Annotated in this window: 50 protein-coding genes (1 of these 50 running past the window's edge); 33 read left to right on the top strand and 17 right to left on the bottom strand. The window is 66.9% G+C overall.

The genetic code is table 11. From position 1 onward, the window contains the following. Window positions 1-521: the 3' portion of a DMT family transporter gene (locus AC07NC_RS14735; RefSeq protein WP_154725773.1), read on the top strand. The gene continues 439 nt to the left of window position 1, outside the view; only the last 521 of its 960 coding nucleotides appear in the window; its start codon lies off the left edge, out of view; it ends in the stop codon at window positions 519-521. 19 nt (window positions 522-540) lie between these two features. On the opposite strand, the gene AC07NC_RS14730 is transcribed toward AC07NC_RS14735, so the two are convergent. Together AC07NC_RS14730 and AC07NC_RS14725 are read right to left on the bottom strand one after the other, a co-directional pair. Next, window positions 541-1,827, bottom strand: a complete 1,287-nt coding sequence (locus tag AC07NC_RS14730) for an NAD(P)/FAD-dependent oxidoreductase (RefSeq protein WP_154725774.1) — start codon at window positions 1,825-1,827, stop codon at window positions 541-543. A gap of 32 nt (window positions 1,828-1,859) precedes the next feature. After that, window positions 1,860-2,510, bottom strand: coding sequence for an alpha/beta hydrolase (locus AC07NC_RS14725; protein ID WP_008262115.1), 651 nt, complete (start codon window positions 2,508-2,510; stop codon window positions 1,860-1,862). A 158-nt stretch (window positions 2,511-2,668) separates the two neighbouring features. Here AC07NC_RS14725 and AC07NC_RS14720 point away from each other — a divergent pair, with 158 nt between their 5' ends. The 12 genes from AC07NC_RS14720 (at window position 2,669) to AC07NC_RS14665 (ending at window position 10,675) form a co-directional block, all read left to right on the top strand. Continuing rightward, the gene (locus tag AC07NC_RS14720; RefSeq protein WP_008264270.1) at window positions 2,669-3,151 is read left to right on the top strand and encodes an Rrf2 family transcriptional regulator; all 483 of its coding nucleotides are present in this window, start codon (window positions 2,669-2,671) and stop codon (window positions 3,149-3,151) included. After that, window positions 3,148-4,287: a cysteine desulfurase family protein gene (locus AC07NC_RS14715; protein WP_154725775.1), complete on the top strand. Its 1,140-nt coding sequence runs from the start codon at window positions 3,148-3,150 to the stop codon at window positions 4,285-4,287. Before AC07NC_RS14720 ends, AC07NC_RS14715 begins: the two co-directional genes overlap by 4 nt. Further along, window positions 4,287-5,753 (top strand): Fe-S cluster assembly protein SufB, encoded by a 1,467-nt coding sequence (gene sufB / locus AC07NC_RS14710; RefSeq protein ID WP_008263662.1) that lies wholly within the window; start codon window positions 4,287-4,289, stop codon window positions 5,751-5,753. Before AC07NC_RS14715 ends, sufB begins: the two co-directional genes overlap by 1 nt. Next, entirely contained in the window at window positions 5,750-5,911 is a 162-nt protein-coding gene (locus AC07NC_RS14705; RefSeq protein WP_292148256.1) for a hypothetical protein, read from the top strand. Before sufB ends, AC07NC_RS14705 begins: the two co-directional genes overlap by 4 nt. Then, the gene (locus AC07NC_RS14700) at window positions 5,911-6,171 is read left to right on the top strand and encodes a hypothetical protein (protein ID WP_292148257.1); all 261 of its coding nucleotides are present in this window, start codon (window positions 5,911-5,913) and stop codon (window positions 6,169-6,171) included. The genes AC07NC_RS14705 and AC07NC_RS14700 overlap by 1 nt, the downstream gene beginning before the upstream one ends. Then, window positions 6,168-6,470 (top strand): type II toxin-antitoxin system RelE/ParE family toxin, encoded by a 303-nt coding sequence (locus tag AC07NC_RS14695; RefSeq protein WP_008260743.1) that lies wholly within the window; start codon window positions 6,168-6,170, stop codon window positions 6,468-6,470. Before AC07NC_RS14700 ends, AC07NC_RS14695 begins: the two co-directional genes overlap by 4 nt. A 6-nt stretch (window positions 6,471-6,476) precedes the next feature. Beyond that, a complete protein-coding gene (sufC, locus tag AC07NC_RS14690) occupies window positions 6,477-7,226 on the top strand; it encodes a Fe-S cluster assembly ATPase SufC (RefSeq protein ID WP_494569987.1) in 750 nt (249 codons plus the stop codon). After that, window positions 7,223-8,245 carry a Fe-S cluster assembly protein SufD gene (gene sufD, locus AC07NC_RS14685; RefSeq protein WP_447941464.1) on the top strand — a complete coding sequence of 341 codons (1,023 nt, stop codon included), beginning with the start codon at window positions 7,223-7,225 and terminating at the stop codon, window positions 8,243-8,245. Before sufC ends, sufD begins: the two co-directional genes overlap by 4 nt. A gap of 77 nt (window positions 8,246-8,322) precedes the next feature. Next, window positions 8,323-9,534, top strand: a complete 1,212-nt coding sequence (locus tag AC07NC_RS14680) for an aminotransferase class V-fold PLP-dependent enzyme (protein ID WP_494569986.1) — start codon at window positions 8,323-8,325, stop codon at window positions 9,532-9,534. A 4-nt stretch (window positions 9,535-9,538) separates the two neighbouring features. Then, complete coding sequence (locus AC07NC_RS14675; RefSeq protein WP_154725782.1) at window positions 9,539-9,928, top strand: SUF system Fe-S cluster assembly protein; 390 nt, start codon at window positions 9,539-9,541, stop codon at window positions 9,926-9,928. Continuing rightward, complete coding sequence (locus AC07NC_RS14670; protein ID WP_494569967.1) at window positions 9,928-10,317, top strand: HesB/IscA family protein; 390 nt, start codon at window positions 9,928-9,930, stop codon at window positions 10,315-10,317. The genes AC07NC_RS14675 and AC07NC_RS14670 overlap by 1 nt, the downstream gene beginning before the upstream one ends. Before the next feature lies 1 nt (window position 10,318). After that, window positions 10,319-10,675, top strand: a complete 357-nt coding sequence (locus AC07NC_RS14665; RefSeq protein ID WP_494569966.1) for a TfoX/Sxy family protein — start codon at window positions 10,319-10,321, stop codon at window positions 10,673-10,675. On the opposite strand, the gene AC07NC_RS14660 is transcribed toward AC07NC_RS14665, so the two are convergent. From AC07NC_RS14660 to AC07NC_RS14640, 5 genes are all read right to left on the bottom strand, one after another. Further along, window positions 10,668-11,417, bottom strand: a complete 750-nt coding sequence (locus tag AC07NC_RS14660; RefSeq protein WP_154725785.1) for a lysophospholipid acyltransferase family protein — start codon at window positions 11,415-11,417, stop codon at window positions 10,668-10,670. The two genes, AC07NC_RS14665 and AC07NC_RS14660, sit on opposite strands and share 8 nt — an antisense overlap. Before the next feature lie 38 nt (window positions 11,418-11,455). Continuing rightward, entirely contained in the window at window positions 11,456-12,505 is a 1,050-nt protein-coding gene (locus AC07NC_RS14655) for a GGDEF domain-containing protein (RefSeq protein WP_154725786.1), read from the bottom strand. A gap of 81 nt (window positions 12,506-12,586) precedes the next feature. Then, entirely contained in the window at window positions 12,587-14,248 is a 1,662-nt protein-coding gene (locus AC07NC_RS14650; RefSeq protein ID WP_494569965.1) for a DEAD/DEAH box helicase, read from the bottom strand. A gap of 219 nt (window positions 14,249-14,467) precedes the next feature. Next, window positions 14,468-15,637, bottom strand: coding sequence for an MFS transporter (locus AC07NC_RS14645; protein WP_292148263.1), 1,170 nt, complete (start codon window positions 15,635-15,637; stop codon window positions 14,468-14,470). Window positions 15,638-15,660: 23 nt separating this feature from the next. Next, the gene (locus AC07NC_RS14640) at window positions 15,661-15,828 is read right to left on the bottom strand and encodes a hypothetical protein (RefSeq protein ID WP_154725789.1); all 168 of its coding nucleotides are present in this window, start codon (window positions 15,826-15,828) and stop codon (window positions 15,661-15,663) included. Window positions 15,829-15,925: 97 nt separating this feature from the next. On the opposite strand from AC07NC_RS14640, the gene AC07NC_RS14635 reads away from it, so the two are divergent. Then, window positions 15,926-16,822: a LysR family transcriptional regulator gene (locus AC07NC_RS14635; RefSeq protein WP_494569964.1), complete on the top strand. Its 897-nt coding sequence runs from the start codon at window positions 15,926-15,928 to the stop codon at window positions 16,820-16,822. A gap of 61 nt (window positions 16,823-16,883) precedes the next feature. On the opposite strand, the gene AC07NC_RS14630 is transcribed toward AC07NC_RS14635, so the two are convergent. Next, window positions 16,884-17,504, bottom strand: a complete 621-nt coding sequence (locus AC07NC_RS14630; protein ID WP_494569963.1) for a hypothetical protein — start codon at window positions 17,502-17,504, stop codon at window positions 16,884-16,886. A gap of 97 nt (window positions 17,505-17,601) precedes the next feature. On the opposite strand from AC07NC_RS14630, the gene AC07NC_RS14625 reads away from it, so the two are divergent. From AC07NC_RS14625 to AC07NC_RS14610, 4 genes are read left to right on the top strand one after another with little or no spacing between them, the layout of a single operon-like run. Then, window positions 17,602-18,468, top strand: a complete 867-nt coding sequence (locus AC07NC_RS14625; RefSeq protein ID WP_494569962.1) for a 50S ribosomal protein L11 methyltransferase — start codon at window positions 17,602-17,604, stop codon at window positions 18,466-18,468. A gap of 18 nt (window positions 18,469-18,486) precedes the next feature. Further along, a complete protein-coding gene (locus tag AC07NC_RS14620) occupies window positions 18,487-20,292 on the top strand; it encodes an aminopeptidase P family protein (RefSeq protein WP_494569961.1) in 1,806 nt (601 codons plus the stop codon). Window positions 20,293-20,294: 2 nt separating this feature from the next. Continuing rightward, the gene (locus AC07NC_RS14615; protein WP_035310803.1) at window positions 20,295-20,678 is read left to right on the top strand and encodes a CidA/LrgA family protein; all 384 of its coding nucleotides are present in this window, start codon (window positions 20,295-20,297) and stop codon (window positions 20,676-20,678) included. Continuing rightward, a complete protein-coding gene (locus tag AC07NC_RS14610; protein WP_008258778.1) occupies window positions 20,675-21,367 on the top strand; it encodes an LrgB family protein in 693 nt (230 codons plus the stop codon). The genes AC07NC_RS14615 and AC07NC_RS14610 overlap by 4 nt, the downstream gene beginning before the upstream one ends. Here the strand turns inward: AC07NC_RS14610 and AC07NC_RS14605 are convergent. The 3 genes from AC07NC_RS14605 to AC07NC_RS14595 all read right to left on the bottom strand — a co-directional run bounded on the left by AC07NC_RS14605 (window position 21,333) and on the right by AC07NC_RS14595 (window position 24,697). Continuing rightward, complete coding sequence (locus tag AC07NC_RS14605) at window positions 21,333-23,096, bottom strand: patatin-like phospholipase family protein (protein ID WP_154725792.1); 1,764 nt, start codon at window positions 23,094-23,096, stop codon at window positions 21,333-21,335. The genes AC07NC_RS14610 and AC07NC_RS14605 overlap by 35 nt on opposite strands. A gap of 15 nt (window positions 23,097-23,111) precedes the next feature. Then, window positions 23,112-23,666: an FKBP-type peptidyl-prolyl cis-trans isomerase gene (locus AC07NC_RS14600; protein WP_008259539.1), complete on the bottom strand. Its 555-nt coding sequence runs from the start codon at window positions 23,664-23,666 to the stop codon at window positions 23,112-23,114. A 194-nt stretch (window positions 23,667-23,860) separates the two neighbouring features. After that, window positions 23,861-24,697: an alpha/beta hydrolase gene (locus tag AC07NC_RS14595; protein WP_008261104.1), complete on the bottom strand. Its 837-nt coding sequence runs from the start codon at window positions 24,695-24,697 to the stop codon at window positions 23,861-23,863. A 383-nt stretch (window positions 24,698-25,080) separates the two neighbouring features. Between AC07NC_RS14595 and rpoB the strand changes: the two genes are divergently transcribed. Together rpoB and rpoC are read left to right on the top strand one after the other, a co-directional pair. Further along, window positions 25,081-29,196 carry a DNA-directed RNA polymerase subunit beta gene (rpoB, locus tag AC07NC_RS14590; protein WP_008260904.1) on the top strand — a complete coding sequence of 1,372 codons (4,116 nt, stop codon included), beginning with the start codon at window positions 25,081-25,083 and terminating at the stop codon, window positions 29,194-29,196. 117 nt (window positions 29,197-29,313) lie between these two features. Continuing rightward, on the top strand, window positions 29,314-33,510 hold the full coding sequence (rpoC, locus tag AC07NC_RS14585; protein WP_008263311.1) for a DNA-directed RNA polymerase subunit beta': 4,197 nt from the start codon (window positions 29,314-29,316) through the stop codon (window positions 33,508-33,510). A gap of 62 nt (window positions 33,511-33,572) precedes the next feature. Here rpoC and AC07NC_RS14580 read toward each other — a convergent pair whose 3' ends face one another. Then, window positions 33,573-34,400: a hypothetical protein gene (locus AC07NC_RS14580; protein WP_008263034.1), complete on the bottom strand. Its 828-nt coding sequence runs from the start codon at window positions 34,398-34,400 to the stop codon at window positions 33,573-33,575. After that, complete coding sequence (locus tag AC07NC_RS14575; RefSeq protein ID WP_008263485.1) at window positions 34,397-35,017, bottom strand: hypothetical protein; 621 nt, start codon at window positions 35,015-35,017, stop codon at window positions 34,397-34,399. The genes AC07NC_RS14580 and AC07NC_RS14575 overlap by 4 nt, the downstream gene beginning before the upstream one ends. Window positions 35,018-35,488: 471 nt before the next feature. On the opposite strand from AC07NC_RS14575, the gene rpsL reads away from it, so the two are divergent. The 4 genes from rpsL to tuf all read left to right on the top strand — a co-directional run bounded on the left by rpsL (window position 35,489) and on the right by tuf (window position 39,960). Continuing rightward, window positions 35,489-35,863: a 30S ribosomal protein S12 gene (gene rpsL, locus AC07NC_RS14570; protein WP_008260482.1), complete on the top strand. Its 375-nt coding sequence runs from the start codon at window positions 35,489-35,491 to the stop codon at window positions 35,861-35,863. Window positions 35,864-35,944: 81 nt separating this feature from the next. Then, window positions 35,945-36,418, top strand: a complete 474-nt coding sequence (rpsG, locus tag AC07NC_RS14565) for a 30S ribosomal protein S7 (protein ID WP_008260172.1) — start codon at window positions 35,945-35,947, stop codon at window positions 36,416-36,418. A 166-nt stretch (window positions 36,419-36,584) separates the two neighbouring features. Then, complete coding sequence (fusA, locus tag AC07NC_RS14560; RefSeq protein WP_008258868.1) at window positions 36,585-38,663, top strand: elongation factor G; 2,079 nt, start codon at window positions 36,585-36,587, stop codon at window positions 38,661-38,663. Window positions 38,664-38,769: 106 nt separating this feature from the next. Further along, window positions 38,770-39,960 (top strand): elongation factor Tu, encoded by a 1,191-nt coding sequence (gene tuf / locus AC07NC_RS14555; RefSeq protein ID WP_040349698.1) that lies wholly within the window; start codon window positions 38,770-38,772, stop codon window positions 39,958-39,960. 136 nt (window positions 39,961-40,096) lie between these two features. Here the strand turns inward: tuf and AC07NC_RS14550 are convergent, their stop codons facing one another. The 3 genes from AC07NC_RS14550 to AC07NC_RS14540 are packed head-to-tail and all read right to left on the bottom strand — an operon-like array spanning window position 40,097 to window position 45,170. After that, complete coding sequence (locus tag AC07NC_RS14550) at window positions 40,097-40,885, bottom strand: DsbA family protein (RefSeq protein ID WP_447941465.1); 789 nt, start codon at window positions 40,883-40,885, stop codon at window positions 40,097-40,099. Between the two features lie 33 nt (window positions 40,886-40,918). After that, on the bottom strand, window positions 40,919-42,319 hold the full coding sequence (locus AC07NC_RS14545) for a M48 family metalloprotease (protein WP_035311293.1): 1,401 nt from the start codon (window positions 42,317-42,319) through the stop codon (window positions 40,919-40,921). A 58-nt stretch (window positions 42,320-42,377) separates the two neighbouring features. Next, complete coding sequence (locus AC07NC_RS14540) at window positions 42,378-45,170, bottom strand: Rne/Rng family ribonuclease (RefSeq protein WP_196066378.1); 2,793 nt, start codon at window positions 45,168-45,170, stop codon at window positions 42,378-42,380. A 517-nt stretch (window positions 45,171-45,687) separates the two neighbouring features. Between AC07NC_RS14540 and AC07NC_RS14535 the strand changes: the two genes are divergently transcribed. Together AC07NC_RS14535 and AC07NC_RS14530 are read left to right on the top strand one after the other, a co-directional pair. After that, on the top strand, window positions 45,688-46,857 hold the full coding sequence (locus tag AC07NC_RS14535; protein WP_008258855.1) for an N-acetylmuramoyl-L-alanine amidase family protein: 1,170 nt from the start codon (window positions 45,688-45,690) through the stop codon (window positions 46,855-46,857). 42 nt (window positions 46,858-46,899) lie between these two features. Continuing rightward, complete coding sequence (locus AC07NC_RS14530) at window positions 46,900-47,580, top strand: SDR family oxidoreductase (protein ID WP_035306188.1); 681 nt, start codon at window positions 46,900-46,902, stop codon at window positions 47,578-47,580. A 23-nt stretch (window positions 47,581-47,603) separates the two neighbouring features. On the opposite strand, the gene AC07NC_RS14525 is transcribed toward AC07NC_RS14530, so the two are convergent. Continuing rightward, window positions 47,604-48,272 (bottom strand): J domain-containing protein, encoded by a 669-nt coding sequence (locus AC07NC_RS14525; RefSeq protein ID WP_008261316.1) that lies wholly within the window; start codon window positions 48,270-48,272, stop codon window positions 47,604-47,606. 45 nt (window positions 48,273-48,317) lie between these two features. Here AC07NC_RS14525 and AC07NC_RS14520 point away from each other — a divergent pair, with 45 nt between their 5' ends. The 7 genes from AC07NC_RS14520 (at window position 48,318) to AC07NC_RS14490 (ending at window position 56,255) form a co-directional block, all read left to right on the top strand. Continuing rightward, on the top strand, window positions 48,318-48,623 hold the full coding sequence (locus tag AC07NC_RS14520; protein ID WP_035306246.1) for a BolA family protein: 306 nt from the start codon (window positions 48,318-48,320) through the stop codon (window positions 48,621-48,623). A gap of 85 nt (window positions 48,624-48,708) precedes the next feature. Further along, window positions 48,709-50,526 carry a response regulator gene (locus AC07NC_RS14515; protein ID WP_008263581.1) on the top strand — a complete coding sequence of 606 codons (1,818 nt, stop codon included), beginning with the start codon at window positions 48,709-48,711 and terminating at the stop codon, window positions 50,524-50,526. Window positions 50,527-50,647: 121 nt separating this feature from the next. Then, window positions 50,648-51,160 (top strand): RcnB family protein, encoded by a 513-nt coding sequence (locus AC07NC_RS14510; protein ID WP_008262246.1) that lies wholly within the window; start codon window positions 50,648-50,650, stop codon window positions 51,158-51,160. A 97-nt stretch (window positions 51,161-51,257) separates the two neighbouring features. Beyond that, complete coding sequence (locus tag AC07NC_RS14505; RefSeq protein ID WP_447941466.1) at window positions 51,258-52,946, top strand: cisplatin damage response ATP-dependent DNA ligase; 1,689 nt, start codon at window positions 51,258-51,260, stop codon at window positions 52,944-52,946. Window positions 52,947-53,268: 322 nt separating this feature from the next. Next, the gene (locus tag AC07NC_RS14500) at window positions 53,269-53,613 is read left to right on the top strand and encodes a hypothetical protein (protein ID WP_230307641.1); all 345 of its coding nucleotides are present in this window, start codon (window positions 53,269-53,271) and stop codon (window positions 53,611-53,613) included. A 49-nt stretch (window positions 53,614-53,662) separates the two neighbouring features. Continuing rightward, the gene (locus AC07NC_RS14495) at window positions 53,663-54,310 is read left to right on the top strand and encodes a hypothetical protein (protein ID WP_035306196.1); all 648 of its coding nucleotides are present in this window, start codon (window positions 53,663-53,665) and stop codon (window positions 54,308-54,310) included. A 433-nt stretch (window positions 54,311-54,743) separates the two neighbouring features. Then, window positions 54,744-56,255, top strand: coding sequence for an integrase arm-type DNA-binding domain-containing protein (locus AC07NC_RS14490; RefSeq protein ID WP_196066377.1), 1,512 nt, complete (start codon window positions 54,744-54,746; stop codon window positions 56,253-56,255). The last annotated feature ends 630 nt before the right edge of the window (window positions 56,256-56,885 follow it).

Raw genomic sequence — 56,885 nt, 5'->3', positions numbered from 1 at the left:
TGTCGCACGGCCATGGCGTTTCCGGCGGACCAACCGGGATTCAGACTTTGATCGGTCTGGGCTGCGCCCTGGGCGCCCTGATCTCCTGGACGGTCTATGCGGTGGGCAACAGCCGCTGGATGGCGCGGCTGACACAGGTGTCGCCCCACGACTGGTCCCTGCTGACCGGGGTGGTCACGGGCGGTCTGGCGCTGCTCCTGGCGGTTCCCGCGGCGCTGACGACCCAGGGCTGGACCGGCGGTGCGTGGCTGAAGCTCGCCGGCGTCTGCCTGGGCGTGGCCCTGTTCGCCTCGATCATCGGCAACGCCCTGTGGAACCAGGCCAGCCGCCGTCTGCCGCTGACCATGCTGGGGCAGATGATCGTGTTCGAGACCGTGTTCGCCTTCGTCTACGGCTACATCTGGGAGGGACGGGGACCGGCTGTGATCGAGATCCTGGCCATACTGATGATGATCGTCAGCGTGGTCTGGTGCGTGCGCGCCCACGGTCCGGCCCCAATCGCCGAGGAACCGCTGCACTGAGCCACGGGCCGCGCGCGCCTCAGTGCAGCTTCAGCCGTCCGGAGACACGGCGGTGCAGCAGGCGCGACAGGGCCAGGATGGCGGTGCGGCGGACGCCCAGGATGGCGCGGTGATGGTCCAGGTGCAGGGCCATATAGGCCCATTTGGCGATCAGGCCCTCGATCAGGAAGTTCGGGCCGCCCAGATTGCCCATCAGGGAGCCGACGCCCCGGTCGCCGCCCAGGGACACCAGCGAACCCTTGTCATGATAGACGTAGGGGCCGGGTTCGCGCGACGGGTCGGATCGAGCCATGGCCAGGGCCTTGGCCAGATAGGCGGCCTGCTGGGCCGCCGCCTGGGCGCGGGCGGGGACCGGACGCCCCTCGGGCCCCGGCGCCTCGGCGCAGTCCCCCATGGCGTAGATGTCAGGGGCCGAGGTGCGCAGGTGGTCGTCCACCACGAACTGATTGAGGCGGCCGGTGGTCAGGCCCAGGTCGCGGTTGGTCTCGGCCGCCTTCACCCCGGCCGCCCAGACGATCAGGTCGGCGGGCACCTCGCCCCTGGAGGTGTCCAGCCGGCCGGCGTGGACGGCCTTGACCTTGGCGTCGGTCAGCAGGCGCACGCCCTTTTCTTCCAGGGCATGGGCGGCCTTGGCCGAGACCCGTTCGGGCAGGCCGCCCAGGATGCGGGGCGCGGCCTCGACGAGGGTGACCGCGAGGTCGAACTTCTGACCCTCGGTCAGGCCGGCCGACAGTTCGTCATGCCCCTCGATCAGTTCGGTGGACAGTTCGACCCCGGTGGCGCCGGCCCCGACGATGGCGATGTTCATCGTCTGCCCGTCGGAATAGGCGGTCGCCAGGAAGGCGGCGGTCAGCCGTTTGTTGAACGCCTCGGCGTCCGCCACGTCTTCCAGCAGATGGGCGTGTTCGGCGGCGCCGGGCGTGCCGAACAGGTTCGAGCCGCTGCCGATGGCCAGGACGAGGGTGCGGAACTTCACCGTGCGGGGGCGAACCAGGACGGCGTCGTCCTGATCCCGGATTTCGCCCAGGGTCAGGGTCTTGTTCGTCGGATCGAGGCCGGTCAGATCGCCGAAGGCGAAGCTGAAATGATTGCGCCGCGCCAGCACCGGGTAGGACAGACCCTCCTGGTGGCTGTCCAGAGACCCCGCAGCGACCTCGTGCAGGCTGGGCTTCCACAGGTGGAAGATGGAGTGATCGATCAGCAGGACGCGACGGCGGCCCTCGCGCGGGCCGAACCGACGGCCCAGGCGGGCGGCGAGCTCAAGCCCGCCCGCGCCGCCGCCGATAATGACGATGTCATGTTCCATTCGGGTCTCCAACGCGCGACCCGAGGATCGGATCAGGCCGGCTTTTCTTCCAGTCGCTTGTCCAGATAGGCGCCGACACGGCGTTCGACGGCGCTGATGTGGTCCTGCCAGAAGTGGCTGGCGCCCTCTTCCAGCTCATAGTCGATGATGATGCCCTTCTGGGTGCGCAGCTTGTTGACCACGCGTTCGACCTCGGCCGGGGGCACGACGGTGTCTGCGGTGCCGTGCAGGAACAGGCCCGAGGCCGGGCAGGGGGCCAGGAAGCTGAAATCGTACATGTTGGACGGGGGCGAGACCGAGATGAAGCCGTCCGTCTCGGGGCGGCGCATCAGAAGCTGCATGCCGATATAGGCGCCGAACTGATAGCCGCCGACCCAGGTCTGGCTGGCGCCGGGGTTGTTCGACTGAAGCCAGTCCAGGGCCGTGGCCGCATCGGCCAGTTCACCGATGCCCGAATCGAATTCACCCTGCGACTTGCCGACGCCGCGCGAATTATAGCGCAGGGTGGCGAAGCCGCGCTGCTGGAACAGCTGGTGCAGGGTGACGGTCACCGGGTTGTTCATATGTCCGCCCGCCTTGGGATGCGGATGCAGAATCAACGCGATGGGGGCGTTCGGGCGCTTGCCCGGGGAATAGCGGCCTTCGATGCGACCGGAGGCGCCGGGCAGGATGACTTCAGGCATAGGGGCTCTGGAATCCGTTCAACTGTCGTTTCGCGTGTGCGTAATACTTGACCGCTGAGGTGGGACTTTCTAAGTCCCTCCGCAAGCGAGGCGCCTTTGCGAAGGCGCGGGTTCTAGCACAAGAGCCCCGAAAAGCGCGCAATTTTTGAGGCTGCAATATGCGTCTGTCGACCAAGGGACGATACGCCGTGATGGCGATGGCCGATCTGGCAAAGAACGGACGCGGCGAAAGCGGCGAGATCCGGGCGGTTTCGCTGGCTGAAATCGCCGCGCGCCAGGAGATTTCGCTGAGCTATCTGGAGCAGTTGTTCGCCCGTCTGCGCAAGAGCGACCTGGTCAAGAGCGTGCGCGGACCCGGCGGCGGCTATCGGCTGGCCAAGGGGGCGCATGAGACGGTGGTGGCCGAGATCGTGCTGGCGGTGGACGAACCGATCCGGGCGACGCGCTGCGTGGCGCATGGCTCGCCCAAGGGCTGCATGATGGCCGGCGAACGCTGCATCACCCACGATCTGTGGGAAGACCTGGGCGACGAGATCCATCGCTATCTGGCCGGGGTGTCGCTGGAAGACGTGGTGATGAACCGCACAGGCCAGCGTCGGCGCAATGTCGAACCGCCCCAAGCTGTGGGGGTGGCGGCATGAGCGCGATCTATCTGGATTACAACGCCTCAGGCCTGGTGCGGCCCGAGGTCCTCGAGATCATGACGCGGGCCCTGGCCGACAACGGTAATCCGTCGGCGGTCCATGCGGCCGGACGGCGGGCGAGGGCGCGGGTCGAGACGGCGCGGGCCCAGGTCGGCGAACTGGTCGGCGCAGATCCGACGGCCGTGGTGTTCAACAGCGGCGGGACCGAGGCGAATGCCCAAGCCATCGCCAGCGCGCTGGCGGCCGGATGCGAGCGGCTGATCGTTTCGGCGACGGAACATCCGTGCGTGGCCGAGGCGGCCGCGAACGCCGGTGCGCCTGTCGAGGTGCTGCCGGTGGATGCGAACGGCGTCGTCGATCTGGACTGGTTGGCGCAGGCCTTGGCGCGTCCGGGCCGGGCCGTGGTCGCCATCCATCATGCGAACAACGAGAGCGGCGTGATCCAGCCGGTGGTCGAAGCCGCAGCCTTGGTGCGCGCGGCCGGGGGGTGGCTGCACGTCGATGCGATCCAGTCGGCGGGCAAGATCCCGGTCGATATGCGGGTTCTGGACGCGGACAGCCTGACCCTGTCGGCGCACAAGCTGGGCGGGCCGCAGGGCGTCGGGGCCTTGATCCTGAAGGAAGGCGTGGCGGGCGTTCGCATCCTGCACGGGGCCGGGCAGGAGCGGGGTCTGCGCGCCGGGACCGAGAATGTGCCGGGCATCGCCGGGTTCGGCGTGGCCGCCGACTGTGCGGCGCGGGATCTGGAGACTATGGCCTCGCATGTGGGCTGGCGCGACGCCGCCGAGGCGAAGGTGAAGGCCGTCGGGGCGACCGTGATCGGCGCTGACGTGGCGCGCCTGCCCAACACCCTGTTCATGGCGGTCGAGGGTTGGGACAGTCCTCAACAACTTATCATTCTTGATATGGCCGGCGTCATGGTGTCGGCGGGCTCGGCCTGTTCGTCCGGCAAGGTGAAGCCGTCCAAGACCATCAGCGCCATGGGATTGAACGCTCTGGCGACCGGGGGCGTGCGCGTTTCCGGCGGCTGGGCCACGACCGAGAGCGACTGGGTGCGGTTCGCCGACGCCTGGATCGCCGCCTACGACAAGCACAAGACACGCGCCGCCGCGCGCGTGAGAGAGGTCGCCTGATGGCCGCCGTCAAGGAAACCATCGACGCCGTCGCCGCGCTGGAGAAATACGCGCACGGCTTTACGTCGGACATCGAGCAGGAGTTTGCACCGCGTGGGCTGAACGCCGACATCGTGCGCTTCATCTCCGAGAAGAAGGGCGAGCCGGAATGGATGCTGGAATGGCGTCTGGCCGCCTATGAGCGCTGGCTGGCGATGGAGGAGCCGACCTGGGCGGCGGTGAAGTATGAGCCGGTCGACTATCAGGACCTGTTCTACTATGCCGCGCCCAAGCAGAAGGAGGGGCCGAAGTCTCTGGACGAGGTCGATCCCGAAATTCTGGAAATCTACAAGAAGCTGGGCATCCCGCTGAAGGAGCAGGAGGTGCTGGCGGGGGTGCAGGGCGCGCCGCGCGTGGCCGTGGACGCCGTGTTCGACAGCGTCTCGGTGGTCACGACCTTCAAGGAGGAACTGGCCAAGGTCGGCGTGATCTTCATGCCCATTTCCGAGGCCTTGCGCGAATATCCTGAGCTGGTGCGGCAATATCTGGGGTCGGTGGTGCCGGTCTCCGACAACTATTTCGCGGCCCTGAACAGCGCGGTCTTTTCGGACGGGTCGTTCGTCTACATTCCGCCGGGCGTGCGCTGCCCGATGGAGCTGTCGACCTATTTCCGCATCAATGCGTCCCAGACGGGGCAGTTCGAACGCACCCTGATCATCGCCGATAAGGGCAGCTATTGCTCCTATCTGGAAGGCTGCACCGCGCCGATGCGCGACGAGAACCAGCTGCACGCGGCCGTGGTCGAGATCGTGGCCCTGGACGACGCCGAGGTGAAATATTCGACCGTCCAGAACTGGTATCCGGGCGACGCCGAGGGCAAAGGCGGCATCTACAACTTCGTCACCAAGCGTGCGGATTGCCGGGGCGACCGGTCCAAGGTGTCGTGGACCCAGGTCGAGACCGGGTCGGCCGTGACCTGGAAATATCCGTCCTGCATCCTGAAGGGCGACGACAGCTCGGGCGAGTTCTATTCCATCGCCATCACCAACGGCTGTCAGCAGGCCGACACCGGCACCAAGATGATCCACCTGGGCAAGAACACCAAGTCGCGGATCATCGCCAAGGCGGTGTCGGCGGGGAAATCGGACTCGACCTATCGCGGCCTGGTCTCGGTGCATCCGAAGGCGACGGGGGTGCGCAACTTCACCCAGTGCGACAGCCTGCTGATCGGCAAGGAATGCGGCTCGCACACCATCCCCTATATCGAGGCCCGCAACGGCTCGGCCCAGCTGGAGCACGAGGCGACGACGACGCGGTTGAGCGACGACCAGATGTTCTACGCCCAGCAGCGCGGGCTGTCGCAGGAGGAGGCGGTGGCCCTGCTGGTCAACGGCTTCGTCCGCGACGTCATGCAGAAGCTGCCGATGGAGTTCGCCGTCGAGGCGCAGAAGCTGGTGGCGATCAGCCTGGAAGGGAGTGTGGGGTGAGCATCGCCATCGACAATCTCCACGTCTCCGTCGGTGAAAAGCCGATTCTAAATGGCCTGACGCTCGATGTTCTGGCGGCCGGGGCGGCCGCCATCTTGGGGCTGGATCGTGGTATCATCGACAAATCTGGTCTGATCCGAACGTTGAGGACATTCTGATGGAAACGATTGCCGTTCCTTTCCGAGAAGATGCCGCTGACCGCCTGAAGCGTGCGGCGGCCGAGATCGGGATGCCGGTCGGCGAATTTATCGCCTCGGCGGCCGAAGGTTTCATCATGGACAATGAGGCTCATCGCGGCTCGCCGTTGTCGGCGGACCAGATCGCGCAGATCGAAGCGGGACTGGCCGCGGAGCGTGAGGGGCGGATTATTTCGAACGAGGAAGCGGAGGCCCGGCTTGCGGCGCGGCGTACGCGGTGAAGGATTTCGAATGGTCTGAGCCCGCGCTGACGGCGTTCTCCGACTTTCTGGATCACCTTGACGCGCACAGTCTTGCAACTGCGGACAAGGCGGAAACGGAGATCAAAGCCACGCTCTGGCGTCTGGCCGAGCATCCTCATCAAGGTCATCTGTCCCGCTGGCCTGGGCTTCTCGAATGGAGCGCAGCCGACTGGAAGAAGATCATCGTCTATCGCGAACGCCCGGACGGCATTCGTGTCATCGCCTTCTACGACGCTCGACAGGATTTGAGCGTCGTTCATCCCACTCCGAACGACTGATTGAACATGCTCTCCATCTCCAACCTCCACGTCTCCGTCGGCGACAAGCCGATCCTCAAGGGCCTGACGCTCGAAGTGCCGGCGGGCGAGGTGCACGCCATCATGGGGCCTAATGGAGCCGGGAAGTCGACGCTGGGCTATGCCCTGTCGGGGCGGCCGGGCTATGAGGCGACGGAAGGATCGGTCGAATGGGCGGGCGAGGACCTGCTGGCGCTGGACCCGGCCGAACGGGCTGCCAAGGGCGTCTTCCTGTCGTTCCAGTATCCGATCGAGATCCCCGGCGTGCCGGCCCTGACCTTCGTGCGGACGGCGCTGAATGCGCAGAAGCGCGCGCGGGGCGAGGAGGAGGTGGCGGCGCCGGCCTTCCTGAAGCTGGTCCGGGAGGCGTCCAAGGCGCTGAAGATGGACTTCGACATGCTGAAGCGGCCGCTGAACGTCGGCTTCTCCGGCGGCGAGAAGAAGCGGATGGAGATCCTGCAGATGGCCTTGCTGGAGCCGTCGCTGCTGATCCTGGACGAGACGGATTCCGGCCTGGACATCGACGCCCTGCGGATCGTGTCGGAAGGGGTGAACGCCCTGCGTCGCCCGGACCGGGCCATGCTGGTCATCACCCACTATCAGCGCCTGCTCGACTACATCAAACCGGACCGCGTCCATGTGCTGGCCGGCGGCCGGATCGTGGCCTCGGGCGGGCCGGAGCTGGCGCATCAGCTGGAGGCGGAAGGATATGACAAATATCTTCCGGAACCCGCATGAGCGCGACCTTCGCCATCGACCTGACCGACGCGGCCACCTTCCCGTCGCGGCGGGATGAGGCGTGGAAGTACAGCGACCTGAAGCGTCATCTGCGCGAGGCGCCGACGCCGTCGGGCACGGCCGCCGTGGGCGCGCCGGGGCCGTTCTACGCCCTGGGTGGAGAGGCCATCGTCTTCGCCAATGGGCGGCCGGTGGGCGTGACCGACTTCATCGCCTCGGGCGAGCAGACGCTGCGGCTGCGCTATATCTCGAACGCCGTCGGGACGGGGCATACGGCCAGGGCGCGGGTCGCCGTGCGGGCGGGCGCCAAGCTGCTGCTGCTGGAGACGCACGAGGGCGCCGGCTCGGCCTATGTGGCCCACAATACGCTGGAGCTGGATGTGGCGGCCGGGGCCGAGGTGACGCGCGTCGTCCTGGTCGAGGAGCCGGAGGACGCCATTTCCATCGCCGAAGCCCATGTGAAGGTCGAGGCGGGCGGCGTCTATCGCCAGACTATCATCGCCACCGGCGCCAAGCTGCAGCGGATCGAGACCCGCATCGCTCACTTCGCCCAGGAGGCGCAGGTTCAGGCCGACGGCCTGTATTTGTTGAATGGATCGCGGCAGGCCGACCTGACCAGCGTGGTGCGGCACATGGAGCGCGACGGCGCGACGTCGCAATTGATCAAGGGCGTGGCGCGCGATACGGCGCGGGGCGTCTTCCAGGGCAAGATCGTGGTCGAGCGCGGGGCCGACGGCACCGATGCGCGCATGGGGCACCACGCCCTGATCGCCTCCGAGCGGGCCGAGATCGACGCCAAGCCCGAACTGATCATCTATGCCGACGATGTGCAGTGCGCGCACGGAAATACGGTGGGGGCGCTGGACGAGAGCGCCCTGTTCTACATGCAGCAGCGCGGCATTCCGGCCGAGGAGGCCCGCGCCCTGTTGACCCAGGCCTTCCTGATCGAGGTCATCGACCGGATCGAACATGAGGGCGCGAGAGAGGTGGCGCGGGAATGGCTGACGGCTCGGTTGTGACTGATCTTGCCCCCTCCGTCGCGGCGCAGGAGCGTCCCGCCACCTCCCCCAGGGGGAGAGGCTTTGATCCCTATGCTGTGCGGGCGCAGTTCCCGATCCTGTCGCGACAGGTGAACGGCAAGCCGCTGGTCTATCTGGACAATGCGGCCTCGGCCCAGAAGCCGCGCGCGGTGATCGACGCCCTGGTGGCGACGATGGAGGGCGGATACGCCAACGTCCATCGCGGGCTGCACACCCTGTCGAACGAGGCGACCGAGGCCTTCGAGAAGGCGCGCGAGATCGTCGCCCGTTTCCTGAACGCCGAGAGCGCCGAACAGGTGGTCTGGACCAAGGGCGGGACCGAGGCGATCAATCTGGTGGCCAATGGGCTGGGCCTGTCCATCCAGCCGGGCGACGAGATCCTGGTCTCGGAGATGGAGCACCATTCCAACATCGTACCCTGGCATTTCCTGCGGGAGCGGCGCGGCGCGGTGCTGAAATGGATCCCGGTGCTGGACGACGGTTCGCTGGACATGGCGGCCTATGCGGACCTGCTGTCGCCGAAGACGCGGATGGTCGCGGTCACCCATATGTCGAACGTGCTGGGGACCATCAATCCGGTCGCCGAGATCACGCGACTGGCGCATGCGGCCGGCGCCCCCGACTCCCGGATCAAGGTGCTGATCGACGGGTGCCAGGGGGCGGTCCATGCGACGCCGGACGTCCAGGCCATCGGTTGCGACTTCTATGTCCTGACCGGTCACAAGCTGTTCGGGCCGACCGGCATCGGCGCCCTGTACGGCAAGGCCGAGGCGCTGGAGGCCCTGCCGCCCTATCAGGGCGGCGGCGAAATGATCGAGACGGTCGAGATGGATCGCGTGACATACGCCAGGCCGCCCCATCGGTTCGAGGCGGGAACGCCGCCGATCCTGGAGGCCATCGGCCTGGGCGTGGCGCTGGAGTGGCTGGCGCAATACGATCGGGCGTCGGTTCAGACGCATGAGCATTCGCTTTACCAGCACGCTGTCGATCGGCTGCAGGGGCAGAACTGGCTGCGGATTCTGGGGCAGGCGGAGGGGAAGGGCGCGATCCTGACCTTCGCCGTCGAGGGCGCCCACGCCCATGACGTGGCCCAGATCATGGATCGTTACGGCGTGGCCGTGCGGGCCGGACAGCACTGCGCCGAGCCGCTGGCGAAAAGAATGGGCGTGACGTCGAGCACACGCGCCTCCTTCGCCCTATATAACACCGTGGAGGATGCCGACGCCTTCGTGGACGCGCTGATCAAGGCGCGGAACTTCTTCGTGTAAGCCCATGACAGACGACACCATTCAAGACACCGACGCCTTCAAGAACGCCTGGGACGAACCCCAGAAGAGCGCCCTTTCCCAGGTCGAGCTGGACAAGCTGACCGAGGAGCTGATCGCGGCGCTGAAGTCGGTCTATGACCCGGAAATCCCGGTCGACATCTATGAGCTGGGCCTGATCTACCGGGTCGATGTCTCCGACGACCGTGACGTGGTGGTCGACATGACCCTGACGGCGCCCGGCTGCCCGGTGGCGGGCGAGATGCCGGGCTGGGTCGAGACGGCGGTCGAGAAGGTGCCGGGCGTGCGCAGCGCCAAGGCCAATCTGGTGTTCGATCCGCCGTGGGATTCCTCCAAGATGAGCGACGAGGCCAAGCTGGCCCTGAACATGTTCTGATGACCGAACTTCAAGCCACATCCCGTCCACGCCGCCCGCGTCCCAAGGCCGTGACCCTGACGGACGCCGCCGCCGAACGCGTGCGCGAGATCCTGGACAATGCCGAGAACGACCACATCGGTCTGCGGATCGGGGTCAAGAACGGCGGCTGCGCCGGGCAGGAGTACACCTTCGCCTATGCCGACGAGATCGGCCCGCTGGACGAGGTGGTCGAGGACAAGGGCGTCACCATCCTGATCGAACCCAAGGCCGTGCTGTTCCTGATCGGCACCGAGATCGATTACGAGATGACCCGGCTGTCGTCCAAGTTCGTGTTCAACAATCCGAACCAGACCGACGCCTGCGGCTGCGGCGAGAGCGTCACCATCGTCCCGGCCGCCGCCGTCTGAGATGGCGTATGACGCGGCCTTCGGCGAATGGGTGCGCGAGCATTTCGCGGATCTGGGGCGGCTGGAGATCAAGCGGATGTTCGGCGGCGCCGGGGTCTATGCCTCGGGCGTGATGTTCGCCTTGCTGGATGACGGCTTGGTCTGGCTGAAGGGTGACGAGGCGCTGGGCGAGGCCTTCGTCGAGGCCGGGTGTAGGCAATTCAGATATCCGACCAAGGACGGGCGGACGATGTCCATGGGATACTGGACCCTGCCGGAGACGGCGCTGGACGACCCCGACGAGGCCGTCGTCTGGGCGCGTCGGTCGCTGGAGGTGGCGGTGCGCAAGGCGTCCGGGAAGAAACCGAAGCCTATTTAGGCGTATCCATCAGAACCGCTGGCGTCACCGGCTGGCCCGTGGCCTCGGCGATCAGTTCGGCCGTGCGGGTCTCGACCACCGCCTCCAGGCGCGCCAGGAATTCGTCCTTGGGCAGGCCCACGGGGATGGGGTCCAGGAACTCCAGCGTCGCTGTGCCCGCGTGCTTCTCGTACTTCTCCTCGGGCCAGAACAGGCCGAGGTTGGTGGCCAGGGGCACGACCGGCATGTCGAAGTCGCGGTACATGTGCCAGACGCCCGAACGGTAGCGGAACTTCTGACCGACCGGCGCCAGATGACCCTCGGGGTATATCAGGATCTTGCGGTTCTCGGCCTTGGCCTCGGCGGCGCGGGTGGCCAGGGCCTGGCGGGCTTCGTGGCCGCCGCAGCTGTTGACGACGATGGCGCCCAGCTTCTTCAACACCCCGCCCAGCAGGGGAAACTTCTCCAGGTGATCGCCGGTGACGAAGGCCAGGTCGTCGAACTGGTCGTAGGTGGCGAAGCCGTCGCCCCAGCTTTGGTGCTTGGAGGCGATGATGAAGGCGCCGTCGGGCAGACGATCCTTGCCGCGCACGTCCAACCTGATCCCGGCGAAGACGGCCATGGCCTGGACCATGCGTCGGACATAGGCGCGGATGACCCGACTGGTCGGCCCGCGACCGGGCGCGAGGGCGGCGAAGGCCGCGGTCAGGCCGTAGCCGATCGACAGGATCCAGTAGGCGATATTGAAGGCGAGGCTGCGCATAGCCCGACTATGGCAGAATGCTTGACCTTGTCAGGTGTTTAGGCGGCGGTCTCGAGCGCAATCGCGCTGGTGACGCGATTGCGGCCGGCATGCTTGGAGGCATAGAGGGCCGCGTCGGCGCGTTCCAGCAGGCTGGAGGCGGTCTCGCCCGAAAGATGTTCGGCGAAGCCTGCGGAAAGCGTCACGGCGCCCAGGTCGTCGTTGGTCGAGCGGCGACGCAGCGAACGTGAGGAAACCTCTTCGAGGATGGTTTCCAGCGCCATGGTGACGGCGCCGGCGCTCTCTCCGGGGAAGATGATCGCGAACTCTTCACCGCCGAACCGCGCGACGAAGCGATTGCCGCTGCAGACCCGCGACAGGATCGTGGAGACATAGCGCAGCACCTGATCGCCGGTCTGGTGCCCCCAAGTGTCGTTGAAGCGTTTGAAATGGTCGATATCGAGGATGGCCAGGGTCAGGGGGGCGTGGTCGTCGCCGTCGCAGACCCTTTCCAGTCGTTCGTCGAAGGCCTTGCGGTTGGCCAGATTGGTCAGGGCGTCCGTCATGGCGTCGCGGCGGACCTGTTCCAGGTGTTCGCGCAGCCGGGCTACCTCCTTGTTGGAGCTCTCCAGACGTTTCTCCAGAATGGCGGTCTCGCGCCGGACGCGTTTCGTCGCGATGGTCAGGCCGCCGACCAGGGTCTTCAGCGGCGCGCCGTCTTCGGCCGCCTCCATGGTCTGGGATGCGGCCACCAGGGTTTCGCCGTAGTCGGCTTGAGTCTTGTGGGCCTTGGCGATGGCGCCGGCCACATTGGCCAGTTCACGATCCAGCACGGCGCCGGCGTCGCGGATGTCTTCCGACAGGCGGCTGCGCGGCAGGAATTCGGCAGCCAGCAGTTCCGCAGTCTCGTCGTTGATCACGACCTTCTCGGCCAGGAGGCGTTTGATCTCGCGGCCCAGGGGGGCGTCAGGATCGCCCATATAGTGAAGCCAGAGTTCGAAATTCAGAGGCGTCGGCCAGACGCCGACCTTCTCCATGTCGGTGATGACGTCCCGCGCAAGAGAATAGGCTTCCGGTCCCCGAACCGCCATTTCGATCTGCGCCGTCATTCATCTCTCCCAAAGCTCCGTTCTGGAGCTCGGGGAAAAGATTACAGGCCTATCCGTAATAGCGAGTAAACGCGCCGGGGCTTAGGCGCGGATGACGACCGGACGGCGCAGGAAGGCCGGGATGTCGTCGCCGAAGCCCTTGACGCCGGAACGTTCACGCTCTTCCGGACGACGTTCGCCACGACGATCCGACTGACGCAGATGGGGCTCGCGGTCGGTGCGGGCGGCGCGGGTCTCTTCGACGGGCGCGGCCTCGGCCTCGACCTTGGCCTCGGCCTCGGTCCGAGGTTCGATCTTCGCTTCGATCTTCGGTTCTGACCGGGGCTCGGACTTGGTGCGGTTGCGGCCGCGACCGGCAGGCTTGTCAACGACGGGGGCGATTTCGATTTCGGTCGCGGTTACGGCCGAAACCTCGGGCTTGGCCTTGCGGCGGCTGCGTGACCGGGTCGTCGCTTCGACGGCGTCGGTTTCGGCCACGGCGGTCGCCGGGACGGCGGCTGAAGCCTGAGCCGGCTCGGCGGCGCGTGAACGGCCGCGACCGCCCGAGCGAGACTCGCTCGAACGGGGCGAGCGCTTGTCGTCCCGTCCACCGTCCTTGATCGCGTCGAAATCGACGTCGTCGAGAACCAGCTCCTGCGGATCCATCTTGATCAGCTTCAGCACCTTATCCAGCGACTTGTCGTCGCCGGGGGTCACGATCATGAAGGCCTGACCCAGCTTGCCGGCGCGGCCGGTGCGGCCGATGCGGTGGACGTAGTCGTCGGCATGGTGCGAGACGTCGTAGTTGAAGACGTGGCTGACATCCGGGATGTCCAGGCCGCGTGCGGCGACATCGGAGGCCACCAGGATCTTCAGCGCGCCGGATCGGAAGTCCGCCAGGGTCTTCATCCGGTGCGACTGGTCCAGGTCGCCATGGATCGGCGCCGCGTCGAAGCCGTGGGTCTTCAGCGACTTGGCGACGATGTCGACTTCTGACTTGCGGTTGCAGAAGACGATGCCGTTGCGCACGTCGGTGCGGCTCATCAGGGCGCGCAGGGCGGCGCGCTTGGCCTTGGGGTCCGAGGTCGGGATGCGGACGATGTACTGGGTGATGGTATCGGCGGTCATCGCCGGACGCGAGGCCTCGATCCGGGTCGGATCCTTGAGGAAGGCGGTCGTCAGGCGGGTGATCTCGGGCGGCATGGTGGCCGAGAAGAACAGGGTCTGGCGACGCGGCGGCGTCAGTTTGAAGATGCGCTCGATGTCGGGAATGAAGCCCATGTCGAGCATGCGGTCGGCCTCGTCGACGACCATGATCTCGACGCCCGTCAGCAGCATCTTGCCGCGTTCGAACAGGTCAAGCAGGCGGCCCGGGGTGGCGATCAGGACATCGACGCCCTTGTTCAGCGCGGCGACCTGGTCGCCCATGGAGACGCCGCCGATCAGCAGCACCCAGGTCAGTTTGGTGCCCTTGGCGTATTTGGCGAAGCTCTCGGCGACCTGGTCGGCCAGTTCGCGGGTCGGGGCCAGGACGATGGCGCGCGGCATGCGGGCGCGGGCTCGGCCCGACGCCAGGCGTTCGACCAGGGGCAGGGTGAAGGCGGCGGTCTTGCCGGTGCCGGTCTGGGCGATGCCCAGGACGTCGCGGCCGGCCAGGGCCACAGGGATCGCCTGTTCCTGAATCGGAGTGGCGGTCGTGTAGCCGGTGTCGGCGACGGCCTGCAGGGTCGTGGGCGAGAGGCCCAGTTGGGAAAATTCGGTCATGAATCCTTGGGAGAGAAAGCGTCTGCGTGCGTAACAGCAACGGAACCGCCCCTCTTTGGGCGAGCGGGCGGCGCGTATCGCAGACCTGTCCCGAGGCTGGACGCGATATAGAAGTCCCCTCGCAAAAGTCAACTATTATCGATATTCCGCCGTCGCCACGCGATGGAGGATGCGACCCCGGCGTCGGCCGAGGTCGCGTCTTTTCCAGTGCCTGAGCCGTCAGCCGATGGCCGGAGCCGTGGCGGGGGCGCGCTTGCGGGTCAGAAAGAGGACCAGAACCAGACCCAGGGCCGCAGAGGCGGCGCCGGCCAGGGCGACCGCCGGATAGCCCAGCCCCCCGGCGATCACCGCCCCGCCCACGGCCGCGCCGACGGCGTTGCCCAGATTGAACGCGCCGATATTGACCGACGAGGCCAGGTTGGGCGCATCCGAGGCGGCGGCCATCACCCGCACCTGCAGCGGCGGCACCAGGGCGAAGCTGGCCACGCCCCAGATGAAGATCACGAACGGGGCGGGAACGGCGAACGGCATGGTGAAGGCGAACAGAACCAGGATGGCCGCCAGAGACGCCAGGGTGATGATCAGGGTGCGATCCACCGACCGGTCGGCGAACTTGCCGCCCAGCCAGTTCCCGACCGTCAGGCCCAGGCCGTAGACGACCAGCATGGCGGTGACGAAGCCGATGGAGGCGTGGGCCTCTTCATGCAGGATCGGGGCGATATAGGTGAAGACGGTGAACATGGCGCTGGAGCCGATCACGGTCAGGGCCAGGGCCGACAGAACGGGGCCGCGACCCAGGACGCGCACCTCCGCCAGGGCGTCGCCGCCGACCGGCGCCGGCAGTTTGGGCAGGGTCAGGCGCAGGGCGGCCATGACGATCAGGCCGATGCCGGCGATGGCCCAGAAGGAGGCGCGCCAGCCCAGGACGTCGCCCGCCCAGGCCGCCAGCGGCACGCCGACGACGGTGGCGATGGTCAGGCCCATGAACATGGCCGCGACCGCGCCGGCCTGTCGGTTGGGCGGCACCAGGCTGGCGGCCACGATGGAGCCGACGCCGAAGAAGGCCCCGTGGTTCAGCGAGGTGACGACCCGCGCGACCAGCAGCATGGCGTAGTCGGTCGAGACGGCCGCCATCAGATTGCCCAGGGTGAAGACGGCGGCCAGGCCGATCAGCAGGGCGCGGCGCGGCACGCGACCCGTGGTCAGGGTCATCAGGGGCGCGCCCAGCATGACGCCCAGGGCATAGGCGCTGATCAACAGACCGGCCGTGGGAATGGAGACGCCCAGGTCCGTGGCGATGACCGGCAGCAGGCCCATCGGGGCGAACTCGGTCACGCCGATGCCGAAGGCTCCGGCCGCGAGGGCGAGGAGGGGAGGATTGAGTTTCATGGGGGAGGAGACCTTTGGGAGGTTCAGACCAGCGGCGGGTTCAGGCGCGCGAACCCTTCCTGCTGGCGATAGGGGCTGTGGGGATAGGACGGCAGGACGGCGCTGGCGGCGTCGAGCGCCGCGAATGCGCCCGTGCCGAAGCTGAGGACGGGAACCCGCAGGCCCGATGATCCAACTTGCCGATAGTCCATGACTGTCCCTCGTCTGTGTTCGGACGCACAGATGGACGCCGCGCCGCAGCGGCGGTAGGCAGGCGGGAGGCCAAGGATTTTTGATCTGGACGCAAAGATGCAGATGAATGGGGCGGACCGGGCGCGGGAGATGGAGATCTTCGTCGCCGTGGCGAAAAGCGGCAGTTTCTCCGCCGCCGGTCGGATCCTGGGACTGACCCCGTCGGCGGTCAGCCGGACCGTCGACCGGATCGAGGCGCGGCTGGGGGTGCGGCTGATGCTGCGCACGACGCGCGTGCTGACCCTGACGGTCGAGGGCCAGACCTATCTGGGCGCGGCGCGTCGCATCCTCGCCGACCTGGACGACGCCGAACAGGGCATCGCCGATCAGGGGGCGCCGCGCGGGCGGGTGCGGGTCAGCGCCTCACTGGCCCATGGCCGCCAGCATGTGGTGCCTCTGCTCGGGGATTTCGTGCGTCGCTATCCGCATATCCTGATCGACATCAACCTGACCGATGTCGTGGTCGATGTGGCGGCGGGGCAGGCGGATGTGGCGATCCGGTTCGGGCCGCTGGCCGACAGTCCGCTGACGGCGCGGCGGTTGGGCGACACGGGGCGGACTATCGTCGCCTCGCCCGACTATCTGGCCCGCCGCGGGACGCCGACGGTTCCGGAAGACCTGCACGATCATGATTGCCTGAACTTCAACTTCCGCCGCGCCGAGCCCGTCTGGCCGTTTCGCCGGGACGGCCGCGACTACGCCCTGACGGTGCGGGGGCCGATCGAGGCGAACAACGGCGAGACCCTGACTCAGCTGGCGGTGGCCGGGGTCGGGGTGACGCGGGTCGGGAATTTCAGCGTGGCCGACGCCATCGACGCGGGGCGGCTGGTTCCCTTGCTGGAGGACTTCAATCCGGGCGACCGGGAGCCGATCCATGCGGTCTTCGTCGGCGGCGCCAATATGCCGGCGCGCGTGCGGGTGTTCGTGGATTTTCTGGCGGAACGGCTGCGCTGAAACGAAAATCGCCGGACGGGGCGAACCGTCCGGCGACTTCAGTCTGGTCTGTGAGCCGTGATCAGCGCTTGCCGAAGATCATGTCGCCGAGCTTGGCGAAGAAGCCCTTTTCCTCAGCCTTGGGCGCAGGCGCGGCGGCCGGCGCGGGCTTGGGCGTTTCGACCGGCTTGGGCGTCGGCGCGGGAGCCGGTGCAGCGGCGGCGGGCTTGGGCGCCGGAGCGGCGACGGGTTCAGCCGGCTTGGACGCAGCGGCCGGAGCCTTGGGCGTCGGCGCCTTGGCTGCGACAGGCTTGGCCGTGGCGGGCTTGGGCGCAGACGTCTTCGGTGCGGCCTTGGCGGCGGTCTTCGTCGTCGCCTTGGGCGCGGCGGCCTTCACGGGGGCAGACTTGGAAGCGGCGGGTGCGGCCGGCTTGGCGGTCGGCTTGGCGGCCGGGGCGGCCTTGGGCTTGGCCGGCGACGTCTTGGCGACAGCGGCCTTGGGCGCGGTCGTCTTGGCGGGCGTCTTGGCCGCAGCCGGTTTGACGGCGGCGGTCTTCACGGCGGCGGGCTTGGCGGCCTTGGGCGCGACGGTTTTCTCGGCGACGGCCTTCGCGGCGCTCGACTTCGGCGCAGCTTTAGGCTTGGAAGCGGCGGTCGCCGGCTTCGGCGACGCAGTTTTAGACGTAGACGGTGACTTGGCCATGTATTCCCCGACCCCTCGGTTCGTTAAAAAGCCCGGCGGCGTCGGGAAGACGATGCGCCGGATCGCAATGATTCGTCATCTTAGCGGTGTTTGAAAAATGTCCGAGTCCGCAGTTCAGATAATCGCCCGGGGTCCGCGCGATAGCGCAGAGGCCGCCGCCGCCGCCATCGACGCCGATCCCACGCTTGAGGGCGCGACCTATTCCATCCTGGAAGAGGACGAGGATCGCAACATCTGGCGCATCGACGCCTTCCCGACCACGGCCGAGGAGGTCGAGGGGCTGAAGGCGACCCTGGCCGACTATCCGGTCACTGTCACGGTCGAGAAACTGGCCGACGCCGACTGGCTGGCCATGTCCTTGTCGGGTTTGCCGCCGGTGCGCGCCGGGCGCTTCTTCGTCTATGGCGCGCATGACGAGGGACGGGTGCCGCCCAACGCCGTCAATCTGAAGATCGACGCCGGCGCCGCCTTCGGCACCGGCCACCACGGCACGACGGTCGGCTGTCTGGAGGCGTTCGACGATCTGCTGAAGCGCGAACGGTTCGAGCGGGTTCTGGATGTCGGCTGCGGCACGGGCGTCCTGGCCATCGCGGCGGCGCGCACGGGCAGCCGGATCGCGGTCGGCACCGACATCGACGCCCCCTCGGTGCGGATCGCCAACGAGAACGCCGCCCTGAACCAGGCCCACGCCAGCTTCGTCCACGCCTCGGGCCTGAACGATCAGCGGGTGCGCCGCCATGGGCCCTATGATCTGGTCTTCGCCAATATTCTGGCCCCGCCGCTGGTGGCCCTGTCGCAGGACATCAAGATGGCGCTGAGCCTGGGCGGGGTCGCCATCCTGTCGGGCCTGTTGCGGACCCAGGAACGGCGGGTGACGGCGGCCTATACGTCGCGCGGCTTCCGGCTGGAGAAGCGCATCCATCACGACGCCTGGAGCGCCCTGGTGCTGCGGCGGATGGGCTGAGGAACGAGAGACGAGACGATGCGCCAGACCTTCGATGAGACCACCGATCCGTCCTTCGGGGCGAAGCACCTGCCGCTGCTGCGCGCCCGAATGGCGGAGCAGGGCCTGGACGGCTTCCTGATCCCGCACGAGGACGAGCACCAGAACGAATATCTGCCCGACGCCAACGAGCGGCTGGCCTGGGCGACCGGCTTCACCGGCTCGGCCGGGGCGGCGGTGGTGTTCCAGGACCGGGCCAGCATGTTCACCGACGGCCGCTATACGGTTCAGGTCAAGGCCCAGACCGATCCGGCTCTGTTCGAACGGCGCGACCTGAACGAGGTCGCCGCCTATCTGGAGACGGCGATTGCGGGTCAGGTGATCGGCTATGATCCGAAGCTGCACAGCCCGGACGCCCTGGTCGCCCTGAAGCGGGCGGCGCAGAAGGCGGGCGCCGAGCTGAAGCCGGTCGAGGTCAATCCGCTGGACCAGGCCTGGGGCGCGGAGCGCCCGGCCCAGCCGACCGCCCCTGTCACGCCGCACGAGGACGTCTATTCCGGCGAGGCCCATGCGGCGAAGCGGGCGCGGATCGGTCAAGCCGTTGCGGACGCCGGCGCCGACGCCGTGGTTCTGACCGCGCCCATGTCCATCGCCTGGCTGTTCAATGTGCGCGGCGGCGACGTGATCCGTTCGCCCCTGCCGATCGGTCAGGCCGTGCTGGAGGCCGACGGCAAGGCGCGGCTGTTCCTGGACGGGGCCAAGGTGACGAACGAGCTGCCGGCCTGGCTGGGCGACGACGTCCAGCTGGAGGCGCCGGAACGGCTGGCCGAAGCGCTGGACGGTCTGGCGGGCAAGAAGGTGATGATCGATCCGGCCCTGTCGTCCGCCTGGTATTTCGACCGGCTGGAGCAGGCGGGAGCGACGGTGGTGCGGGCGGCGGACCCCTGCGCCCTGCCTCGCGCGACCAAGAATGCGGTCGAGATCGAGGGCAGTCGACGCGCCCATATCCGCGACGGCGCGGCCCTGGCCAACTTCCTGCACTGGGTCGATACGACGGCGCAGCAGACCCTGCCGGACGAGCGCGAGGTGGTGGAGACGCTGGAGCGGTTCCGCGAGGCGACCGGGGCGCTGAAGGACCTGAGCTTCGACACCATCGCCGGGGCCGGGCCGAACGGCGCCCTGCCGCATTACAAGCCGGTGGGCGCCACGATCCGCCGGATCGAGCAGGGCTCCCTGCTGCTGGTGGACGGCGGCGGCCAGTATCTGGACGGGACGACCGATGTGACCCGCACCATGGCGGTGGGCGAGCCGACGGCGGACCAGCGTCACAAGTTCACCCTGGTGCTGAAATCCCATATCGCCATGGCGACGATCCGCTTCCCGGCCGGGACCAGCGGCATGGCGCTGGACGCCATCGCCCGGGCGCCGATGTGGGCGGCGGGGCTGGATTATGATCACGGCACCGGCCACGGCGTCGGCTCCTATCTGGGCGTCCACGAGGGGCCGCAGCGGATCGCCAAATGGGGCACCAGCCAGCCGCTGCTGGAGGGGATGATCCTGTCCAACGAGCCCGGCTATTACCGCGAAGGCCATTGGGGCATCCGCATCGAGACCCTGCAGGTGGTGACGCCGGCCGTGGTTCCCGAGGGCGGCGAGCGGCCGATGCACGGGTTCGAACAGCTGACCTTCGCGCCGATCGATCGCAAGCTGATCGCGGTGGATCTGCTGACACCGGCCGAACGGGCCTATGTCGACGCCTATCACGCCGAGACCCTGGCCAAGGTCGGGCCTCTGGTCGAGGGCGAGGTGCGGGCCTGGCTGGAGCAGGCCTGCGCGCCGCTGTGACCATGCTCGCCGCCATAGCCCTTCTGATGACCTGCCAGTTGATGGGCGAGGTGATCCACAGGGTGACGGGTCTGCCGCTTCCGGGGTCCGTTATCGGTCTGGTTCTACTGCTGGGCTGGCTGGCGCTGGTCCCGCGCGAGCGGCCCACTCTGAAGGCGGTGACGGCGTGGCTGACGGCGCACCTGTCGATCATGTTCGTGCCAGCGGCGGTCGGACTGATTGACGAGGGCGAGCCCTTGTCCCGCTACGGGATCGGTATTCTGGCGGCCACTGCGGTTTCGACGCTTCTGACGATGGTGGTGACCGCGCTGGTGTTCCGGTGGGCGGTCACGCGGTTTGGGCCTGGAGACGCAGGGGACAAAGAGGGCGGGGAGGCGATGTCGTGAACGCCTTGATGACGACGCCGCTGTTCTGGCTGGCGGTTACGCTGGTGGTGTTCGAGGGCGCCGACCAGTTGTCGCGTCGCAGCGAAAGGCATCCGCTCTGCCATCCGGTTCTACTGGCGACGCCGGTTCTGATCGGTCTGTTGCTGATCACCCGCACCGGCTACGCCACCTACAGGAGCGCGACTGAGGCGCTGAGCTTCCTGCTGGGACCGGCGGTCGTGGGCCTGGCGGTTCCGGTTTGGGCGCAGCGGGCGCTGATCCGGCGACTGGCTGTTCCGATCAGCCTGGCGCTGGCGGCGGGGGCGACGACGGCGGTGGTCAGCGCGGTGGGTGTTCTGACCTTGTTCGGCGCGCCGCGTGAAATCCTGGCGTCGATCGCGCCGCGGGCGACGACGACCCCGGTGGCGATGGCCGTCGCCCAGCAACTGGGCGGGGTTCCGGCCTTGGCGGCGGTCATTGTGCTGATCGCCGGGGTGATCGGAGCCATGACCGCGACCCCCTTGTTCAATGCTCTGAAAATCCGGGATTTCCGCGCACGCGGTCTGGCGATCGGGGTGTCTGCCCACGGATTTGGCGCGGCGCGCGCGTTTCAGGTCGATGCGACGGCGGGCGCGTTCGCCAGCCTGGGCATGGCCTTGAACGCCGTGGCGACAGCTACGCTCCTGTCGGTTCTGGCCCTGCTGCTATAGCCCCTGAGCCGGGGCGATTGCGGATGCGCCCCACCGGACAGGGCAGGTCCGCCAGCGCCGCCTTGGTCGCCTCGTATCCCGCAGCGACCGGTTCGTCATAGGCTTTCCAGTCGCGGATGTCGGTTCCTCCGATCTTGGGCAGGATCAGGACGTCGGCGGCGGCGCGCGACTGGTCCATCTCCGCGTCGGTGGTGATGGTCGCCGAGCGCATCAGGATGGAGACGATGGGCGGCCCGGCCTTCCAGGCGCCCGACAGCACCCATTTCCACCAGGAGGGCGGATTTTCCAGCGCGGCCGGATCGACGCCGCGGGTCTGGGACATGTCCACGCCGATGATGGGGCCGCTGTTCAGCTGGCGCATCACGCTGGTGGGGAAGTTCTTCAGCACCGCCCCGTCGACCAGCACCTGGCCGTCCATGACCACGGGCGGCAGGACGCCGGGAATGGCGATGGAGGCGCGCATGGCCCGGCGCATCAGGCCGGTGCGATGGACCTCGATGCGACCCGAGGTCAGGTTGGACGAAACGGCGAAGAAGGGCAGGGCCAGATCGGCCAGATCTATGTCGCCATAGGCCCGCTCCAGCAGGCCCGCCACCTTGCGGGCGCGGGACATGGCGATGATGGGAAAGGCCAGGTCGGACAGGGGATCGGACTCGACGAAGGCGCGGCGGATCTCGTAGTCCAGCCGTTCGAACGACCAGCCCAGGGCGGGGCCGGCGGCCACGACCGCCCCCATGGAGGCGCCGCCCACGAAGTCGATGGGCACCCTGGCCTCTTCCAGCGCCTTGATCGCCCCCATGTGGCAATAGGCCCGTGCGCCGCCCCCTGAAAGAACCAGACCCACGGCCGTGCCGGTGATGACGCGGGCCATCCGCTCGGTGTCGGCCGCCACGCCCGAGACGCAGTGGAACCAGCGGTCGGGCTGGAGCACGTTCAGCCAGACCCGGGTGTTGGCCGGCTGGTTCATGCGTGGATCGCGCAGCAGGATCAGGTCGGTAAGACGCCGGCCGTCGCCGAAGCCCATCCGGCGGGGCAGGTCGGCGGGCGGCGCCAGGAGGCCGCTGCCGACGATGAACAGCCGGTCCACCTGGCGGGCGCACAGTTCGGCCCAGGCCGGCTGGCCCTGTTCGGCGACATAGAGGACATAGTCGTGGCCGTCCTCGACCCGGCTGAACCATTCGGCGGCCGAGGTCAGGGCCGACTGGTCGATGACCCGGCAGGTGAAGCCCATGGCCTGGATCGCGGCGGCGATCCGTTCGACGAAGGCGCGGATCGGACGAGGGCGGGCCGAGACGAAGCCGAAGACGCTGGGTTCGGCCGCGCCGCCCGCCCGCTCGCGGGCGCGGTGGATCATCAGCCGCGACAGTTCGACCATCAGGTCCGGCTCGGTCCGGGCGGCCTCGAAGAAGGCTTCGCGCGGCAGGGCCAGGATTTCGGTGTCGCGCAGGGCCACGACGTCGGCGGTGTGCGGCGTCCCCGCCAGCATGGCCATTTCACCGACCGGATCGCCGGGACGCACGACGCCGAGCAGATGGACGGGCTGATCCGGTTCGCTGTGGAAGACGCCCAGACGGCCCGAACGGACCAGATACAGGGTGTCTGACGGATCCCCCGCCGTGAACAGCCGCTCGCCCCCGGTCAGGGCGAACCAACTGGCCCGATCGATCATCGGCCCCTCGAAGATGCGCGACAGGGCCGAGGCGAGGGTGTCGGAACGAAGCGGAGCCATGAGGGGATTGTCCGATCAGGCCGCCGGCTTCACGTCCAGAAGTTCGACCGAGAAGCGCAGGGTCGAGTTGGGCGGCAGTTCGTCGCCGCCGACCCAGCGGCCGCCGTAGCCGAGCGAGGCGGGGATGACGAACTCATAGATCTCGCCCACGCGCATCAGGGCGACGCCCTCGGTCCAGCCCTTGATGACGCGGTTCAGCGGGAACTCGGCCGGCGCGTTGCGGGCGTAGGAGCTGTCGAACTCGCGTCCGTCGATGAAGGTGCCGCGATAGTGGACCTTGACCGTGTCGGTGGCCGACGGCTGGGCGCCCTCGGGATGAGCCTTGCCGACGCGACGGTACTGCAGGCCGCTTTCGGTCGTGGTCCAGCCGCGCCGGGCGCCGTTCCAGGCCAGATAGGCGGTGTTGCCCGCGTCCCAGGCCTGTTGCGGCGTCAGAGAGGCCTGACCCTCCACCTCGGCGGCGGCGCGGGCGGCGGCCGAGGCGGTCTCGGCGTAGGTGACGGGCTGGCCGCGCGAGGCGCAGGCGGCGAGCGAGAGAGCGGCGAGCAGGGGGAGGGCGATGCGAGTCATAAGGCGACGCTAGCAGGGTGTCACGCTGTGCGGCAGAGGGATTTTCCCTTCTCCCGTTGGGAGAAGGTGGCCCGAAGGGCCGGATGAGGGAGCGCCGGTGGGCCAACTCGCACCATCTTGCCCCTCACCCTTTCGCGCTAAGGACGATCGCTGACGCTCTCGTGCGCTCAAGCCCTCTCCCGGCGGGAGAGGGTTCACAGGCCTAGCGCCGCCGCGACCCTGGTCTGGAAGTCGGGCTGTTCGCCGACGTCGTTGTGGCCGGCCTGAGGGAAGCTGAGGTGCTCGACCTTGACGCCTTCGGCCTCAAGTTCTCGGGCCAGGCGGCGACTGAGCGACGCCGGCAGGGTGTCGTCGCGGCCCGCCTCCAGCACCACCACCTTGCCGGAGTAGCCCTGAAGCGCGGCCGGGATGTCGATGCCGTTCAGATTGGGGGCGATGTGGATCCGTACGAAGGGGCGCGCCCAGCCGACCATGGTGTCCACGGCGGCGCGGGTGCTGGGGGTCGTCGTCTCCAGCACCAGGGCGTCGGCGTGCATATATTGAGCGGCCTGGGCGCAGACGGGGCCGCCCAGGGAATGGCCCCAGGCGATCAGCTTGCGGCCCTCGGCGTCGGCCTGGGCGCGGGCGGCGTCGGCGACGGCCGTGCCGGCGGCCATAAAGCTCGCGTAGTCCGCCTGGCCCGCCGTGCCGCCATAGCCGGGATAGTCGAACATCAGGGCGTCGCCGAACGGCGCCAGCTTGGCGGCGGTCCTGCCCGCGCCGGCGCTGCGCCGGAAGAGATTGCCGCCGCAGAACAGGATCAGGGGCGCGTCGGCGCGACCGGTCCGAACGCGGGTGACGCCCACGGTTCCGCCCGAATAGGGAAGGCTGAGGACGTCGGCCTCAAAACCCATGGGGATGTCGGCGGGCAGGGTGATCTTCTCGGCGGCCAGCCGGGTGTCGGGATAGAAGAAGGCGTCCTCCGGGACGTTCATCGACAGACAGCCGGACAGCAGAACGGCGGCGGCCAGGATCGTAAGGCGTAGGTGCATGTTTCGCGCTCCCCTGGAACGATCATGCGGAGGTCGCCGGGGTTGTCAATCGGGTGCGTAGGCGCCGGTTTCTCCATGCCGTCGTCTGGTTCCCGAAAAACTGCGACCCAGGTCTTTATTTCGCCGTGGAAGCGAGTATATGTCCGCGTTCCGCAACACTCCTAAAGAGTCTGCGCGCAAGCGCCGAGGCCCGGTCCGTCGCCCTCCGACCGGAGCGAAGGCGCGGCTCCTTCCCCAGGGAGCCGGTACATTTCAGGCGTCCTGGCCCGGCAGCGGGCCGAGGGTGGACGCCGAAAACCTGGCTGCGGACGCTTAAAACGCGCGCCGTGGCTGCTGCATTTCACGCGCGATTTCCCCGGATTGCGCGCCATGGGAAACACTGAATGACTGACGTCGCCCACGATCTCGCCATCAACGGTCAGATCGCTTCCGCCACTTCGTTCACCGGCAAGAAGCGCATCCGCAAATCCTTCGGGCGCATCCCCGAAGCGGTCGCGATGCCGAACCTGATCGAGGTCCAGCGCGCTTCCTACGAACAGTTCCTGCAACGCGAGGTCCGTCCGGGCCAGCGCAAGGAGCAGGGCATCGAGGCGGTCTTCAAGTCGGTGTTCCCGATCAAGGACTTCAACGAACGCGCCATCCTGGAATACGTCTCGTACGAGTTCGAGGATCCGAAGTACGACGTTGAAGAATGCATCCAGCGCGACATGACCTATGCCGCGCCGCTGAAGGTCAAGCTGCGCCTGATCGTGTTCGAAACCGACGAGGAAACGGGAGCCCGTTCGGTCAAGGACATCAAGGAGCAGGACGTCTACATGGGCGACATCCCGCTCATGACGGACAAGGGCACCTTCATCGTCAACGGCACCGAGCGCGTGATCGTCTCGCAGATGCACCGTTCGCCGGGCGTCTTCTTCGACCACGACAAGGGCAAGACGCACAGCTCGGGCAAGCTGCTGTTCGCCGCCCGCGTGATCCCGTACCGCGGTTCGTGGCTCGACTTCGAGTTCGACGCCAAGGACGTGGTCTACGTCCGCATCGACCGCCGCCGCAAGCTGCCGGCCACGACCTTCCTGATGGGTCTGGGCATGGACGGCGAAGAAATCCTGAAGACCTTCTACGAGACCGTGCCCTACGAGAAGCGCGGCGAGGGCTGGGTCACGCCGTACAAGGCCGAGCGTTGGCGCGGTGTGAAGCCGGAGTTCGACCTGGTCGACGCCGACACCGGCGAAGTGATCGCCCAGGCCGGCCAGAAGATCAGCGCCCGCGCCGCCAAGAAGCTGGGCGACACCACGACCTCGCTGTCGCTGGCCGCCGACGCCCTGGTCACCAAGTATCTGGCCAATGACGCCGTCAACTTCGAGACCGGCGAGATCTTCGCCGAGGCCGGCGACGAGCTGGACGCCCCGACCATCGAAGTGCTGGAGCAAAACGGCTTCACCACCATCGAGGTGCTGGACATCGACCACGTCACGGTCGGCGCCTACATGCGCAACACCCTGCGTATCGACAAGAACGACACCCGCGAGGACGCCCTGTTCGACGTCTATCGCGTGATGCGTCCGGGCGAGCCGCCCACCCCGGAAGCCGCCGACAACATGTTCAACTCGCTGTTCTTCGACAGCGAACGCTATGACCTGTCGGCCGTCGGCCGGGTCAAGATGAACATGCGCCTGGAGACCCCCGAGGTTTCCGACGAGATCCGCGTCCTGCGCAAGGACGACGTGCTGAAGGTGCTGCAGATCCTGGTCGGCCTGAAGGACGGCCGCGGCGAGATCGACGACATCGACAACCTGGGCAACCGCCGGGTCCGTTCGGTCGGCGAACTGCTGGAAAACCAGTACCGCGTCGGCCTGCTGCGGATGGAGCGCGCCATCAAGGAGCGCATGTCCTCGGTCGATATCGACACGGTCATGCCGCACGACCTGATCAACGCCAAGCCGGCCGCCGCTGCGGTTCGCGAGTTCTTCGGTTCGTCGCAGCTGTCGCAGTTCATGGACCAGACGAACCCGCTGTCGGAAATCACCCACAAGCGTCGCCTTTCGGCGCTTGGCCCGGGCGGTCTGACGCGCGAGCGCGCGGGCTTCGAAGTCCGCGACGTTCACCCGACCCACTACGGCCGCATCTGCCCGATCGAAACGCCGGAAGGCCCGAACATCGGCCTGATCAACTCGCTGGCCACCCACGCGCGCGTCAACAAGTACGGCTTCATCGAGAGCCCGTACCGTCGCGTGAAGGACGGCGTGGCCCAGAACGAGGTGGTCTACATCTCGGCCATGGAAGAGTCGAAATACACGATCGCCCAGGCCAACATCGAACTGAAGAACGGCAGCATCGTCGAGGACCTGGTCCCCGGCCGGATCAACGGCGAATCCCAGTTGCTGAACCGCGACGCCGTGGACATGATGGACGTGTCGCCGAAGCAGGTCGTTTCGGTCGCCGCCGCCCTGATCCCCTTCCTGGAAAACGATGACGCCAACCGCGCACTGATGGGCGCGAACATGCAACGTCAGGCCGTGCCTCTGGTGCAGTCGGACGCGCCGCTGGTCGGCACCGGCATGGAAGCGGTCGTGGCCGTGGACTCCGGCGCCGTCGTGGTCGCCCGTCGTGAAGGCGTCGTCGAACAGATCGACGGCACCCGGATCGTCGTGCGCGCCACCGGCGACGTGGACGCCGCCCGTTCGGGCGTCGACATCTATCGCCTGTCGAAGTTCCAGCGTTCGAACCAGTCGACCTGCATCAACCAGCGCCCGATCGTGCGCGTGGGCGATCAGGTCAAGGCCGGCGACGTCATCGCCGACGGCCCCTCGACGGACCTGGGCGAACTGGCCCTGGGCCGCAACGCCCTCGTCGCCTTCATGCCCTGGAACGGCTACAACTTCGAAGACTCCATCCTGATCTCGGAGCGCATCGTGCGCGACGACGTCTTCACCTCCATCCACCTCGAGGAATTCGAAGTGATGGCGCGTGATACGAAGTTGGGCCCGGAGGAAATCACCCGCGACATCCCCAACGTCGGCGAGGAAGCCCTGCGCAACCTCGATGAAGCGGGCATCGTGGCCATCGGAGCCGAGGTCCAGCCGGGCGACATTCTGGTCGGCAAGGTGACGCCGAAGGGCGAAAGCCCGATGACCCCTGAAGAGAAGCTGCTGCGCGCCATCTTCGGGGAGAAGGCTTCGGACGTCCGTGACACCAGCCTGCGCCTGCCGCCCGGCGTCGCCGGCACGATCGTTGACGTTCGCGTCTTCAACCGTCACGGCGTCGACAAGGACGAGCGCGCCATGGCGATCGAACGCGCCGAGATCGAACGCCTGGGCAAGGACCGCGACGATGAGCTCAAGATCCTGGAGCGCAACGTCTATGGCCGCCTGAAGCCGCTGATCCTGGGCAAGAACGCCGTCTCCGGTCCCAAGGGCATCGGCCGCGGTGAACTGACCGAAGAGAAGCTGGCCGAGGTCAGCCGTGGTCTGTGGTGGCAGATCGCCCTGGACGACGAGAAGGCCATGGGCGAGCTGGAGGCGATGAAGCGCCAGTTCGAGGATGCGCGTAAGCAACTGGACCGTCGTTTCGAAGACAAGGTCGAGAAGCTGCAACGCGGCGACGAACTGCCCCCCGGCGTGATGAAGATGGTCAAGGTCTTCGTGGCCGTGAAGCGCAAGCTTCAGCCCGGCGACAAGATGGCCGGCCGTCACGGCAACAAGGGCGTCATCTCCAAGATCCTGCCGATCGAGGACATGCCGCACCTGGAAGACGGCACGCACGTTGACGTCGTTCTGAACCCGCTGGGCGTGCCTTCGCGCATGAACATCGGCCAGATCTTCGAAACCCACCTGGGTTGGGCCGCCGCCGGCCTGGGCAAGCAGATCTCCGGTCTGTTGGAAGCCTGGCAGCAGGGTGGTCAGAAGCAGGCGCTGATCGATCGTCTGACCCATATCTACGGCCCGGAAACCCCGTTGCCGCAGGATGAGGAAGAACTGATCGAACTGGCGAAGAACCTGTCCAAGGGCGTGCCCTTCGCGACCCCGGTCTTCGACGGTGCGCACATCGGCGACATCGAACGCCTGCTGGAAGAGGCGGGGCTGAACAAGTCGGCCCAGTCGATCCTGTACGACGGCCAGACCGGCGAGCAGTTCAAGCGTCCGGTCACGGTCGGCTACATCTACATGCTGAAGCTGCACCACCTGGTCGACGACAAGATCCACGCCCGCTCGATCGGCCCGTACTCGCTGGTCACCCAGCAGCCGCTGGGCGGTAAGGCGCAGTTCGGCGGTCAGCGCTTCGGGGAAATGGAGGTCTGGGCTCTGGAAGCCTACGGCGCCGCCTACACCCTGCAGGAGATGCTGACGGTGAAGTCCGACGACGTGGCCGGCCGGACCAAGGTCTACGAGGCCATCGTCCGCGGCGACGACAGCTTCGAGGCCGGCATTCCCGAGAGCTTCAACGTGCTCATCAAGGAAATGCGTTCGCTGGGTCTGAACGTGGAGCTGGAGAATTCGTGAGGCGTGACGCGTGAGTCGTGACTGGGCCGACGCCCGTCACGACTCACCAATCACCAATCACGGCGCTGTTCTCCCTCTGAATAATTTTCGCGGCTCTAGCCGCAGCAAGGAACCAAGATGAACCAGGAAGTCCTGAACATCTTCAACCCGGTCCCGGTCACCCCGACCTTCGACCAGATCAAGATCGCCCTGGCCTCGCCGGAGAAGATCCGCTCGTGGTCGTTCGGCGAGATCAAGAAGCCGGAAACCATCAACTACCGCACGTTCAAGCCCGAGCGTGACGGCCTGTTCTGCGCCCGTATCTTTGGCCCGACCAAGGACTACGAATGCCTGTGCGGCAAGTACAAGCGCATGAAGTACAAGGGCATCATCTGCGAGAAGTGCGGCGTCGAAGTCACCCTGGCCCGCGTTCGCCGCGAGCGCATGGGTCACATCGACCTGGCCGCCCCGGTCGCCCACATCTGGTTCCTGAAGTCGCTGCCGTCGCGCATCTCGCTGATGCTGGACATGGCGCTGAAGGACGTCGAGCGCGTCCTGTATTTTGAGAACTATATCGTCACCGAGCCGGGCCTGACCCCGCTGAAGCAGAACCAGCTGCTGACGGAAGACGAATTCTATCGCTATCAGGAAGAGTTCGGCGATGACGGCTTCACCGCCGAGATCGGCGCCGAGGCCGTCCGCAACCTGCTGATGGGCATCGACCTGCACGCCGAGGCTGAAAAGCACCGCGGCGAGCTGGCGGACAGCCCGTCGGAAATGAAGGCCAAGAAGGCGTCCAAGCGCCTGAAGCTGATCGAGGCCTTCCTGGAATCGGGCAACAAGCCCGAGTGGATGATCCTGACCATCGTGCCGGTCATCCCGCCGGAACTGCGTCCGCTGGTGCCGCTGGACGGCGGTCGTTTCGCGACCTCCGACCTGAACGACCTGTATCGCCGCGTCATCAACCGGAACAACCGCCTGAAGCGCCTGATGGAGCTGCGGGCGCCGGACATCATCATCCGCAACGAAAAGCGGATGCTGCAGGAATCCGTCGACGCCCTGTTCGACAACGGCCGTCGCGGCCGCGTGATCACGGGCGCCAACAAGCGTCCGCTGAAGTCTCTGGCCGACATGCTGAAGGGAAAGCAGGGCCGCTTCCGTCAGAACCTTCTGGGCAAGCGCGTCGACTATTCGGGCCGTTCGGTCATCACCGTGGGTCCGGAACTGAAGCTGCACGAGTGCGGCCTGCCCAAGAAGATGGCGCTGGAGCTGTTCAAGCCGTTCATCTACGCGCGCCTTGACGCCAAGGGCCTGTCGGGCACCGTCAAACAGTCCAAGCGCATGGTCGAGCGCGAACAGCCCGCCGTCTGGGACATCCTGGACGAGGTCATCCGCGAACACCCGGTTCTGCTGAACCGCGCGCCGACGCTTCACCGTCTGGGCATCCAGGCGTTCGAACCCAAGCTGATCGAGGGCAAGGCCATCCGCCTGCACCCGCTGGTCTGTACGGCGTTCAACGCCGACTTCGACGGCGACCAGATGGCCGTGCACGTCCCGCTGAGCCTCGAGGCCCAGCTGGAAGCGCGCGTCCTGATGATGTCGACCAACAACATCCTGTCGCCCGCCAACGGCAAGCCGATCATCGTGCCGTCGCAGGACATCGTCCTGGGTCTGTACTACCTGTCGCTGGTCAAGGACGGCGAGCCGGGTGAAGGCAAGCTGTTCGCCAATATGGGCGAGATCGACGCGGCGCTGGACGCCAAGGTCGTGACCCTGCACAGCCGCATCAAGGCGCGCTGGACGGAACAGGACGCCGAAGGCAAGGAGGTGACCAAGGTCATCGACACCACGCCGGGCCGGATGAAGCTGGGCGCCCTGCTGCCGCGCAACCCGAACGTCGGCTATCGCCTGCTCGAGAAGAACCTGACCAAGAAGGAAATCGGCAATCTGATCGACGTGGTCTATCGCCACTGCGGTCAGAAGGCGACGGTCATCTTCGCCGACCAGATGATGGGCCTGGGCTTCCGCGAAGCCGCCAAGGCCGGCATTTCGTTCGGCAAGGACGACATCGTGATCCCGGCGAAGAAGGCCGAACTGGTCGCCGAAACCCGCACCCAGGTCGAGGAGTACGAGCAACAGTACGCCGACGGCCTGATCACGCGCGGCGAGAAGTACAACAAGGTCGTCGACGCCTGGGCCAAGGCCACGGACCGGATCGCCGACGCCATGATGGGCGAGATCGCGCAGCCGCGCGTGCTGATCGAGGGTGAAAACCCCGACATCAACTCGGTCTTCATGATGGCCAACTCCGGCGCCCGGGGTTCGCAGGCGCAGATGAAGCAGCTGGGCGGCATGCGCGGCCTGATGGCCAAGCCCTCCGGCGAGATCATCGAGACGCCGATCACCTCGAACTTCAAGGAAGGCCTGACCGTCCTTGAGTACTTCAACTCCACCCACGGCGCCCGTAAGGGTCTGGCCGACACCGCGCTGAAGACCGCCAACTCGGGTTATCTGACCCGTCGTCTGGTGGACGTGGCGCAGGACTCGATCGTCACCGAGGACGACTGCGGCTCGACGCGCGGCATCACCCTGCGCGCAGTCATGGAAGGCGGCGACGTCCTGGTCTCGCTGGGCGCCCGCATCCTGGGTCGCTATGCGGCCGAGGACATCAAGGAGCCGGGCACGGACACGGTCCTGTTCCCCGCCGACACCTATCTGGTGGAAGAAGTGGTCGAGGCGGTCGACGCCGCCGGCGTTCAGTCGGTCAAGGTCCGTTCGGCCCTGACCTGCGAGGCGGAAGCCGGCATCTGCGCCCACTGCTACGGGCGTGACCTGGCGCGCGGCACCAATGTCAACATCGGCGAAGCGGTCGGCGTCATCGCCGCCCAGTCGATCGGCGAGCCGGGCACCCAGCTGACGATGCGGACCTTCCACATCGGCGGTACGGCCCAGGTGGCGGAAACCTCCTTCATGGAGGCGACCAACGCCGGCGTGGCCAAGATCACCGGCCCGACCGTCACCGCCGCCCACGGCGACCTGGTGGCGATGAGCCGCAACGTCATCGTGACCGTGGTCGTGGACGGCAAGGATCGCGAGACCCACAAGGCGCCTTACGGCGCCCGGATCCGGGTCAAGGAAGGCAGCGAGGTCAAGAAGAACCAACGTCTGGCCGAGTGGGACCCCTACACCACGCCGATCCTGACGGAAGTCGGCGGCCTGATCCGCTTCGAGGATCTGGTCGAAGGCCTGTCGGTCAAGGAAGAAACCGACGAAGCGACGGGCATCGCCCAGCGCGTCGTCAGCGACTGGCGCGCCAGCCCGCGTGGTTCGGACCTGCGTCCGGCCATGGGCGTCACCCTGGGCGACGCCTACGCCAAGCTGGCCTCGGGCTCTGACGCCCGTTACCTGCTGCCCGTGGGCGCGGTTCTGTCCGTGTCAAACGGCGACGAGGTCAAGCCGGGCGAGATCATCGCCCGCGTCCCGACCGAAGGCGCCAAGACCCGCGACATCACCGGCGGTCTGCCGCGCGTCGCCGAACTGTTCGAAGCCCGCCGTCCCAAGGACTGCGCGGTCATCGCCGAGATGGATGGTCGCGTCGAATTCGGTCGCGACTACAAGAACAAGCGTCGCATCAAGATCACGCCGGAAGTCAACGCCGACGGCGTGCAGGGCGAACCGGTCGAGTTCCTGATCCCTAAGGGCAAGCACATCTCCGTCCACGACGGCGATCTGATCCAGAAGGGCGACTACATCATCGACGGCAACCCGGATCCGCACGATCTGCTGCGCATCCAGGGCGTCGAGGCGCTGGCCGAGTATCTGGTGAACGAAGTGCAGGAAGTTTACCGACTGCAGGGCGTGCCGATCAACGACAAGCACATCGAAGTCATCGTGCGTCAGATGCTGCAGAAGGTCGAAGTCCTGGATTCGGGTGAAACCACCCTGATCCGCGGCGACACCGTCGAAGTGGCCGAAGCCGTTCTGGAAAACCTGAAGGTCGAGAAGCGCGGCGGCCGTCAGGCCACCACCCAGCCCGTCCTGCTCGGCATCACCAAGGCGTCGCTGCAGACCCGCAGCTTCATCTCGGCGGCGTCCTTCCAGGAGACCACCCGCGTCCTCACCGACGCCTCGGTCCACGGCAAGAAGGACATGCTGGAAGGCCTGAAGGAAAACGTCATCGTCGGCCGCCTGATCCCGGCCGGTACGGGCGCCTATCTGCGGGCCCTGCAGAAGATCGCCAACGATCGCGATGCAGAGCTGACGCAAGCCCGCGAAGACGCGATCGAGCCGCTGCCGGCCGATCTGCAACTGGAGCTGGAGAGCAGCGAAGGCTGATCTCCGGGTTCGGATGTGATGAAATGAAGAGGGCGGCGCCGGCGACGGCGCCGCCCTTTTTTCTATTCGTCCTTCCCGCCGATCTGCAGACCGCCGATGCTAGCCGAAAGGCCCTGAGGGCGGCGTTCGCCCCGGTTGATCGTCGTCTCTGCGCCCTGGCGCATGTCCACGCCCGGTACGTCGGGCAATTGCGCCCCGGCGCAGCCTGTACCGAAGTTGGATCCTGGGCAGTCCGCCGGGCCGACCACGCCGACGCCGCCGGACAGGGGGCGACGCTTGGCTTCCCATTCCGCCAGACGGCGAGCGCCCTCGCGGGCGAAGGCGGCGTCGCGCTGGGGATTGCCTGAGCCGGTGATCGGGGCGGCGTTCTCGCCGCGCCGGGCGAACGCGTCACGGCAATGGCGACGTTCGGCGTCGTTCAACAGGTCGGGCGAGGCGCAGCCGGGCAGGCCCTGGCGCAGCGACCGCGCCATGGCCCCGGACCGATTGGCGGGATCCACGCGCCAGACGTCGGCCGGCGGCGGCGCGCCGGGCGGCGCCGGGGCGGCGAGACGGGGACGCAGAGGCGCGGGCCGGGGCGCGGCCTCCGTCTCGGGCGTCCGCACCGACGGGGCGGGCGAGGCGTTCGAGGCAGAGGCGGCGACGGGGGCGACTTCCGGTCGGGTCACGGTCGGGACGCGCGGTCGCTCATCGGGCAGCAGGGGGCGGGGCTCGATGTCGAGATAGATCGGCGGCGGGGCGGCGACGATGTCGCCCCCCTCGATCCCCAGGGCCGTGAAGGACAGGGCGGCGATCAGGGCGGTGTTGATGGCGACAGCCGCCGTCGCCAGACCCGCCTTGCGCCAGTCGGGGCGTCGTCGATTCGGACGGGGCAGGGCGGACACGCTCATTCACGACGCTTTCGCAGATTGGGCAGGAGACCGTCCCGCGAAGAGAAGAGATCGACTTCGATATTGACGCCCTCGCACCCTGCGACCGGGTGGGGCGTCTCGCAAGCTGGATCGCCGCGCGGCGGTTCAGCGCGCTGCGCCTCCCATGCGGCCAATCTCCGCGCGCCGTGCCGGGCGAAGACAGCGTCGCGTTCGGCGTCGCCCGAGCCGGCGATGGGCCGCGCCGCGCCTGCGAATCGTCGCGCTCGATCTTCGCAGTAGCGACGCGCCTCGACCGACAGTCTGTTCGGTCCCTCGCAGGACAGGGGCAGGCCTCGCGTCGCCGCACCGGGGCCGACCCGCCAACGCGAATCGATGGCGTCGCCTAGGGTGGGGGCAGGAACGGCGGAAGGCTCAATGCGGCTGTCGTCGGGGCGCGGAACGCCGTCGGCGTCCTGCAGGATGCGGTGCGAGGCCGTGCGGGAAGCCGAGAAGGGCCTGACGGGCGCGCGCTCCTGGGCCAGGCGCGGGCGCGGCTCGATATAGAGATACAGGGGCGCGGCGGCCGGGGCGCCAAGATGGCCGGAGCGAGTGTCGCCGACGGACAGAAGCGCGATCAGGCCCGCATTCAGGCCCATGGAGACAACTACCAGCCCCGCCCTTCGCCCTCTCGACGGCCAGCCGCTCTCGGTCCGCATCCTGACCCCCCCCGTCACCCGAAAACGAGGCTCGGCTGCAAGCGTGGCCGCTTTCGGGCGCAGGTTGGGTTTGTTCGCGTCTTGGCTGTCGGCCAGCGCCAGGGGGCCGCCGCCGCACTTGACCAATCCCCCTATCGCGCGTAGAAGCCGCCCACTTTCGAGGCGTGGCCGGTTCGCCGGTCGCTGAGATCGTGACAATTGAACGGACGGGCTGTGCCCGCCGGAACGCCCAAAGCGCGCGTTCCGGCCCTTTGTGTTTTCCGGTGCGCCGGAGCGAACCAGGGACTGTTCGGGTCACGCGATCAGTCTCGATGACACCCGGGCGAGGGGATGGTCCCCCGTTCACAAGAAGGCGAGAGGCGCTTCGGTCGAAAGACACACGCCTCCATCAGAAGTCGAGATAAGTTTCGAATGCCTACGATCAACCAGCTGATCCGCAAGCCGCGCAAGCCCAAGCCCACCCGTAACAAGGTGCCGGCTCTGGAGGGTTCGCCCCAGCGTCGCGGCGTCTGCACCCGCGTTTACACCACGACCCCGAAGAAGCCGAACTCGGCTCTGCGTAAGGTCGCCAAGGTCCGTCTGGCCAAGAACGGCTACGAAGCCGTTTGCTACATCCCCGGTGAAGGCCACAACCTTCAGGAACACTCGGTTGTTCTGATCCGCGGCGGCCGCGTGAAGGACTTGCCCGGCGTTCGCTACCACATCCTGCGCGGCGTGCTCGACACGCAGGGCGTCAAGGACCGCAAGCAGCGTCGTTCGCACTACGGCGCCAAGCGTCCGAAGTAAGCCATTCGCGTCCGGGCCCCCGCGCCCGGAGGCCTTTTCGAGATCTTCCCGGCGAGCGCCGGGCACTGCAAGGAATACTCCATGTCGCGTCGTCACCGCGCCCAGAAGCGCGAAGTTCTGCCGGATCCCAAGTTCGGGGACCTGATCGTCACCAAGTTCATGAACTACGTCATGTACGAAGGTAAGAAGGCCGTCGCCGAGAACATCGTGTACGGCGCCTTCGACATCCTGGCCGACAAGAAGAAAGACCAGGAGCCGGTCGCCACCTTCCACGCCGCCCTGGACAATGTCGCCCCGTCGGTCGAAGTCCGCTCGCGTCGCGTCGGCGGCGCCACCTATCAGGTGCCGGTCGAGGTCCGTCCGGACCGTCGTCGCGCCCTGGCCATCCGCTGGCTGGTGAACGCCGCGCGCAAGCGTGGTGAAAACACCATGACCGAGAAGCTGGCCGCCGAACTGCTGGACGCCTCGAACAATCGCGGCACCGCGGTCAAAAAGCGCGAAGACACCCACAAGATGGCCGAGGCGAACCGCGCCTTCAGCCACTATCGCTGGTAAGCGTCTTAAAACCGTCTCCCTTTCAAAGGTAATGGGCGGTTCCTATCTAAGACTATCCGGCGCGGGCGGTTTGAGCTAAATCGCCCGCGCTCGCTTATCCGCTGCATCGACGATCATCCCGAGGGCGCCACCCGCGTCCTAGACCTACTTCTCAAGGCACGTTTTCATGGCTCGTACGCACAAGCTCGAGGACTACCGCAACTTCGGCATCATGGCCCACATCGACGCGGGCAAGACGACGACGACCGAGCGGATTCTCTATTACACCGGCAAGAACCACAAGATCGGCGAAGTGCACGACGGCGCTGCGACCATGGACTGGATGGACCAGGAGCAGGAACGCGGCATCACGATCACTTCGGCCGCGACGACCGCCTTCTGGCAGGGCAAGCGCCTGAACATAATCGACACCCCCGGACACGTGGACTTCACCATCGAAGTCGAGCGTTCGCTGCGCGTCCTCGACGGCGCCGTGACCGTGCTGGACGGCAACGCCGGTGTTGAGCCGCAGACCGAAACCGTCTGGCGCCAGGCCGACAAATATTCGGTGCCGCGCATCGTCTTCGTCAACAAGATGGACAAGATCGGCGCCGACTTCGACGCCTCGGTCCAGTCGATCCGCGACCGCCTGGGCGCCAAGGCCGTGCCGATCCAGTTCCCGATCGGTTCGGAAAACACCCTGTCCGGCCTGGTCGACATCGTCGAGATGCGCTCGGTCGTCTGGGACAACGACGCCCTGGGCGCCAACTTCACCGTCGGCGAGATCCCGGCGGACCTGGTCGACAAGGCCAATGAAGCCCGCCAGTACCTGATCGACAACGCCGTCGAACTCGACGACGAAGCCATGCAGGCCTATCTGGACGGCGTCGAGCCTTCGGTCGAAGTGCTGAAGAAGTGCATCCGCAAGGCCGTGCTGACCGGCGCCTTCTATCCGATCCTGTGCGGCTCGGCCTTCAAGAACAAGGGCGTGCAGACCCTGCTGGACGCCGTGGTCGACTATCTGCCGTCGCCGCTGGACATCCCGCCGACGCCGGGCATCGACTTCAAGACGGAAGAGCCGATCACCCGCAAGGCCTCGGACGACGAGCCCCTGTCGGTTCTGGCGTTCAAGATCATGGACGACCCCTTCGTCGGTTCGCTGACCTTCTGCCGCCTGTATTCCGGCAAGATGGAAACGGGCATGAGCCTGCTGAACTCCAGCCGCGACAAGAAAGAGCGCGTCGGCCGGATGCTGCAGATGCACTCGAACAACCGTGAAGACGTCAAGGAAGCCTTCGCCGGCGACATCGTCGCCCTGGCCGGCCTCAAGGAAACCCGCACCGGGGACACCCTGTGCGATCCGCTGAAGTCGCCCGTCATCCTCGAGAAGATGGAATTCCCGGCCCCGGTCATCGAGATCTCGGTCGAGCCCAAGACCAAGGCCGACCAGGAGAAGCTGGGCGTCGCCCTGGCCAAGCTGGCTTCGGAAGATCCGTCCTTCACCGTCTCGACCGACCACGAGTCGGGCCAGACCATCCTGAAGGGCATGGGCGAGCTTCACCTGGACATCAAGATCGACATCCTGAAGCGCACCTACAAGGTCGAGGCCACCATCGGCGCGCCGCAGGTCGCCTATCGTGAATCGCTCGGCCGCAAGGTCGACATCGACTACACCCACAAGAAGCAGACCGGCGGTACGGGCCAGTTCGCCCGCGTCATGATCACCTTCGAACCGGGCGAGCCGGGTTCGGGCTTCGTGTTCGAGAACTCGATCGTCGGCGGCGCGGTGCCCAAGGAATATATCCCGGGCGTCGAAAAGGGTCTGAACTCCATCAAGGATTCGGGTCTGCTGGCCGGCTTCCCGCTGATCGACTTCAAGGCGACCCTGACGGACGGCAAGTACCACGACGTCGACTCCAGCGTGCTGGCGTTCGAAATCGCGGCCCGCGCCGCCTTCCGCGAACTGAAGGAAAAGGGCGCGCCGAAGCTGCTCGAGCCGATCATGGCGGTCGAGGTCGTGACCCCCGAGGAATACCTCGGTTCGGTCATCGGCGACCTGAACGGCCGTCGCGGCATGATCCAGGGTCAGGACATGCGCGGCAACGCCACCGTCGTGAACGCCTTCGTGCCCCTGGCCAACATGTTCGGCTATGTGAACACGCTGCGCGGCATGTCGCAGGGCCGCGCCCAGTTCACGATGCAATACGACCACTACGAGCCGGTGCCGCAGCACGTCGCCGACGAAGTGATCAAGAAGTACGCCTAAGCTTTTCCTTTCGGAGAAGCGGACCTAAAAGCGCCCGGCCCGAAAGCCGGGCGCCCTTAACCCCCAGACTGCAGGAACCCCGGTTCGGGGACCTAGGAGCTAGAAAATGGCCAAGGAAAAGTTCGAACGCACGAAGCCGCACTGCAACATCGGCACGATCGGCCACGTTGACCACGGCAAGACGACGCTGACGGCGGCGATCACGATGACGCTGGCCAAGGCCGGCGGCGCCAAGGCGATGGCCTATGCGGACATCGACGCTGCGCCGGAAGAAAAGGCGCGCGGCATCACGATCAACACCGCGCACGTGGAATATGAGACGGCCAACCGTCACTACGCCCACGTCGACTGCCCCGGCCACGCCGACTATGTGAAGAACATGATCACCGGCGCGGCGCAGATGGACGGCGCGATCCTGGTGGTTTCGGCCGCTGACGGCCCGATGCCGCAGACCCGCGAGCACATCCTGCTGGCCCGTCAGGTCGGCGTGCCGGCCCTGGTGGTCTTCATGAACAAGGTCGACCTGGTCGACGACGAAGAACTGCTGGAACTGGTCGAGATGGAAGTGCGCGAGCTGCTGAGCTCGTACCAGTTCCCGGGCGACGATATTCCGATCACCAAGGGTTCGGCCAAGGCCGCGACCGACGGCGTGAACCCGGAAATCGGCGAACAGCGCGTTCTGGCCCTGATGGAAACCGTCGACAGCTACATCCCGCAGCCGGAACGTCCGGTCGACCTGCCCTTCCTGATGCCGGTCGAAGACGTCTTCTCGATCTCGGGCCGCGGCACCGTGGTCACGGGCCGCGTCGAAAAGGGCATCGTCAAGGTCGGTGAAGAAGTCGAGATCGTCGGCATCCGCCCGGTCCAGAAGACGACCTGCACCGGCGTCGAAATGTTCCGCAAGCTGCTGGACCAGGGTCAAGCGGGCGACAACGTCGGCGTTCTGCTGCGCGGCACCAAGCGTGAAGACGTCGAGCGCGGTCAGGTTCTGTGCAAGCCGGGTTCGATCACCCCGCACACCAAGTTCCTGGCTGAAGCCTACATCCTGACCAAGGAAGAGGGCGGCCGTCACACCCCGTTCTTCACCAACTATCGCCCGCAGTTCTACTTCCGCACGACCGACGTGACCGGCATCGTGCAGCTGAAGGAAGGCGTCGAAATGATCATGCCCGGCGACAACGCCGAGCTGAACGTCGAACTGATCACCCCGATCGCCATGGACCAGGGCCTGCGCTTCGCCATCCGTGAAGGCGGCCGCACCGTCGGCGCCGGCGTCGTCGCCAAGATCATCGAGTAATCGAGGATCGAAATCGGCCTCAAGTCGCGAGCCTCCGCGAGGCGAGCATAGGCCGAGAGACAGAGTCGCCTAACAGAACGACCCCCGGAGCGATCCGGGGGCCGTTTTGCTGTGTGGACTGCCTTGCGGCTTCAGATCAGCGCTTGGCGGCCTCGATCATCCGGGCGATCTCGGCGGGGTCGATGCTGGCGGCGGCCTTGCCGTTGACGAAGAAGGTGGGGGTGCCCTGCAGCTTCAGCGCCGCCGCCGCCGTGTGGATGTCGGCGATGTGGCGGGTGGTTTCCGGCGCGACCAGGGTCTGTTTGGCGCGCGCCATGTCCACGCCGTGTTGGGCCAGGATGCGGTCGGTGGATTCGGGCGTCAGGGCGCGCTCGGACATCAGGGCGTCGTAGACTTCCAGATACTTGCCTTGTTGGTGCGCGGCCAGCGCGGCGCGGGCGGCGTACTGGGACGCGACGTCCTCGCCCCGGTCCAGGATGGGCCAATCCTTGAAGACGAAGCGGACGTCAGGGTGGGCCGCCATCAGGGCGCGGAACTGGGGCGCCACGGCCTTGCAGCCGGGGCAGCGGAAGTCGAAGAACTCGATCACCGTCACCTTGGCGTCGGCCGGGCCGAACGCGGGGTCGCGGGCGTCGGGGGCCAGCAGGGTGGCATTGGCGGCCGCCGCTGTATTGGTGTCGTCGACGCGGGCCTGGCCCTCCTTGGCCTGAAGCGCCAGGCTGGCCTCCTGCAGCACCTCGGGGTGGGTCAGCAGATAGGTGCGGACGTCGTCGCCCGAACCGCCGCCGAAATAGGGGGCGGCGGCCAGGCCCAAGGCCACGACCGAGACGCCCAGCGCGACATAGCCGGCGACCGCGCCCGTGAGGCGGCTGCTTTTGGCGGGCGGCGGGGTGTGGGGCTCAGGCGCGGGGGCGTCGTCGGTCATGAAGGCTCGCAGTCAGTAGGGGGGGGCAGGGCGTCAGTTCAGCGTGGTCGGCTTGCGCGCGGCGTCGCGACGATCCAGGTCCAGCAGATCGTCGGGCGTGGCTCCTGACGCAAGGACGATGTCCACCGCCCGGCGCCATTCGATGGAATTGGGGTCCAGCATGCTGCGGGCCCGCAGGGCGAACTGGGTGGCTTCGCGCTCCTGGCCGGCGGCGAAATAATACTCGGCCGTCGCCAGACGGGCCTCGCCCTCCTTGCCCTGGGCGGCGTAGGCCTGGCCCAGCAGGCGCCAGGCCATGGTGTTCTCCCGCTCGGCGACGGTGGCGTGTTTCAGCTGGTCGATGGCCTCGTCCAGGTTCTTGGGATCGTCCGTGCCGATCAGGGCGTGGGCCAGGTTGATGCGCAGCAGGGGGGCGTCGGGCTTGAGCCGCACGGCCTCGCGGTGGGCGGCGACGGCCTCGACCGGACGGCCTTCCTCGAAATAGATCTGGCCCTTCAGTTCGGCGAAATAGGGGTTCTGCGGATCCTCGGCGATCAGGGCGTCCACCGCCGACAGGGCCTTGTCGGTCTGGCCGTCGCGATACCAGGCGATGGCGCGGGCGTAGCGGGCGGGCAGGGCCGTGTTGGTCGAGGGATAGGCGCGCAGGGTGGTGTTCGGCGGATCCATGAAGGCGTGGATCTTGGCCAGGATCAGGGCGTGCTGGGCCATCCGCTCGGGGCTGTCGCGATGATCGTAATGGGGCTGGTCCTGGACGAAGCGGCGCATGGATTCGATGCGCTGCGACGACAGGGGGTGGCTGCGGAAATAGGGATAGCGGCGGGCGTCGGAGAAGACTTCCTGGGCGCGGAAATTCTCGAAGAAGGAGACCAGGCCCGCGCCGGATTCGCCGGCGCCCTCCAGGGCGCGGGCGCCGGTCAGGTCGGCTTCGCCCTCCTGGCCCTGCATATACTGAAGCGCGCCGATCGTGCCGAAATACTGGCTGGAGCCCAGCAGGGCGAGGCCCGCGTCCGGCGCGCCGGCGGCAATGGCCAGGGCCCCGAGGGCCATGGTCATGAACATCGGCTGTTTGGCGGCGTTCTGGGCCCCGTCGCGCAGGGTGTGGCGGTTCTTGATATGGCCTGCCTCGTGCGCCATCACCCCCAGCAGTTCGTTGGGGTTCTTGGTCCGCAGGATCAGGCCGGTGTTGACGCCCATGATCCGCCCACGCGTGGCGAAGGCGTTCAGCTCGTTGTCATTGACCAGGAGAACTTCGACGTCGGTCGGGTTCAACCCCATGGAGACGAAGACCGGATCGACCCATTCGCGGATGATGCCCTCGATCTCGGTGTCGCGGATCAGGCTCTGGGCCGAGGCCTGGCCGGCGGCGACGAGGGCTGCGAAGCCCACCGCCGCCGCGGCCAGAACACGAGATGCGGAACGGGGAAGCCACGTCATGGCGTACTCCAGTAGCGGCCGACCCCCGTCTGCATCCTGACAGTCTAATCGTGACCGATCAGCGGCGCCACCACCCACGTTTGGGCTTTTCGGGCGGGGCCGAGATCTGGTTCGGGTCTTCGGCGATGATCGCCTCGACGTCGATCTCGGGCGTCGGGGCGACGAACGGTTCCGGCAGAGCCGCCGGTTGGGGTTCGACAGCGACCGGCGGGACAGGCCGTTCGACCGGCGAGACCATGACCGGCTCGGCGGCCAGGGCCTCTTGCGGCGTCACGTCCAGTTCGACCGGCGCGCCTTCGAGCGCCGCCTCGTTCGGCTCGATGGCCGTGTCGGGGTGCGGCTCGACGTGCGGCTCGGCGGCGGTCTCGATCGGTTCCAGCGCGGCTTCGGTTTCCCGTGCCGGCTGGACCACGGCGTCGGCGCTGGCCGACTTGCGGCGAACGCGACGACGCTGGGGTTCGGGCGCGACGGCGGGGGCCTCCGTCTCCGGCGTCTGGGCCTGGACGGCGTCGGCCCCGGCTCCATCGGCTACGGCCATCGGCGTCAGGGGCGAACCGTCGGGCGGCATGCCCTCATTGGTGGCGCGGTTCTCGACCTTGATCTCCTGGCCGATGGCGTCGCCGCCCCGACCCCGGCCACGACGACGACGGCGACGCGAACGGCCGCCTTCCTCGCCCGAGCCCTCTGACGCCACGGCGTCCAGACCTTCGACCTCGGCCTGTGCGGCCTGGGGACGCTCGGCGCGATCCGGACGTTCGGCGCGCGCCTCGGGACGGCCAGGGTTCAGCGGGTCGAACCAGACATAAGGATCGTCCAGCGACGGGGTGCGGCCGCGGACCCAGGTGTAGACGTCACGCTCGCCGTCCTCGCGGACGCGGCGGCCGCCACGGCGACCCCGGCGACGGCGACGGCCGTTCTCGTCCTCTTCGTCGTCCGAGGCGTCGTCGATGTTCAGCGTATCAGCGGCTTCTGAGGTGTCGGAGACCTCGGCGGTCTCTTCGTCCCGACGACCGCCGCGACGGCGGCGGTTGCGGCCCCGACCCCGGTCACGACCGCCGGACTCGGCGCGTTCAGCGCGTTCGCGCGGCTCGTCGTCGTCGCTGTCCTCGCGGTCCAGCGCCTCGACGTCTTCCTCGTCCTCGTCGTCGCCGACGATTTCCTCGTCGTCGTCCTCATCCTCGTCTTCGTACAGCGAGGCGTCGAAGTCGTCGTCGAGGTTGGGCATCTCGATCTCGGGCGCGACGAAGTCCTCGTTCGTCTCGGTCCGTTCGATATTGTGCTCGCCCTGGCCCAGGCTGTCGTCGATCTGGACGATGACGTTCAGGCCGCGCCGCTCCAGCAGCGACTGCAGATAGGCGCGCTTGTGGTTCAGGATGTACAGGCCGACGGCGGTGCAGACCTTCAGCACCACGACGCCCGCGCCGTTCTTGCCGGCCTCGATATCGACCGCGCGCAGCGTCATCAGGGCTGCGGATTCGGCGGAGCGGATGCGGCCGGTGCCCTGGCAGTGCGGGCAGGCCTCTGTCGCGCCCTCGATCACGCCCAGGCGACGGCGCTGGCGGCTGATCTCCATCAGGCCGAAGGGCGAGATGCGGCCCATCTGGATGCGGGCGCGGTCGGACGACAGGGCGTCCTTCAGCACGCGCTCGACCGTGCGGTTGTTCTTGCCCTCATCCATGTCGATGAAGTCGATCACGACCAGGCCGGCGAGGTCGCGCAGGCGCAGCTGGCGGGCCGCTTCTTCCGCCGCTTCCATATTGGTCTTGAACGCCGTCTGTTCGACGTTGCGTTCCTTGGTGGCGCGGCCCGAGTTGACGTCAATGGCCACCAGGGCCTCGGTCTGGTTGATGACCAGATAGCCGCCGGACTTCAGCGGCACGACCGGCTGGTGGATCTGGGTCAGCAGTTCTTCGATGCCGTTGGCCGCGAACAGGGGGCGCGAGCCGCGATACAGGTGAACCTTCTTGGCCTGCGACGGCATCAGCACGCGCATGAAGTCGCGCGCCTCCTTGAAGCCCTCGACGCCCTCCACCTGGATGCCGTCGAAATCCTTGTCGAACATGTCGCGCACGGCGCGGCGGACCAGGTTTTCTTCCTCGTAGATGACCGAGGGGGCGTGGGAGGCGAGGGTGGTCTCGCGGATCGTCTCCCACAGCCGCAGCAGATATTGATAATCGCGCTTGATTTCGGCCTTGGTGCGCTTGGCGCCGGCCGTGCGGATGATCAGGCCCATGCCCTTGGGCACTTCCAGGGCCGAGACGGCGCTCTTCAGGCGGCGACGGTCGGAGGTGTTGGTGATCTTGCGGCTGATGCCGCCGCCCTTGCCCGTATTGGGCATCAGGACGCAGTAGCGGCCGGCCAGCGACAGCCAGGTGGTCAGGGCCGCGCCCTTGGCGCCACGCTCGTCCTTGACGACCTGGACCAGCAGGATCTGGCGGCGCTTGATGACGTCCTGGATCTTGTAGCGGCGCATCAGGCGGCGCTTCAGCCGCTCCTCGTCGGCCAGGGCGGCTTCGGGATCGGCGTCGTCGTCGGATTCGCGGCCCAGATCGTCGTCATCGTCGTCGTCATGCGCTTCGGCCATGATGGCTTCGCGGTCGGCGACCGGAATCTGGTAGTAGTCCGGGTGGATTTCGTTGAAGGCCAGGAAGCCGTGGCGGTTGCCGCCGTATTCAATGAACGCAGCCTGCAGGCTGGGCTCTACGCGGGTGACCTTGGCCAGGTAGATGTTGCCGCGAAGCTGGCGCTTCGCACGGGATTCGAAATCGAATTCCTCAATCTGGCGTCCGTCCACGATGGCGACCCGGGTTTCCTCCGGGTGGGCCGCGTCGATCAGCATTGTCTTTGACATGGAAAGTCTCTCTCTGGCGCGCACGGGCCGGCCCTTCCAGAACTCTGGACAGGGTCACGGCGGCTCGCCGAATGGGGGGAGGGGCCGGGGCGCGCGAAATCCCCTCGCCGAAAACGGCGAAGCGGGCTTGGTCAAGCCGTAGGGGGACGCAGGCGGAAAGGCCCATGGAGGTCGTCGGTCCTGAACCGTGCGCGCCAATCCGTTGGAACGGGTAAGGCCGCGACACTGGTCCGCTCTTCGAACCACCGGCGACGCCGGCGCGGTTCTCGGATTGGTGAAAAGTCAGCGCCGCGAGGAGGGCGCGCCGGGTTCCGCTGAGGCGAAGAAGGCGCGATCGGTTCGCGAGCAGTCACATCATAGTCACGCCGGACGCGAATTAAAAGGTGTTCGGCCTTAACCCCCTGAATACGAGCATCTGGCATCATGGCGACCAGGTTCCAGTAGGATTGGGTTCGACGTCGTTATGGGCGGTCGTGTTTTGACAGGTGTAGAGCGCTGGGGCGCGAGGGAATGGGCGATGACCGCCTTGGCCTTCGTCGTCATCTGCACGGTCGCCCTGTTTTCGACGCGGGGTTTCGCCTGGGGCGCCCAGGGGGATGTCCTGGGCGTGCGCTTCGGTGCGGACGGCGACCGGACCCGCGTGGTCATCGATCTGGACAAGTCGACACAGGGGCGCGTCATCGATACAGGCGCCGCGGGCCGGGTCACCCTGGCCCTGAACGGCGTCGCGCCCGGCCGCGGCCTGAACGGCGGCGGTTCGGGCCTGGTCCGCTCCTATCAGGTCAGCGCCTCGGGCGGGGCGTCACGGATTGAGCTGGAGCTGGCGCGCGGCAGCGAGATCGAGCGCCGCTTTCTGCTGCCCCCCGGCGACGGGGTGGCCCATTATCGCTATGTCGTCGATCTGAAGGCTGTCGGTGGAGCTATAGCCGCGTCACGACCCGCGCCGCGGACGACGCCGGCGCCGCGTCGCGCCGAACGCCCGCTGATCGTCATCGACGCGGGGCACGGCGGCAAGGACCCGGGCGCCAGCGGAGCCCTGACCCGTGAGAAACAGGTCACCCTGGCCGCCGCCCTGGTTCTAAAGACCGAGCTGGAGCGCACCGGCCGCTATCGGGTTCGCCTGACGCGGGCCGATGACACCTATGTCGATCTGTATCGCCGCGTTTCCATCGCCCGCCAGTCGGACGCCGATCTGTTCATCTCGCTGCACGCCGACGCCGGGTCCGATCCGGCCCTGCGCGGCGCCAGCGTCTATACCCTGTCGGAACAGGGCGCCGGACGGGCCGTGCGCGAGTTCACGCGGACCGACAATTGGCACCGCGAACTGCACCTGCCGGGGCGGGACCCGTCGGTGGACCGTATCCTGCTGGACATGACCCAGCGCGCCACCCAGAACCGTTCGGCCCAGTTCGCCCGCGTCCTGCTGACCCATCTGGAAGGCTCCGACCATCCGCTGCTGCGCCGCAGCCACCGTGACGCCGGCCTGGCCGTGCTGCTGGCGCCCGATGTGCCGGCCGTGCTGCTGGAGATGGGCTTCATCACCAATCCCGAGGACGAGCGTCTGCTGACCGACGAACGCGCGCGTCGCCGTTTGATGAAGTCGGTCGCGGACGGCATCGACCGCTATTTCCGGGAGCCGACGGCCCCGTTGATGACGGCGTCGACTGATGGAGCCGGGCAGCCCTGACTTCGGCTGCAACCAGGCTTCGGCTCAGCGGTTTGCGTGACTATGAAAAAGAGAGCGATCATCACCGGGGGCGCAGGCCTGATCGGCGCCGGACTTTGTCAGGCCCTGACGGATCGGGGCTGGGAGGTCGCCGCCTTTGACCTCAAGCCCGCCTCGTCCGGCGCGCGGTCGGTTCTCTGCGACGTCGGCGACGAAGCCTCGGTCGCGGCGGCCTTTGTCGAACTGGGATGGTCGGAGCTGGATCTTCTGGTCAGCAACGCCGGCGTCGCTGATCCGACCAACGGCCCCCTGGCCGACCTGTCGCTGGAGGCCTGGCGCCGGACGGTGGACAGCCACCTGACGGGCGCCTTCCTGATGTCTCGCGCCGCCATCCCGATGCTGCGGGAAGGGGCCAGCATCATTCACATGACCTCGACCCGGGCGATCATGTCTGAGCCCCAGACCGAGGCCTATGCTGCGGCCAAGGGCGCGCTGTCCGCCCTGACCCATGCGATGGCGATCAGTCTGGGGCCGAAGATCAGGGTCAATGCGATCGCGCCGGGCTGGATCGCCGCGCCGGAAGGTCTGAGTGAAAGCGATCACGCCCAGCATCCCGTGGGGCGTGTCGGACGCGCCGAGGACATCGCCGAGGCCGTCCTCTATCTCGTCGAGGCCGGATTCGTCACCGGACAGGTGCTGACGGTGGACGGCGGCATGACCCGCAAGATGATCTACGCCGACTGAAGGCGCGGATCCGCCAGCCTGGTTTAGGCCAAGCCCGCCTTTTTCAGTGTCTTCCAGGCCTTGATGACGCGTTGCAGCTTGGCCTCGGCGCCGCGGTCGCCGCCGTTGGTGTCCGGATGGAAGCGTTTCAGAAGGTCGTGGTACTGAGACTTGATCTTGGCCTTCTCGGCGCCGGGATCGAGATCGAGATCGGCCAGGGCGGCGCGTTCCAGCTTGCCGATTCGGCGGTCCTCGGTCGGGGACTGCGGGGCCTGGTCGCCGCGACGGCCGAACAGGCCGAAACTGTCACGCCAGGAGCCGGCGCCGGTGTTGTTCGCTGTGCCCATCTTGGCGGAGAAGGCGGCGGCCTCGCGCGTGAACTTGCCGGCCTTCATCTCCCAGGTCGGACGACCGCCGGTCATGGCCTCGTTCTCCTGGACGGCGCGGACCTGGCCTTCGCTCATTCCGGCGTAGAAGTTCCAGCCCTTGTTGTATTCGCCCGCATGCCCCTGGCAGAACTCGTAGAAGTCGTTCAGCCGCTCGCGCGACTTGGGCGCCCTGGCGGTCGCGGCCTTGCGGCAGTCGGGCCATTGGCACGGTTTTTCGCCCGGCTTCAGGTGCAGGACGTCCGCCTTGGCGGCTTCCTCCTCGGGCTTCGGCGGCTTGACCCGAATGTCGGTGAAGCGCGGCTTGTATTGAAAGGAAGCGGACATCGCCCGAAGTGTAGTGTGGAATTGGACCTCTTCAAGGAAACGATCATGTCAGACGGCCCTGTGGCGACGATTATCCGTGAAAAACTGAACGCCGCGCTTTCGCCGCAACGGCTGGAGATCGAAGACGACAGCGGACGGCACGCCGGCCACCACCACGAAGGCGGCATGGACGCAAAGCCCGGCGGCGAAAGCCACTTCAATCTGGTGGTCGTTTCTGCGGCGTTCGAAGGACAGTCGCGGCTGGAGCGGCAGAGGACGGTCAACGGGGTGCTGAAACAGGAGCTGTCGGGCCCGATTCACGCCCTGTCGATCCGGGCTCTCACCCCCGTCGAAGATTCCCACAGCGCCTGATTGCGAAGAAAACCAGCGTTCACTCCGTCTTAGAACCTTCGTCCTAGCGTCACGCGACCAAACAGAACGTGGGGACGGCTGGAACATGGTGGAATCTGACGGCGTCGCGAAGGCCTTTGCGGGCGACCGGCGCGCGGGCGATCCTGCTCAGGCCCTGACGGCCATCCTGCAGACCCAATATCTGCGGTACCTGATCATCGCCAGCTGGGCCCTGGGTCTGCTGGGCACGGTGGCTTGGTGGCAGGCCATGATATGGTTCGTGGTCACTTTGGCGGCCGGTTCCATCCGCGGCGTCGTCGAACACAAGCTCAGCCACCGCGTCGATGTCGGTTGGGGCATGGTTTTCCCCGCCGTGGCGACCGTCACCACCGCCGCATGGGCCGCTGCGCCGCTGATGGCCTGGTTCTCGAATTCGGCGTTCGGTCAGACCCTGGCCGTCGCCCTGATCATTTCGGGCTATGTGCTGGTCTTCGCCCAGTTGCGCAATTCGCCGCGGCAGGCCGTCATCATCTCTTCGCCCTATGGCGTCGCCGCCTGTATTATCCTGTTCAGCCTGTGGGGGACGCCGCAGTTCTGGTCGATGTTGGCCGTCCTGCCGTTCACCATGGCCTGTCTGTTCGTCCTGGTCACCATGACCATGCTGCGCGAGCGTCGGATCGACGCCTTCCAGGCGCATCAGGCCCATCTGATCGAGGAGCTGGAGGCTGCACGCGACAAGGCGGACGCCGCCAACGACGCCAAGTCGAACTTCCTGGGCGTCATCTCGCACGAGCTTCGCACGCCGATGAACGGCGTCCTCGGGGCGGCCCAGCTGCTCAGTGCGACGCGACTTGAAGGGGCCCAGCGCGAATATCTGTCGATCATCCGCAATTCCGGGGACAATCTTCTGTCCCTGCTGAACGACATCCTCGACATGACCAAGATCGAGGCGGGAAAGATGACCTTCGAAGTCGTCGATGTCGTCGTCGATGACCTGCAGCGCCGGATTTCCGGACCCTTCGAGGCCCAGGCCGAGGCCAAGGGGCTGACCTTCGTGTCCGAACTGGAAGGGGACATTCCGGCCGTGGTGCGCGGGGATCCGCTACGGGTCTGCCAGGTCGTGCAGAACCTGCTCTCGAACGCGGTCAAGTTCACCGACGTCGGCGAAATCCGCTATGTCGTGCGCGGCCGACGTATTTCCGACCGCAGGGTCGGGTTCGAGTTCTGCGTCACCGACAGCGGAGCCGGCATTTCTCCGACCGATCTCGAGCGGTTGTTCCAGCCCTTCACCCAGGTGGACGCCTCCTCGACGCGCCGGTTCGGCGGCACGGGCCTGGGGCTGACCATCGCGCGACGCATGGCCAACATCATGGGCGGCGACATCAGCGTCGATTCCTCCGTGGGCCGCGGGTCGAGCTTCACCCTGACCGTCGAAGCCGAGGTGGTGGAATGGAGCCGCCGTGTCTCGATCGAACGGGTCGAGACCGAGATAGAATGCTGTGAAAGCCTGCGGGTGCTGGTGGTCGAGGACCATCCGGTGAACCGCATGATTCTGGAGGCCTGGATGAGCACGGCCTCGCATGTCACCGCCACGGCCGAGAACGGGCAACTGTCCCTGGAGGCGGCGAGCGAGCAGCAGTTCGACCTGATCATCATGGACGTCAACATGCCGGTGATGGACGGCCTGACCGCCACCCGCAGGATCCGCGAAGGCCAGGGGCTCAACGCCGACACGCCCATCGTCGTGCTGTCCGCCTCGGCGCGCAGCGAAGACCATCAGGCCGGCCTGGACGCGGGCGCGGACGCCTATCTGACCAAACCCATCGATTTCGGGGCCCTGGCCGAGATGATGAGCCGTGTTCCGGGCGGACGCGAGGCCGTGGGCCGCGCCATGTCGCCTGCGGAACAGTCGGTCGCCGCCTGATTGAGGCTGAAAGGCGGTCCTGGTCTGAACGGCAGGCGACCGCGCCGGTTCAGACCCGCCTCAGCCGCCGGTCTCCATAGTGTGGGCAGTCGAATGGTTCGGCCGCAGATGGAGACATCCCATGAAGAAGATTCTCACCGCCACGATGGCCGCGGTCCTGGCCGCCACCGCCGTGGGCGCCGCCGGAGCCGCCTCGGCCCAGTCTCGTGACGACCGCCGCTACGAACAGCGCCAGGACAACCGCCAGCACAATCGCCATGACGGGCGTGACGAAAGACGCGATGACCGCCACGACCGCCGGGATGATCGCCGCGACTTCCGTCGGGACCAGCGTCAGGATCGCCAGGAGTATCGCCAGGATCAACGGCAGTACGGCCGCTGGCAGCAGGCCCAGCGTCGCTATCATGCGCCGCGCTATGTCGCCCCGCGCGGCTATGCGGTTCGCACCTGGAGCTATGGCCAGCGCATGCCGTCCTATTACCGCAGCAACGGTTATGTGGTGAACGACTACGGCCGCTACGGCCTGCGCGCGCCGCCGCGCGGCTATCAGTATGTCCGGAGCGGCAATGACGTGGTGCTGGCGGCGGTCGCGGGCGGTCTGATCACCGCCGTCATCGCCGGACTGTTCAACTGATCATCGCGTGATCCGATCTGCGCCCCGGAGGGAAACCTCCGGGGCGTTTTTCGTTCTGGGCTGACGGCGACGTCTCGAGCGCCCCATATGGATGCCCATGCGCGCCTTCGCCGAACTTCTGGACCGCCTGTCGCTGACCGCCTCGCGGAACGCCAAGCTGGTGCTGGTGCGGGACTATCTGAAGACGACGCCCGATCCGGATCGGGGCTGGGCCCTGGCGGCCCTGACCGGCGACCTGACCTTCGATGCGGCCAAGCCCGCCATGATCCGCAAGGCGGTCGAGGCGCGGGTGGACGGGGTGCTGTTCGGCTGGTCCTATGACTATGTCGGCGACCTGGCCGAGACGGTCGCCCTGATCTGGCCGGCGCCGTCCGACCGCCGGCCCAATCGCGAGCCCGAACTGGGCGAGGTGATCGAGGGGTTGCGGACCGCGACCCGCGCCGAGGTCAAGGGCCTGCTGGAGGGCTGGCTGGACGCCCTGGAGCCCAAGGGACGCTGGGCCTTGTTGAAGCTGATGACCGGCGGGTTGCGGGTTGGGCTGTCGGGCCGGCTGGCCAAGACGGCGGCGGCGATGATGCGGCCCGAGACGCGTCTGACGCCTCCTTCACCGGACGGGGCGGAGACGATTACGCCGCTTGAGCCGGTGGACGTCTCGGCCATCGAGGAGGTCTGGCACGCGGTCCCGCCCCCCTATGGCGATCTGTTCGCCTGGCTGGAGGGACGGGCCGAACGGCCCAGCCCGGATGCGCCAGGGCGGTTCCGCCCGGTGATGCTAGCTGTCGCTGTCGACGAGGCGGTCGATTTTCCCAAGATGGACCCGGCCGACTACGCCGCCGAATGGAAGTGGGACGGCATCCGGGTTCAGGCGGTGGTCGAGGGCGCGGTCCGCAAACTGTGGTCCCGCACCGGGGACGAGATTTCGGGCGCCTTCCCCGATGTGATGGAGGCCCTGGCGTTCGAGGGCGCGCTGGACGGCGAACTGGTGGTCTGGCGCGACGGCGCCATCGCCCCCTTCGGCGACCTGCAACAAAGGCTGAACCGCAAGACGGTGGACGCCAGGACCATGGCGGCCTTTCCGGCGGCGGTGGTCGCCTATGACCTGCTGGCGGACGGCGCGACGGATTTGCGAAGCCTGTCCCTGCGTGAGCGGCGGGCGCGACTGGAGACCCTGGTCCAGGGCCATGGGGGCGGGCGGCTGCATCTGTCGCCCCTGGTCGAATATGCGGACTGGGACAGCCTGGCCCGGCTGCGGGCCGATCCGCCGGTCGGGGCGGCGGCCGAGGGGCTGATGCTCAAGCGGTGGGACAGCCCCTATGTGGCGGGCCGCCCCAAGGGGCCGTGGTTCAAGTGGAAGCGGGATCCTCACGTCATCGACGCCGTCCTGATGTACGCCCAGCGCGGGCACGGCAAACGGTCCAGCTTCTATTCCGACTATACCTTCGGGGTCTGGACGGAGGAGGGGGCGCTGACCCCCGTGGGCAAGGCCTATTTCGGCTTCACCGACGAAGAACTGAAACAGCTCGACAAGTTCGTGCGCGACCACACGGTGGGCCGGTTCGGGCCGGTGCGGTCGGTGCGGGCCGAGCGGGATTTCGGCCTGGTGCTGGAGATCGCCTTCGAGGGGCTTCAGCGTTCGACCCGGCACAAGTCGGGCGTGGCGATGCGTTTTCCCCGCGTCAGCCGCATCCGCTGGGACAAGCCCGCACGCGAGGCGGACACCCTCGACGCCGTCATGGACTTGCTGGATGCGATAGAGACCGGAGGGGGGCGCATCGCCAAGGTCTAGCGCCTTGCCGCGGGTGAGACCGCGACGCGGCTTTGACCGGGTCGGGGCAAGCCCTCGCCGAACGGGGCCTTCCGGCGTAAAGACTTCGGCCTGGAAATAGGTCGAGTGCGTCTGGCTTCAGTAGCGTTGAACCAGATGATTTACTCATATCTGCCGAGCGATCAGCCAATTGCAAAGCGTTGCAGTAAAGGCCGCCGCCGTTGTCGTAGTGCAGGCGGTCGTTACGACTCTATTGCGCGGATGATGGCCCTAATTGGCGTTTCTTTCGGAACGATTTGAGGCGGAGGCCACTTCAAATCTGTATCTCGAAAGGACACGCATCATGATCAAGCCCATCTTCGCGCTCGTCGCCGCCGGCGCTCTGCTGGCCGCTTGCGGCGACAATGCCGAGTCGACCGGACCGGTCGAAGGTCCGGCGGTCTCGACGTCGGAAACGCCCCGCAATCCTGCGGTGGATACGGACGACACCACCCAGACCACGGCGCTGACGCCCGGCGCCAATTCCTTCACCGAAGGCCAGGCCCGGGAAGCGATCGAGAAGCAAGGCTACACGGACGTCGGACCGCTGATGCAAAACGAGAACGGCGTCTGGTCCGCCACGGCCATGAAGGACGGCGCTCAAGCCACCGTCTCGGTCGACTACAAGGGCGTCGTCACCGCGCAATAGGCGCGCGCGTCTTCCCAGATTTTCAAACCATCAGATTCAGGAGCGCCCAATGGCGACCGTCACCCGTCTCTTCGACAGCCACACCCAGGCCCTGCAGGCCGTGTCAGACCTGGAAGCCGCCGGCTTCAAGCCTGACGACATCAGCATCGTGTCCAACAACGCCGACAACTGGCACGCCGGCCATTCGCATCCCCACAAGGACGGCGCGGGCCCGCTCGGCGACCGCAACGGCGACGGAGAGAATGATGTCGCCGACGGAGCCGGCACGGGCGCGGCGACCGGCGGCCTGGCCGGGGCCGGGGCCGGTCTCCTGGCCGGTCTGGGAATGTTGGCCATCCCCGGGCTTGGGCCGGTCGTGGCGGCAGGCTGGCTCGCCTCGACGGCGGTCGGCGCCGCCATAGGCGCGGCGGCCGGGGGCGCTACAGGCGGCCTGCTCGGCGCCCTGAAGGAGGCCGGCCACTCGGACGAAGACGCCAATGTCTACGCCGAAGGGGTCCGGCGCGGCGGAACCCTGGTCAGCGTCAAGTCAGACGGTGACGATGAAAGCCGGGTCGAGGCCATCCTGAACGGCCGCCAGGGCTTCGACGCCGTGTCGCGCGGCGAAGCCTATCGCGCCTCCGGTTGGAGCCGGTTCGACAGCGATGCTCAACCCTACAGCAGTGAAGACATCTCGCGAGAGCGGGCCCTCTACCGCTAGGGGCAGGCCGGATGCGACGCCCGCCAGCCAAGACGCTGGCGGGCGAAGATGGTTGAGGGCGAGATGCGAGTTGCTGACTCTCAGCCCCGCGACGCCGCGAACCGTGATTTCGCAGTCGGTTCGACAGCCGTCTCGTTCCGGAGAGCGGCTGAATTTTCTGATTTATAAAGGGAAAGACGATGGTGGGTGATGTAGGGTTCGAACCTACGACCCGCTGATTAAGAGATGCCGATGTACGGCGCTCCGAACACCGCGAAATCAGCGAAAGTGTGCGATCCAGATTATTGATATAATTGAGTATTTTCGCGATACGGCGTGGGCTATCGTAGATTTACGGGTTGAAACCATGCTGCCTCCGGGCGTCAATTTCACCGTTTTTCTCACCGTTTTTCTGGCCCCGATCTCACCGTTTTTCACGCGAAAAAGTCAGCAAATGTCGAACCTGCGTTTGACCCTCACAGACAAGAATCTGATCGGCCTGCCCCTGGCCCGCGATCGCCCCTATATCGCCCGCGACACCGACCTCGGCGGCTTCTTCGTGGTCGTGGGCAAGACCTCCAAGACCTTCACGATCCAGGCCGATCTTCATGGTGAGGACGGCGCGCGGACCACCATCCGGATGGCGGTCGGCGAGGTGGGGTCCATCAACTCGCGCGAGGCGCGCAGTCGGGCCAAGGCGCTCATCGGCCGGATTGGGAAGGGCGAGGATCCTCGACCGCCCAAGGTCAAGAAGGTCAAGCCGCTCCCGGCCGAGATCGACGGAGCGCCGATCACCTCGCCCGATGGCGTGCCGACCCTCGGCGAGGCCTGGCGTCGGTTCAGGGCCTCGCATCTGCTGCGCAAGAAACGCGCGGAAGGCACGCTGCGAGGCTATACGGATCACATGGAGCGGCTCTTCGCCGACTGGCTCGACCGGCCGCTGTCGGAGTTCGGCGACGCGCCCCTCCTAGTCACCGATCGGCACGACCTCATCACCCAGAACAACGGCCCGGCGATCGCCAACGGGGCGATGCGCAGTTTCCGATCCGTCTACAATCACGCCCGCAAGACCTGTCGAAAACTCCCGGCGGAGAATCCGGTGAGCGCGGTGGACTGGAATCCCGAGCATCGCAAGGATACCGCCATGGGGGTCGCCGACTTGCCCGCCTGGTTCGAACAGCTCGCCAAGATCCAGAACCCGATCCGCAGGGAGTTTCACCTCTTTCTGCTGCTCTCCGGATCGCGACCCGAGGTGATGAAAAATGTCCGCATCGCCGACCTCGATCTGCGCGAACGCGTCTTGCGCCTGACCAAGCCCAAGGGCGGAGAGGCCAAGGCCTTCGATATTCCCCTGTCTCGCACCATGATGGAATGCGTCTTCCGCCTGCGCCGCATCGGGCCGATTATCTATCCGAACAGCGGACGGACTTGGCTCTTTCCGAGCGACGCGCCGAGCGGTCATCTTCAGGAGCATAAGGAAAAGCGCGGGGTCCTCAGCCACTGGGGAAACGATCTGCGCCAGACCTATCGTACCCTGGGTCAGGCTGCGGAGGTGTCGGAGGTGGACATGCACCTCTTGATGAACCACTCGCTGCCCGGCGTGAACGCCGGCTACATCACGCGCTCCAAGCTGATGCGCGATCATCTGCGCGCCCAGCAGGAAAAACTGTCCCGGTTTATCCTGGGCGCCGCCGTCGGACGCGGCAGACGCCCCAGCGACGATCTCAGCCGTTGGCTCAACAGCACAAGCCGCGCCTTGCTCGAAGACTTGATGGCGGAGAACCCTGACGTAGCGCGGTTGAAGGGCGGATCGCGCGCCGCGTTGCGCAAGCTCGAGGTTCAGGCCGCCCGGCTTGCGGTTCACGCTCTGCCGTCAGTTCTGATCGACGCTCCCTCGCGGCGCAGTCGGGCCGGGCGAACGCGCCTGGGAAGAGCCGCGGCTGAGACCCAGCGCGTCACGAGATGAGGAGAACCCAGGGAGAGCAGGCTAGCCAGGGGGGCGGCGACATTCTCCTTCTCGCAAACCTGAGGCGCCGAGATGCGGCGTCCGAATGGGGGGGCGGGCCAGGAACTTCTGCGACGAAGCCCGGCGTTTCAGCACCGGCCGCCGCCGACGTCACAGACGTCCCCCGGCTCCCGGTCGGCCCCTATCGTTCCGGAGCCCGCCGTTGATCAGTCTAGCGGACTCAGGCGGCGCGCGTCACTCGGTCCGATAAAAGCCCGTCCCCAAATGCCTCAAGCTTTGCTAGTGTGGCGGTGTCAGGGCGCGCCGACCTCGTGCCTCGACCTGCGGCCCGGCGCGCTCATCCCCCTGAGGCCGGGCCGCACCCTTCGCGCCTTGTGGACCTGCGGGCGAGACCCGGGCCTTTTACGCATCAAAGAGGCAGGGCGCCGCCAAAACCGCAGCCGCCACGGACCCGAGATCTCGACGTTGTCCTTTGACGGATCGCTGTTCCCAGCCCTCCTGTCCCGTGCTTTGCTGAAGCGCTGCGGCGTCGCCCGACGCCTCGGCAGGCGGCTGTCAATCGGCGTCTAAAAGGGACCCCCTATCGGCGTGCAATAGGGACCCCCTTTTGAGGTTCGGGATGGACGTCAC

The organism is Brevundimonas sp. GW821-FHT10A07 (genome assembly GCF_059415785.1).
The sequence above is the reverse complement of the archived record's forward strand: the minus strand, read 5'-3'. Positions and strand labels throughout refer to the sequence as shown.

Coding starts and splice junctions, on each gene's coding strand:
- AC07NC_RS14505 (WP_447941466.1), top strand. CDS start 51,258: ATGCGCGCCTTCGCCGAACTTCTGGACCGCCTGTCGCTGACCGCCTCG.
- AC07NC_RS14620 (WP_494569961.1), top strand. CDS start 18,487: ATGCGCCAGACCTTCGATGAGACCACCGATCCGTCCTTCGGGGCGAAG.
- AC07NC_RS14720 (WP_008264270.1), top strand. CDS start 2,669: ATGCGTCTGTCGACCAAGGGACGATACGCCGTGATGGCGATGGCCGAT.
- AC07NC_RS14580 (WP_008263034.1), bottom strand. CDS start 34,400: ATGAGCGTGTCCGCCCTGCCCCGTCCGAATCGACGACGCCCCGACTGG.
- AC07NC_RS14500 (WP_230307641.1), top strand. CDS start 53,269: ATGATCAAGCCCATCTTCGCGCTCGTCGCCGCCGGCGCTCTGCTGGCC.
- AC07NC_RS14525 (WP_008261316.1), bottom strand. CDS start 48,272: ATGTCCGCTTCCTTTCAATACAAGCCGCGCTTCACCGACATTCGGGTC.
- rpoC (WP_008263311.1), top strand. CDS start 29,314: ATGAACCAGGAAGTCCTGAACATCTTCAACCCGGTCCCGGTCACCCCG.
- AC07NC_RS14575 (WP_008263485.1), bottom strand. CDS start 35,017: ATGGGCCTGAATGCGGGCCTGATCGCGCTTCTGTCCGTCGGCGACACT.
- AC07NC_RS14550 (WP_447941465.1), bottom strand. CDS start 40,885: ATGACCGACGACGCCCCCGCGCCTGAGCCCCACACCCCGCCGCCCGCC.
- tuf (WP_040349698.1), top strand. CDS start 38,770: ATGGCCAAGGAAAAGTTCGAACGCACGAAGCCGCACTGCAACATCGGC.
- AC07NC_RS14535 (WP_008258855.1), top strand. CDS start 45,688: ATGACCGCCTTGGCCTTCGTCGTCATCTGCACGGTCGCCCTGTTTTCG.
- rpsL (WP_008260482.1), top strand. CDS start 35,489: ATGCCTACGATCAACCAGCTGATCCGCAAGCCGCGCAAGCCCAAGCCC.
- AC07NC_RS14635 (WP_494569964.1), top strand. CDS start 15,926: ATGCAGATGAATGGGGCGGACCGGGCGCGGGAGATGGAGATCTTCGTC.
- AC07NC_RS14650 (WP_494569965.1), bottom strand. CDS start 14,248: ATGACCGAATTTTCCCAACTGGGCCTCTCGCCCACGACCCTGCAGGCC.
- AC07NC_RS14700 (WP_292148257.1), top strand. CDS start 5,911: ATGGAAACGATTGCCGTTCCTTTCCGAGAAGATGCCGCTGACCGCCTG.
- AC07NC_RS14675 (WP_154725782.1), top strand. CDS start 9,539: ATGACAGACGACACCATTCAAGACACCGACGCCTTCAAGAACGCCTGG.
- AC07NC_RS14605 (WP_154725792.1), bottom strand. CDS start 23,096: ATGGCTCCGCTTCGTTCCGACACCCTCGCCTCGGCCCTGTCGCGCATC.
- AC07NC_RS14645 (WP_292148263.1), bottom strand. CDS start 15,637: ATGAAACTCAATCCTCCCCTCCTCGCCCTCGCGGCCGGAGCCTTCGGC.
- AC07NC_RS14495 (WP_035306196.1), top strand. CDS start 53,663: ATGGCGACCGTCACCCGTCTCTTCGACAGCCACACCCAGGCCCTGCAG.
- AC07NC_RS14640 (WP_154725789.1), bottom strand. CDS start 15,828: ATGGACTATCGGCAAGTTGGATCATCGGGCCTGCGGGTTCCCGTCCTC.
- AC07NC_RS14510 (WP_008262246.1), top strand. CDS start 50,648: ATGAAGAAGATTCTCACCGCCACGATGGCCGCGGTCCTGGCCGCCACC.
- rpsG (WP_008260172.1), top strand. CDS start 35,945: ATGTCGCGTCGTCACCGCGCCCAGAAGCGCGAAGTTCTGCCGGATCCC.
- AC07NC_RS14730 (WP_154725774.1), bottom strand. CDS start 1,827: ATGGAACATGACATCGTCATTATCGGCGGCGGCGCGGGCGGGCTTGAG.
- AC07NC_RS14715 (WP_154725775.1), top strand. CDS start 3,148: ATGAGCGCGATCTATCTGGATTACAACGCCTCAGGCCTGGTGCGGCCC.
- sufC (WP_494569987.1), top strand. CDS start 6,477: ATGCTCTCCATCTCCAACCTCCACGTCTCCGTCGGCGACAAGCCGATC.
- AC07NC_RS14625 (WP_494569962.1), top strand. CDS start 17,602: ATGTCCGAGTCCGCAGTTCAGATAATCGCCCGGGGTCCGCGCGATAGC.
- AC07NC_RS14665 (WP_494569966.1), top strand. CDS start 10,319: ATGGCGTATGACGCGGCCTTCGGCGAATGGGTGCGCGAGCATTTCGCG.
- AC07NC_RS14660 (WP_154725785.1), bottom strand. CDS start 11,417: ATGCGCAGCCTCGCCTTCAATATCGCCTACTGGATCCTGTCGATCGGC.
- fusA (WP_008258868.1), top strand. CDS start 36,585: ATGGCTCGTACGCACAAGCTCGAGGACTACCGCAACTTCGGCATCATG.
- AC07NC_RS14600 (WP_008259539.1), bottom strand. CDS start 23,666: ATGACTCGCATCGCCCTCCCCCTGCTCGCCGCTCTCTCGCTCGCCGCC.
- sufD (WP_447941464.1), top strand. CDS start 7,223: ATGAGCGCGACCTTCGCCATCGACCTGACCGACGCGGCCACCTTCCCG.
- AC07NC_RS14530 (WP_035306188.1), top strand. CDS start 46,900: ATGAAAAAGAGAGCGATCATCACCGGGGGCGCAGGCCTGATCGGCGCC.
- sufB (WP_008263662.1), top strand. CDS start 4,287: ATGGCCGCCGTCAAGGAAACCATCGACGCCGTCGCCGCGCTGGAGAAA.
- AC07NC_RS14655 (WP_154725786.1), bottom strand. CDS start 12,505: ATGACGGCGCAGATCGAAATGGCGGTTCGGGGACCGGAAGCCTATTCT.
- AC07NC_RS14630 (WP_494569963.1), bottom strand. CDS start 17,504: ATGGCCAAGTCACCGTCTACGTCTAAAACTGCGTCGCCGAAGCCGGCG.
- AC07NC_RS14725 (WP_008262115.1), bottom strand. CDS start 2,510: ATGCCTGAAGTCATCCTGCCCGGCGCCTCCGGTCGCATCGAAGGCCGC.
- AC07NC_RS14595 (WP_008261104.1), bottom strand. CDS start 24,697: ATGCACCTACGCCTTACGATCCTGGCCGCCGCCGTTCTGCTGTCCGGC.
- AC07NC_RS14515 (WP_008263581.1), top strand. CDS start 48,709: ATGGTGGAATCTGACGGCGTCGCGAAGGCCTTTGCGGGCGACCGGCGC.
- AC07NC_RS14540 (WP_196066378.1), bottom strand. CDS start 45,170: ATGTCAAAGACAATGCTGATCGACGCGGCCCACCCGGAGGAAACCCGG.
- rpoB (WP_008260904.1), top strand. CDS start 25,081: ATGACTGACGTCGCCCACGATCTCGCCATCAACGGTCAGATCGCTTCC.
- AC07NC_RS14615 (WP_035310803.1), top strand. CDS start 20,295: ATGCTCGCCGCCATAGCCCTTCTGATGACCTGCCAGTTGATGGGCGAG.
- AC07NC_RS14520 (WP_035306246.1), top strand. CDS start 48,318: ATGTCAGACGGCCCTGTGGCGACGATTATCCGTGAAAAACTGAACGCC.
- AC07NC_RS14490 (WP_196066377.1), top strand. CDS start 54,744: ATGTCGAACCTGCGTTTGACCCTCACAGACAAGAATCTGATCGGCCTG.
- AC07NC_RS14545 (WP_035311293.1), bottom strand. CDS start 42,319: ATGACGTGGCTTCCCCGTTCCGCATCTCGTGTTCTGGCCGCGGCGGCG.
- AC07NC_RS14670 (WP_494569967.1), top strand. CDS start 9,928: ATGACCGAACTTCAAGCCACATCCCGTCCACGCCGCCCGCGTCCCAAG.